Source organism: Coralloluteibacterium stylophorae, assembly GCF_018122625.2.
Lineage (GTDB): Bacteria > Pseudomonadota > Gammaproteobacteria > Xanthomonadales > Xanthomonadaceae > Coralloluteibacterium > Coralloluteibacterium stylophorae.
This window is the reverse complement of record NZ_JAGQFT020000013.1, coordinates 1-56,590: the sequence shown is the minus strand read 5'-3', so window position 1 is coordinate 56,590 and position 56,590 is coordinate 1. Positions and strand designations below refer to the sequence as shown.

48 protein-coding genes and 2 pseudogenes (1 of these 50 cut by a window edge) are annotated in these 56,590 nt (G+C 71.7%); 22 read left to right on the top strand and 28 right to left on the bottom strand.

Features of this window, described 5'->3' with window-relative positions:
* From KB893_RS16235 to KB893_RS16220, 4 genes are all read left to right on the top strand, one after another.
* A protein-coding gene (locus KB893_RS16235; RefSeq protein ID WP_211926189.1) for a DEAD/DEAH box helicase crosses the window boundary here: on the top strand, window positions 1-2,951 show its 3' portion. The gene continues 1,315 nt to the left of window position 1, outside the view; only the last 2,951 of its 4,266 coding nucleotides appear in the window; its start codon lies off the left edge, out of view; the stop codon is at window positions 2,949-2,951.
* Window positions 2,952-3,065: 114 nt separating this feature from the next.
* Window positions 3,066-4,490, top strand: coding sequence for an MFS transporter (locus KB893_RS16230; protein ID WP_211926188.1), 1,425 nt, complete (start codon window positions 3,066-3,068; stop codon window positions 4,488-4,490).
* A 102-nt stretch (window positions 4,491-4,592) separates the two neighbouring features.
* On the top strand, window positions 4,593-5,765 hold the full coding sequence (locus KB893_RS16225) for a glycosyltransferase family 4 protein (RefSeq protein ID WP_211926187.1): 1,173 nt from the start codon (window positions 4,593-4,595) through the stop codon (window positions 5,763-5,765).
* 26 nt (window positions 5,766-5,791) lie between these two features.
* Window positions 5,792-6,304, top strand: a complete 513-nt coding sequence (locus KB893_RS16220) for a phosphatase PAP2 family protein (protein WP_211926191.1) — start codon at window positions 5,792-5,794, stop codon at window positions 6,302-6,304.
* Here KB893_RS16220 and KB893_RS16215 read toward each other — a convergent pair.
* Entirely contained in the window at window positions 6,301-7,254 is a 954-nt protein-coding gene (locus tag KB893_RS16215) for a carbon-nitrogen hydrolase family protein (RefSeq protein ID WP_211926186.1), read from the bottom strand. The two genes, KB893_RS16220 and KB893_RS16215, sit on opposite strands and share 4 nt — an antisense overlap.
* Window positions 7,251-7,859, bottom strand: a complete 609-nt coding sequence (locus KB893_RS16210) for a GNAT family N-acetyltransferase (RefSeq protein WP_211926185.1) — start codon at window positions 7,857-7,859, stop codon at window positions 7,251-7,253. The genes KB893_RS16215 and KB893_RS16210 overlap by 4 nt, the downstream gene beginning before the upstream one ends.
* A gap of 183 nt (window positions 7,860-8,042) precedes the next feature.
* On the opposite strand from KB893_RS16210, the gene KB893_RS16205 reads away from it, so the two are divergent.
* Window positions 8,043-9,533, top strand: a complete 1,491-nt coding sequence (locus KB893_RS16205; protein ID WP_211926184.1) for an alanine/glycine:cation symporter family protein — start codon at window positions 8,043-8,045, stop codon at window positions 9,531-9,533.
* 4 nt (window positions 9,534-9,537) lie between these two features.
* Here KB893_RS16205 and KB893_RS16200 read toward each other — a convergent pair whose 3' ends face one another.
* Window positions 9,538-10,515, bottom strand: coding sequence for a helix-turn-helix transcriptional regulator (locus KB893_RS16200; protein ID WP_211926183.1), 978 nt, complete (start codon window positions 10,513-10,515; stop codon window positions 9,538-9,540).
* Window positions 10,516-10,691: 176 nt separating this feature from the next.
* Window positions 10,692-11,150: a redox-sensitive transcriptional activator SoxR gene (soxR, locus tag KB893_RS16195; RefSeq protein ID WP_246505729.1), complete on the bottom strand. Its 459-nt coding sequence runs from the start codon at window positions 11,148-11,150 to the stop codon at window positions 10,692-10,694.
* Between the two features lie 62 nt (window positions 11,151-11,212).
* On the opposite strand from soxR, the gene KB893_RS16190 reads away from it, so the two are divergent.
* Window positions 11,213-12,220 (top strand): NADP-dependent oxidoreductase, encoded by a 1,008-nt coding sequence (locus KB893_RS16190; RefSeq protein ID WP_211926181.1) that lies wholly within the window; start codon window positions 11,213-11,215, stop codon window positions 12,218-12,220.
* A gap of 582 nt (window positions 12,221-12,802) precedes the next feature.
* On the opposite strand, the gene KB893_RS16185 is transcribed toward KB893_RS16190, so the two are convergent.
* Window positions 12,803-13,303 (bottom strand): hypothetical protein, encoded by a 501-nt coding sequence (locus KB893_RS16185; RefSeq protein ID WP_211926180.1) that lies wholly within the window; start codon window positions 13,301-13,303, stop codon window positions 12,803-12,805.
* A gap of 152 nt (window positions 13,304-13,455) precedes the next feature.
* Here KB893_RS16185 and KB893_RS16180 point away from each other — a divergent pair, with 152 nt between their 5' ends.
* From KB893_RS16180 to KB893_RS16170, 3 genes are all read left to right on the top strand, one after another.
* Window positions 13,456-14,301, top strand: a complete 846-nt coding sequence (locus tag KB893_RS16180; RefSeq protein WP_211926179.1) for a 23S rRNA (adenine(2030)-N(6))-methyltransferase RlmJ — start codon at window positions 13,456-13,458, stop codon at window positions 14,299-14,301.
* Between the two features lie 13 nt (window positions 14,302-14,314).
* Window positions 14,315-15,043, top strand: a complete 729-nt coding sequence (locus KB893_RS18750; RefSeq protein WP_211926178.1) for a helix-turn-helix domain-containing protein — start codon at window positions 14,315-14,317, stop codon at window positions 15,041-15,043.
* Between the two features lie 67 nt (window positions 15,044-15,110).
* Window positions 15,111-15,515 carry a VOC family protein gene (locus KB893_RS16170; protein WP_211926177.1) on the top strand — a complete coding sequence of 135 codons (405 nt, stop codon included), beginning with the start codon at window positions 15,111-15,113 and terminating at the stop codon, window positions 15,513-15,515.
* An 11-nt stretch (window positions 15,516-15,526) separates the two neighbouring features.
* On the opposite strand, the gene KB893_RS16165 is transcribed toward KB893_RS16170, so the two are convergent.
* The 4 genes from KB893_RS16165 to KB893_RS16150 all read right to left on the bottom strand — a co-directional run bounded on the left by KB893_RS16165 (window position 15,527) and on the right by KB893_RS16150 (window position 18,294).
* Window positions 15,527-15,865, bottom strand: coding sequence for a DUF3325 domain-containing protein (locus KB893_RS16165; protein WP_211926176.1), 339 nt, complete (start codon window positions 15,863-15,865; stop codon window positions 15,527-15,529).
* Complete coding sequence (locus KB893_RS16160; RefSeq protein ID WP_211926175.1) at window positions 15,862-17,406, bottom strand: PepSY-associated TM helix domain-containing protein; 1,545 nt, start codon at window positions 17,404-17,406, stop codon at window positions 15,862-15,864. Before KB893_RS16160 ends, KB893_RS16165 begins: the two co-directional genes overlap by 4 nt.
* A gap of 10 nt (window positions 17,407-17,416) precedes the next feature.
* The gene (locus KB893_RS16155; protein WP_211926174.1) at window positions 17,417-17,740 is read right to left on the bottom strand and encodes a DUF3649 domain-containing protein; all 324 of its coding nucleotides are present in this window, start codon (window positions 17,738-17,740) and stop codon (window positions 17,417-17,419) included.
* A gap of 209 nt (window positions 17,741-17,949) precedes the next feature.
* A complete protein-coding gene (locus KB893_RS16150) occupies window positions 17,950-18,294 on the bottom strand; it encodes a hypothetical protein (protein ID WP_211926173.1) in 345 nt (114 codons plus the stop codon).
* A gap of 135 nt (window positions 18,295-18,429) precedes the next feature.
* Here KB893_RS16150 and KB893_RS16145 point away from each other — a divergent pair, with 135 nt between their 5' ends.
* Complete coding sequence (locus tag KB893_RS16145; protein WP_213173891.1) at window positions 18,430-21,144, top strand: bifunctional acetate--CoA ligase family protein/GNAT family N-acetyltransferase; 2,715 nt, start codon at window positions 18,430-18,432, stop codon at window positions 21,142-21,144.
* 13 nt (window positions 21,145-21,157) lie between these two features.
* Here KB893_RS16145 and KB893_RS16140 read toward each other — a convergent pair whose 3' ends face one another.
* The 4 genes and pseudogenes from KB893_RS16140 to KB893_RS16130 all read right to left on the bottom strand — a co-directional run bounded on the left by KB893_RS16140 (window position 21,158) and on the right by KB893_RS16130 (window position 25,082).
* A complete protein-coding gene (locus tag KB893_RS16140) occupies window positions 21,158-22,201 on the bottom strand; it encodes a glycoside hydrolase family 43 protein (protein ID WP_246505728.1) in 1,044 nt (347 codons plus the stop codon).
* 117 nt (window positions 22,202-22,318) lie between these two features.
* Entirely contained in the window at window positions 22,319-23,617 is a 1,299-nt protein-coding gene (locus KB893_RS18840; RefSeq protein WP_377731234.1) for a glycoside hydrolase family 18 protein, read from the bottom strand.
* 12 nt (window positions 23,618-23,629) lie between these two features.
* A pseudogene (locus tag KB893_RS18835) lies at window positions 23,630-24,367 on the bottom strand (Ig-like domain-containing protein); the annotation flags it as partial.
* A gap of 334 nt (window positions 24,368-24,701) precedes the next feature.
* Complete coding sequence (locus tag KB893_RS16130; RefSeq protein WP_211926933.1) at window positions 24,702-25,082, bottom strand: hypothetical protein; 381 nt, start codon at window positions 25,080-25,082, stop codon at window positions 24,702-24,704.
* Between the two features lie 433 nt (window positions 25,083-25,515).
* On the opposite strand from KB893_RS16130, the gene KB893_RS16125 reads away from it, so the two are divergent.
* Complete coding sequence (locus tag KB893_RS16125; protein ID WP_211926932.1) at window positions 25,516-26,871, top strand: glycoside hydrolase family 16 protein; 1,356 nt, start codon at window positions 25,516-25,518, stop codon at window positions 26,869-26,871.
* A 259-nt stretch (window positions 26,872-27,130) separates the two neighbouring features.
* Here KB893_RS16125 and KB893_RS16120 read toward each other — a convergent pair whose 3' ends face one another.
* From KB893_RS16120 to KB893_RS16080, 9 genes are all read right to left on the bottom strand, one after another.
* Window positions 27,131-28,723 (bottom strand): tryptophan halogenase family protein, encoded by a 1,593-nt coding sequence (locus tag KB893_RS16120; RefSeq protein ID WP_211926931.1) that lies wholly within the window; start codon window positions 28,721-28,723, stop codon window positions 27,131-27,133.
* A gap of 45 nt (window positions 28,724-28,768) precedes the next feature.
* On the bottom strand, window positions 28,769-29,791 hold the full coding sequence (locus tag KB893_RS16115; RefSeq protein WP_338026992.1) for a cupin-like domain-containing protein: 1,023 nt from the start codon (window positions 29,789-29,791) through the stop codon (window positions 28,769-28,771).
* An 8-nt stretch (window positions 29,792-29,799) separates the two neighbouring features.
* Window positions 29,800-30,561, bottom strand: a complete 762-nt coding sequence (locus tag KB893_RS16110) for a SapC family protein (protein ID WP_213173889.1) — start codon at window positions 30,559-30,561, stop codon at window positions 29,800-29,802.
* Window positions 30,562-30,665: 104 nt separating this feature from the next.
* The gene (locus KB893_RS16105) at window positions 30,666-33,803 is read right to left on the bottom strand and encodes a TonB-dependent receptor (RefSeq protein WP_213173888.1); all 3,138 of its coding nucleotides are present in this window, start codon (window positions 33,801-33,803) and stop codon (window positions 30,666-30,668) included.
* Window positions 33,804-34,321: 518 nt separating this feature from the next.
* Window positions 34,322-34,966, bottom strand: a complete 645-nt coding sequence (locus KB893_RS16100; protein ID WP_211928246.1) for an HAD family hydrolase — start codon at window positions 34,964-34,966, stop codon at window positions 34,322-34,324.
* Window positions 34,967-34,985: 19 nt separating this feature from the next.
* On the bottom strand, window positions 34,986-35,432 hold the full coding sequence (locus tag KB893_RS16095) for an SEL1-like repeat protein (protein WP_213173887.1): 447 nt from the start codon (window positions 35,430-35,432) through the stop codon (window positions 34,986-34,988).
* A 1,321-nt stretch (window positions 35,433-36,753) separates the two neighbouring features.
* The gene (locus KB893_RS16090) at window positions 36,754-37,248 is read right to left on the bottom strand and encodes a hypothetical protein (protein ID WP_211927825.1); all 495 of its coding nucleotides are present in this window, start codon (window positions 37,246-37,248) and stop codon (window positions 36,754-36,756) included.
* Window positions 37,249-37,670: 422 nt separating this feature from the next.
* A complete protein-coding gene (locus KB893_RS16085; RefSeq protein ID WP_338026993.1) occupies window positions 37,671-38,054 on the bottom strand; it encodes a YybH family protein in 384 nt (127 codons plus the stop codon).
* A gap of 103 nt (window positions 38,055-38,157) precedes the next feature.
* Complete coding sequence (locus tag KB893_RS16080; RefSeq protein WP_211927827.1) at window positions 38,158-38,484, bottom strand: hypothetical protein; 327 nt, start codon at window positions 38,482-38,484, stop codon at window positions 38,158-38,160.
* A gap of 189 nt (window positions 38,485-38,673) precedes the next feature.
* Between KB893_RS16080 and KB893_RS16075 the strand changes: the two genes are divergently transcribed.
* Window positions 38,674-39,675, top strand: coding sequence for an integron integrase (locus KB893_RS16075; RefSeq protein WP_211927828.1), 1,002 nt, complete (start codon window positions 38,674-38,676; stop codon window positions 39,673-39,675).
* A gap of 249 nt (window positions 39,676-39,924) precedes the next feature.
* Here the strand turns inward: KB893_RS16075 and KB893_RS18830 are convergent.
* Window positions 39,925-40,059, bottom strand: a pseudogene (locus KB893_RS18830) (DUF6429 family protein); the annotation flags it as partial.
* Window positions 40,060-40,210: 151 nt separating this feature from the next.
* On the bottom strand, window positions 40,211-40,966 hold the full coding sequence (locus KB893_RS16070) for a hypothetical protein (protein ID WP_213173886.1): 756 nt from the start codon (window positions 40,964-40,966) through the stop codon (window positions 40,211-40,213).
* Between the two features lie 251 nt (window positions 40,967-41,217).
* Between KB893_RS16070 and mfd the strand changes: the two genes are divergently transcribed.
* From mfd to KB893_RS16030, 8 genes are all read left to right on the top strand, one after another.
* The gene (mfd, locus tag KB893_RS16065) at window positions 41,218-44,697 is read left to right on the top strand and encodes a transcription-repair coupling factor (RefSeq protein ID WP_213173885.1); all 3,480 of its coding nucleotides are present in this window, start codon (window positions 41,218-41,220) and stop codon (window positions 44,695-44,697) included.
* A 49-nt stretch (window positions 44,698-44,746) separates the two neighbouring features.
* Entirely contained in the window at window positions 44,747-45,112 is a 366-nt protein-coding gene (locus KB893_RS16060) for a hypothetical protein (protein WP_211926719.1), read from the top strand.
* A complete protein-coding gene (locus KB893_RS16055; protein ID WP_211926720.1) occupies window positions 45,109-45,822 on the top strand; it encodes a hypothetical protein in 714 nt (237 codons plus the stop codon). Before KB893_RS16060 ends, KB893_RS16055 begins: the two co-directional genes overlap by 4 nt.
* Window positions 45,823-45,916: 94 nt before the next feature.
* Window positions 45,917-46,990 carry a sensor domain-containing diguanylate cyclase gene (locus KB893_RS16050; RefSeq protein WP_338026991.1) on the top strand — a complete coding sequence of 358 codons (1,074 nt, stop codon included), beginning with the start codon at window positions 45,917-45,919 and terminating at the stop codon, window positions 46,988-46,990.
* A gap of 43 nt (window positions 46,991-47,033) precedes the next feature.
* The gene (locus tag KB893_RS16045; protein ID WP_211926721.1) at window positions 47,034-47,672 is read left to right on the top strand and encodes an HAD hydrolase-like protein; all 639 of its coding nucleotides are present in this window, start codon (window positions 47,034-47,036) and stop codon (window positions 47,670-47,672) included.
* A 70-nt stretch (window positions 47,673-47,742) separates the two neighbouring features.
* Window positions 47,743-48,444: a deoxyribonuclease V gene (gene nfi / locus KB893_RS16040; protein ID WP_211926722.1), complete on the top strand. Its 702-nt coding sequence runs from the start codon at window positions 47,743-47,745 to the stop codon at window positions 48,442-48,444.
* Between the two features lie 23 nt (window positions 48,445-48,467).
* A complete protein-coding gene (locus KB893_RS16035) occupies window positions 48,468-49,127 on the top strand; it encodes an RNA polymerase sigma factor (protein WP_211926723.1) in 660 nt (219 codons plus the stop codon).
* Window positions 49,124-49,498 (top strand): VOC family protein, encoded by a 375-nt coding sequence (locus KB893_RS16030; protein ID WP_211926724.1) that lies wholly within the window; start codon window positions 49,124-49,126, stop codon window positions 49,496-49,498. Before KB893_RS16035 ends, KB893_RS16030 begins: the two co-directional genes overlap by 4 nt.
* A 297-nt stretch (window positions 49,499-49,795) precedes the next feature.
* Here KB893_RS16030 and KB893_RS16025 read toward each other — a convergent pair whose 3' ends face one another.
* From KB893_RS16025 to KB893_RS16010, 4 genes are all read right to left on the bottom strand, one after another.
* Window positions 49,796-50,587, bottom strand: coding sequence for a DUF2884 family protein (locus KB893_RS16025; RefSeq protein ID WP_211926725.1), 792 nt, complete (start codon window positions 50,585-50,587; stop codon window positions 49,796-49,798).
* A 383-nt stretch (window positions 50,588-50,970) separates the two neighbouring features.
* On the bottom strand, window positions 50,971-53,109 hold the full coding sequence (gene rlmKL / locus KB893_RS16020; protein ID WP_211926726.1) for a bifunctional 23S rRNA (guanine(2069)-N(7))-methyltransferase RlmK/23S rRNA (guanine(2445)-N(2))-methyltransferase RlmL: 2,139 nt from the start codon (window positions 53,107-53,109) through the stop codon (window positions 50,971-50,973).
* A gap of 90 nt (window positions 53,110-53,199) precedes the next feature.
* Window positions 53,200-53,733, bottom strand: a complete 534-nt coding sequence (locus KB893_RS16015; protein ID WP_211926727.1) for a cytochrome b — start codon at window positions 53,731-53,733, stop codon at window positions 53,200-53,202.
* The gene (locus KB893_RS16010; protein WP_211926728.1) at window positions 53,730-54,824 is read right to left on the bottom strand and encodes a catalase family peroxidase; all 1,095 of its coding nucleotides are present in this window, start codon (window positions 54,822-54,824) and stop codon (window positions 53,730-53,732) included. Before KB893_RS16010 ends, KB893_RS16015 begins: the two co-directional genes overlap by 4 nt.
* Before the next feature lie 141 nt (window positions 54,825-54,965).
* Between KB893_RS16010 and KB893_RS16005 the strand changes: the two genes are divergently transcribed.
* Together KB893_RS16005 and KB893_RS16000 are read left to right on the top strand one after the other, a co-directional pair.
* Complete coding sequence (locus KB893_RS16005) at window positions 54,966-55,475, top strand: RNA polymerase sigma factor (RefSeq protein WP_211926729.1); 510 nt, start codon at window positions 54,966-54,968, stop codon at window positions 55,473-55,475.
* Window positions 55,472-56,224, top strand: coding sequence for an anti-sigma factor family protein (locus KB893_RS16000; protein ID WP_211926730.1), 753 nt, complete (start codon window positions 55,472-55,474; stop codon window positions 56,222-56,224). Before KB893_RS16005 ends, KB893_RS16000 begins: the two co-directional genes overlap by 4 nt.
* Window positions 56,225-56,590 lie beyond the last annotated feature (366 nt).

Here is a 56,590-nt window from a genome sequence, read left to right as displayed (position 1 = left end):
CCCGCGCCGACTTCGACGCCGTGGTGCGCATGCTCGCCGACGGCTTCACCACGCGTCGCGGCCCGCGCGCCGCCTACCTGCACCGCGACAGCGTCGGCCGCGTGCTGCGCCCGCGCCGCGGCGCCAGGACCATCGCGGTCACCTCAGGCGGCGCGATCCCCGACACCGCCGACTACGACGTGGTGCTGGAACCGGCCGCGCAGCGCATCGGCAGCGTCAACGAGGACTTCGCGGTCGAGTCGCTGGCGGGGGACGTGTTCCAGCTCGGCAACCAGTCCTACCGCATCCTGCGCGTGGAACGTGGCCGGGTGCGCGTGGAGGACGCGCAGGGGCAGCCGCCCAACATCCCGTTCTGGATCGGCGAGGCGCCGGGGCGCAGCGATGCGCTGTCGTCCGCCGTCTCGCGCCTGCGTACGGAGGTCGGCGCGCGACTGGAGGCCGGCGGTGCCGACGCCGCCCGCGCCTGGCTGACCGGCGAGGTCGGCATCGCCGCCGCGGCGGCGACCCAGCTGGTCGACTACCTCCAGCGCGCCTGCACGGCCCTGGGCGTGATGCCGACCCAGCACACGCTCGCCATGGAGCGCTTCTTCGACGCCTCCGGCGGCATGCAGCTCGTGATCCACTCGCCCTGGGGCAGCCGCATGAACCGCGCCTGGGGCCTGGCCCTGCGCAAGCGCTTCTGCCGCAACTTCAACTTCGAGCTGCAGGCGGCGGCGACCGAGGACGCCATCGTGCTGTCGCTGTCGACCAGCCACAGCTTCCCGCTGGACGAGGTCACCCGCTACCTGCATTCCGGCTCGGTCCGCGAGGTGCTGGTGCAGGCCATGCTCGACGCGCCGATGTTCGTCTCGCGCTGGCGCTGGAACGCGACCACCGCGCTCGCGCTGCCGCGCTACGCCGGCGGCGGCCGGGTCGCCCCGCAGCTGCAGCGGATGAAGTCGGAGGACCTGCTGGCGACGGTGTTCCCCGACCAGGTCGCCTGCCAGGAAAACATCGTCGGCGAGCGCGAGGTGCCCGCCCATCCGCTGGTGGCGCAGACCGTGCGCGACTGCCTGCACGAGGCCATGGACGTCGAGGCGCTGGAGGCGCTGCTGGCGCGGATCGAGACGGGCGCGGTCACCTTCGCCTGCCGCGATCTGTTCCAGCCCTCGCCGTTGGCGGCCGAGGTGCTGGGTGCGCGCCCCTATTCCTTCCTCGACGGCGCGCCGCTGGAGGAGCGCCGAACCCAGGCGGTGGGCGAGCGTACGTTCGGCGACGCGGAGAGCGTCGGCGACTTCGGCGCCCTCGACCCCGGCGCCATTGCCGCGGTGCGCGCGGAGGCGTGGCCGGAGGCACGCGATCCCGACGAGGTGCACGAGGCCCTGGCCGGCCTCGGCTGCCTGACCGCGGAGGAGGTCGCGCGCGAAGGTTGGCTGCCGCACCTCGACGCGCTCGCCCGCGGCGGGCGCGCCTGCCGCGTCCATGCCGATGCCGACGGCGACGCGGAGACCGCGCGCTGGTTCGCGGTCGAGCGCCTGCCGCTGGCGCGCGCCCTGTACCCCGGCGCGGCCGCGGCGGCGCCGCTCGCCGTACCCGACGAATACGCACGCGAGGCCTGGGACGCCGACGCGGCGCTGGTCGAACTGCTGCGCTCGCGCCTGACCGGGCTCGGGCCGGTGCGCGTCGAGCGGCTCGCCGCCGAGCTCGCGCTGCCGGCGCAGGCGGTCGAACTCGCCCTGCTCGCGTTGCAGACCGAGGGCTTCGTCCTGCGCGGCCGCTTCTCCCCCGGGCTCGGCGACGACGCCTGGGAATGGTGCGAGCGCCACCTGCTCGCGCGCATCCACCGCTACACGGTGGGCCGCCTGCGCCGCGAGATCGAACCGGTGCCGGTGCGCGACTTCATGCGTTTCCTGTTCGAGTGGCAGCGCGTGGCGCCGGGCAGTCGCGCCGGCGGGCCGGACGCCCTGGCCGCGGTGCTGGCGCAGCTGGAGGGCTTCGAGGCCCCGGCAGCGAGCTGGGAGGCGGAGATCCTGCCCGCACGCGTGGCCGGCTACGAGATCGGCTGGCTGGATGCGCTGTGCACCTCGGGCCGCGTCGCCTGGGCCCGGCTCGCCGCCGGCAGCGGCGGCAAGGGGCGCGCCTCGCTGAAGGCCGCACCGCTGTCGCTGGTGCCGCGCCGCACTCTCGGCACCTGGACCCGCATCGCCGATCGCCGCGGCGAGGCCGCGGCGCTGTCCTCGCGCGCGCAGCGCGTGGCCGACGATCTCGCCGCGCACGGCGCCTCCTTCCTCGACGACATCGGCGACCGCACCCGCCTGCTGCGGGTCGAGCTGGAGGATGCGATGGCCGAGCTCGCGGCGGCCGGCCGCATCACCGCCGACGGCTTCACCGGGCTGCGCAGCCTGTTGCTGCCGCCCTCGCGGCGCGGCGACGCGCGCGGCGGCTACCGCAGCCGGCGCGTGTTGTTCGGCCTGGCCGACGCCGGCCGCTGGGCGCCGATCGCCCGCCCGGCCCCGGACGCGGATGCGGCGCGGCCGCTCGACCGCGACCAGCTCGAGCACGTCGCCTGGACCCTGCTGCGCCGCTACGGCGTGGTGTGCTGGCGGCTGCTCGCCCGCGAGGCCGGCTGGCTGCCGCCCTGGCGCGAGCTGCTGCGCGTCTACCAGCGCCTGGAGGCGCGCGGCGAGATCCGCGGCGGGCGCTTCGTCGATGGGCTGGTCGGCGAGCAGTTCGCGCTGCCCGACGCGCTCGGCCTGCTGCGCAACCTGCGCCGCCGCGAGCGCGACGGGCAGGCGCTGACCGTGGCCGCGACCGACCCGCTGAACCTGGTCGGCACCCTGCTGGTCGGTGCGCGCGTACCGGCGGTGGCGGGCAACCGCGTCACCTACCGCGACGGCCTGCCGGTGTCGGCGCTGGTGGCCGGGCGCACGCTGGCGTTCGACGACGCCGGGGCCGGAAGCCTCGCACGCTGATCGCGGCGCCGCAGGCGTCGGCGCGTGCAGGCGGACGCTGCAGTGTCTTCATCCCGCCTTCGTCGCGCGCACGGTAAGGCTCGCGGACCCTTGCCGCCGCCCGAGCCGATGACGATGCAGGACACGCGGTACCGGACGGACCTCCCCTCGCGCCTCGACCGGCTGGCCTGGTCGCCGTTCCACACCATGCTGATCTTCGCCCTCGGCATCGGCTGGATCATCGACGGCCTCGAGGTGACCCTGATCGGCGCGCTCTCGGGGGTGCTCACGCTGCCGGAGGCGCTCGGCCTGAGCGCCTTCCAGGTCAGCCTGGCGGGGTCGGCCTATGTCGCCGGCGCGGTGCTCGGCGCGATCTACTTCGGCAGCCTGGCCGACCGCATGGGCCGCAAGAAGCTGTTCTTCCTCACCCTGGGCGTCTACGCCGGCGCCACCATCCTCTCCGGCCTGGTGTCGCACTACTGGCTGTTCCTGATCGCCCGTTTCCTCACCGGTGCCGGCATCGGCGGCGAGTACGCGGCGATCAATTCCGCGATCCAGGAATTCATGCCGGCGCGGCTGCGCGGGCGCATCGACCTCGGCGTCAACGGCAGCTACTGGATCGGCGCGGCGATCGGTGCATTGGGCGCAAGCGCCATCCTCGACAGCGGGCTGGTGCCGGTGGAGGTCGGCTGGCGGCTGGCCTTCGTGGTCGGCGGCGCGCTGGGCTTCGCGATCATGGCGCTGCGCCGCTTCGTGCCGGAGAGCCCGCGCTGGCTGATGGTCAACGGGCGCATGGACGAGGCGGAGGCCGTCGTGCGCCGGATCGAGGCGCAGGCCCAGGTGCGCCCCGGTGCGCCACCGGTGCGCGAGCTCCTGCTCGCGCGCCGGCCGCAGCCGGGCTTCTTCGCGCTGTTCGAGGTGTTCACCCGCCGCTATCCGCGGCGCACCGTGCTCGGGCTGGTGCTGATGGTGGCGCAGGCCTTCCTCTACAACGCGATCTTCTTCACCTACGGCCTGATCCTCGCCCGCTACTACGCGGTCGAGGAGGCGCGGATCGGGCTCTTCCTGCTGCCCTTCGCTGCCGGCAACGTCGCCGGGCCGCTGCTGCTCGGCCCGCTGTTCGACACCTGGGGCCGGCGCCGGATGATCACGCTGACCTACGCCGTCTCGGGGCTGCTGATCATCCTCACCGGCTGGCTGTTCCTGCGCGGCGCGTTCACCGCGACCACCCAGACCCTCGCCTGGAGCGTGGTGTTCTTCTTCGCCTCGGCGGCGGCGAGTTCGGCCTACCTCACCGTCAGCGAGAGCTTCCCCCTGGAGATCCGCGCACGCGCGATCGCGTGGTTCTACGCGGTCGGCACCGCGCTCGGAGGGATCACCGGCCCGCTGGTGTTCGGCCTGCTGATCGGCACCGGCGGGCGCGTCGAAATGTTCGGCGGCTACGTGCTCGGCGGGGCGCTGATGCTGATCGCGGCGATGGTGGCCTGGCGGCTCGCGGTCGACGCGGAGAACCGCATGCTCGAGGACGTGGCCGCGCCGCTGGCGGCGGACCCGGAGTGAGCGCCGGCACCGGCGGCGTTTCATGACACGGTCATGCCGGCGTCAAGTCGATGCCACCGCCGCGGCGCACGGTACGCATGCCCTTTCGGGGAGGAAGCAGGCATGCACGCGGCGATCGTCACCGAGACCTACCCGCCCGACGTCAATGGCGTCGCCCTCACCGTCCACGGGCTCGAGACCGGCCTGCGCGAACGCGGCCATCGCGTCTCGCTGGTACGCCCGCGCGACCCGCAGGCGCCGGCCGACGCCCACACCCTCTGCGTACGCGGCCTCGGCCTGCCGCGCTACCCGGGCCTGCGCTTCGGCCTGCCTGCGGGACGCCTGCTGCGGCGGGCCTGGCAGGACGCCCGGCCGGACGCGGTCTACGTCGCCACCGAAGGCCCGCTCGGGCTGTCGGCGGTGAGCGCCGCGCGCGCGCTCGGGATCCCGGTCGCGACCGGCTTCCACACCCGCTTCGACCACTACCTCGGCCGCTACGGATTCGGCCCCCTGGCGCCCGTGGCGCGGGCCTGGATGCGGCGCATGCACAACCGCGGCGACGCCACGCTGGTGCCGACGCGGGCCCTGGCCGCGGAACTCGGCGCCGCCGGCTTCCGCCACGTGGTGCGCCTGGCGCGCGCGGTGGACACCCGCCAGTTCGACCCCGGCCTGCGCGACGGCGCCCTCCGCGCGCGGTGGGGCGCCGGCGACGACGCTCCGGTGGTCATCCACGTCGGCCGCATCGCGCCGGAGAAGAACCTCGGCCTGGCGGTACGCGCCTTCCGCGCGATCCAGGCCGAACGCGCCGACGCCCGCTTCGTCTTCGTCGGCGACGGGCCGGAGCGCGAGGCGCTGGAGCGGGCGAATCCGGACCTCGTCTTCGCCGGCGTACGCCGCGGCCGGGAGCTCGCCCGCCACTTCGCGAGCGCCGACCTGTTCCTGTTCCCGAGCACCACCGAGACCTTCGGCAACGTCACCCTCGAGGCCATGGCCAGCGGCGTGGCGACCGTCGCCTTCGACGACGGCGCGGCGCGCGAGTACATCCGCAACGGCATCAGCGGCCGCGCCCTGCCGCTCGGCGACGAGGACGGCTTCGTCGCCGCGGCCGCAGCCCTGGCGCGCGATGCGGATCTCCGCCGGAACCTGGGCCGCGCTGCGCGCGCGGCGGTCGCGGAGCTGGATCCGCAGGCGGTCGCCGCGCGGTTCGAGGAGATCCTCGCCGCCCTCGCCACGGCACGCACCCTCGGCCTGCACCTGCTCGACAGGGACGTCCCGGCGCTGGAGATGCCGCGGTGAGCGGGCGCGGTCGCGGCCTCAGCGCGATGGAGCACGGCTGGTGCCTGCTGGCCAACCGCTGGGGCACGCGCGCCTCGGTGCGCCGCGCCTTCGCCACCGTCAGCCGCCTGGGCGACGGCGTGTTCTGGTACCTGCTGATGGCGGCGATCGTCCTCGCCGACGGCATCGAGGGCCTGCAGGCCTCGCTGCACATGGCCCTGACCGGCGCCACCGCGCTGATGCTCTACCGACACCTGAAGCGATGGACGCGGCGGCCGCGACCGTTCGCCGCCGACGTGCGCATCCGCGCATTGGTGGCGCCGCTGGACGAGTTCAGCTTCCCCTCCGGGCACACCCTGCATGCGGTGTCGTTCACCGTGGTGGCGCTGGCCTACTACCCGCTGCTCGCGCCGCTGCTGGTGCCGTTCGCGGTCGCCGTGGCGGCCTCGCGCGTGGTGCTCGGCCTGCATTACCCGAGCGACGTGCTCGCCGCCACCGCCATCGGCGGCGCGCTGGCGAGCGGCTCGCTCTGGATCGGCTCGGCGCTGGCGCTCGCCTAGCCGCCGTTGACCGACTGCGTGCCGACCGGCTGCGGGCCCGCCGCCGGCGCGTCACCCGCCGGCGGATCGCGGTCCGCATCGAGCCGGGCCGCCGCGAACGCCGGCCGCAGCTGCGCCGGCCAGTCGCGGTCGTTGGCGACCTGCGCATGCGCGCGCGAGGCCTCCAGCGCGTCGAAATCGAGCTCGGCGATGGCCCATACCTCGCCGCCGGCCGTCCGCGCGAGGAAGCCGTCCGCCGGCAGGTCGCGATCCATCGGCGCGTACAGCGCGGCCTCGCCGGTGTTGACGTCCAGCGCCGCGCTCCATTCCGCCACGCCCGCCGTCACCGACTGCGCCACGAAGCAGCGGCCCTCCAGCGCCCGCGCCATGCACCCGACGCGCACGCGCGTGGCCCCGGCCTCGGTGTCGGTGCAGCTCGGCGAGACGATGAGCCGGGCCCCCGCCTCCACCTGCGCGCGCACCGGCAGGGGGAATTCGATGTCGTAGCAGACAGCGATGCCGGCACGGTGTCCGTCGATCCCGAACACCTTGAGCGCATCGCCCGGCTCGATCACGCCCGCGTCCTTCTCGAAGGCGGTCAGCGCCAGCTTGTCCTGGAACCGATGGCTGCCGTCCGGCGCGAACCAGTCGCTGCGGTTGCGGTAGCGCCCGCCGCCGACGTCGAGCAGGAAGCTGCCGGCGACGACGTACAGGTCGAACTCGCGCGCCAGGCGCGAAAACAGCGCCAGCCACGGCGCGCGCAGCGCCTGGATCGCGGCCAGCGAGGCGTGCAGGTCGCCCTGCACCGCCGGCGGGAAGGTCGCGGCGAGTTCCAGCGCGAGGTATTCGGGCAGCACCGCGAGACGCGCACCGGCATCGCGCGCCTCGCGCAGCAGCGCCTCGATGCGTGCGGCGAAGGCGTCGAAATCGGCCGGCGCCTGGATCGCATATTTCGCCACGGCCACCTTCATCGCGCCTGCTCCAGCGGTCGGGTCCAGAACGTCAGGGTCTTCGGCGTCTCGGCAGTCTCGCCGTGCTCGGCCCAGGACAGCGTGGCCTGCATCCCGTCCTGACGCGTATAGCCGCGCTTGCGCCAGAACGCGTCGTTGTCGCGATGCCCGGCCGGCCGCCGCGGGTCGTCGGCGGCGCGGTCCACGGCACAGAAGGCCGTGGTGTCGAACCGGCCGAGCCGACGCGCGTAGCCTTCGCGCTCGTCGAAGAAGCGGTGGCCGAGGCCGCGCCCGCGCCATTCGCGCAACAGCACCGATTCGCCGAAATAGAACACGCGCGCCGGGTCGATCCCGCGCGCGGCGAACGGCGTGCGGAAGGCCTCCGTCTCGTCCGCCAGCGGGATGCCGGTGGAGGCGCCGACCACCCGATCCCCGTCCAGCGCCAGCACGAACAGGCTCTCGGGCGAGCGGGTGTAGGTCTCGAGGTAGCGCCGCTCGTAGCCGACGTCGCCGGCATAGAGATAGGGGAAGTCCGCGAAGACGGCGATGCGCAGTCGCGCCAGGTCGTCGAGCCACGGCCCGACCGCCTCGCCGGTGAGCGCGCGTACGTGCAGGGAGTCGTCCATCGGCCGGATTCTAGCGCCCCCGGCGCCTGCGACGCCGGTGGCACGGGCGCCACTGCGGAAGGTCATGGCGCGCCGCCTCGCGAGTTCGGGCAAGCTTAGGCCCGGGCAGCGCGGTCGCGAGCGACCCGCTTCGAATCACTCGCACATCGGTCCGCGCCACGCGCGGCCAGGGGGAAGCCGTTCGTGGATCAGGTCATCGCCGCCGTCAACAACGTCGTCTGGAGCACCGCGCTGGTGGTGCTGTGCCTGGGCGCGGGCCTCTACTTCTCGATCCGGACCCGCTTCGTGCAGCTGCGCGGCCTGGCGGAGATGGTCCGGCTGATCCTGCGCGGTGACCGCTCGGAGGCCGGCGTCTCGCCGTTCCAGGCCCTGGCGATCTCGCTGTCGGGGCGCGTGGGCGTCGGCAACATCGCCGGCGTGGCCACCGCCATCTTCTCCGGTGGCCCCGGCGCGGTGTTCTGGATGTGGGTCATGGCCTTCCTCGGCGCCTCCACCGCCTACGTGGAGTCGGCTCTGGCTCAGATCTACAAGGAAAAGGACGACCAGGGCCGCTACCGCGGCGGCCCGGCCTACTTCATCGACAAGGCGATGGGCCAGAAGTGGTACGCATGGATCTTCGCCATCGCCACGATCCTCGCCTGCGGCTTCCTGCTGCCGGGCGTGCAGGCCAGCGAGATCGCCGGCGGGATGACCCGCGCCTGGGGCGTGCCGCCCTGGACCACCGCCACCGCGCTGGTGGCGGCGCTGGCGGTCATCATCTTCGGCGGCGTCACCCGCATCGCCAGCTTCGCGCAGGTCGTGGTGCCGTTCATGGCCGCCGCCTACCTGTTGATCGCGCTGGTCATCCTCGCGCTCAACATCGACGCCGTGCCGGCGATGCTGGGCCTGATCGTCGAGAGCGCGTTCAACCCCGGCGCGGCCTTCGGCGGCGCGCTCGGCACCGCGATCCAGTGGGGCGTGCAGCGCGGGATCTACTCCAACGAGGCGGGCCAGGGCACCGGCCCCCACGCCGCCGCCGCCGCGGAGGTCTCGCACCCGGCCAAGCAGGGCTACGTGCAGGCCTTCTCGGTCTACGTCGACACCTTGCTGGTGTGCTCGGCCACGGCCTTCATGATCCTGTCGACCGGCATGTACAACATCCAGGTTCCGGGCGGCGGCGACACCGACCTCCTGGTGCAGGGGCTGGAGGGCGTGAAGGCGGGGGCGGGCTACGCCCAGGCCGCGGTCGAGAGCGTGGTCCCGGGAATCGGCGCGGGCTTCGTCGCCATCGCCCTGCTGTTCTTCGCCTTCACCACCATCATGGCCTACTACTACATGGCCGAGACCAATGTGGCCTACATCAACCGCCGGGTGCACCGCCCGTGGCTGGTGCTGGTGCTGCGCCTGGCGATCCTGGCCGCGGTGGTGGTCGGGATCATGCGCACCGGCGGGTCGGCCTGGACGCTGGGCGACATCGGCGTCGGCCTCATGGCCTGGCTCAACATCGCCGCCATCCTCATCCTGCAGCGCCCGGCGCTGCTGGCACTGAAGGACTACGAGACGCAGAAGAAGCAGGGGCTCGACCCCGTCTTCCACCCGGAAGCGCTGGGCATCCGCAACGCCGAGCTGTGGAGCGAGGGCCAGCAGCCGGTCGATGCGCCGCCGACGGAGACGCCCGAAGTCGGCAGCCACTGACGCATCAGGCCGGCACTGGCGCCTGCGCGGCGAGGGCCAGCCCGTCGCGCAGGCGCTCGACGACGAGGCGCAGCTCGTCCGCGAACGGCGGCTCGTCGATCATCCGGAAGCCCACGTTGGCCAGCAGCAGCTGTGCGGCGAGCGCGTCCAGCGTCTCCGCACCGAGCGCCAGCACGCAGCAGCCGTCGCCCGTGCCCGGCTCCACCACGCCGCACCAGCGCGGCACGCGCGCGGCGATTTCGGCGGCTTCGCCCTCGACCCGCACCCGCAGCTGGTAGCGGTACGGCGCCAGCGCGAAGGCGCGGTTGATGAATGTCGCCGGATCCATCGGCAGCCGCCGCGCCGCGAAACCCTGGTCCGCGATCGCCGCGGTCGCGATCCGATCCACCCGGAACGTGCGCCAGTCGTCGCGGTTCCGGTCCCAGGCGATCAGGTACCAGCGCCGGCCATGGCTCGCCAGGTGCATCGGCTCGACCCGCCGCCGGCTCGCGCGACCCTGATGATCGCGGTAGTCGAAATCCAGGCAGCGGCGGTCGCGACAGGCGGTGGCGATCCGCGTGAGCATGTCGACCCGGACCTGCGTGCCGCAGCTCGGCAGCGCCAGCATCACCGGATCGAGCGCGCCGGCGCGCGCCCTCAGGTGCTCCGGAAGCAGCTGCTCGAGCTTGGCGAGCAAGCCCACCGCCGCCGCCTCCATGCCCTCGATGCCCGAGGTCGCCGCCCGCAGCGCCATCGCCACGGTCACCGCCTCGTCGTCGTCGAGCAGCACCGGCGGCATCCGGTTGCCGGCGCCGAGCCGGTAGCCGCCGCCCACGCCGGAGGACGACTCCACCGGGTAGCCCAGCTCGCGCAGGCGGTCGACGTCGCGGCGCACGGTGCGTGCATCCACTTCGAGCCGCTCGCACAGTGCCGGCCCGGTCCAGTGCCGGCGCGACTGCAGCAGGGACAGCAGTCTGAGCAGGCGGGCGGAGGTCTGGCGCATGGCGCGCAGCCTGCCATGGATCGAGGACCGGAACCGTCCTCCACCCTCTCCAGACTGGGTGGACACCACTGCCCAGGGCCCGCCGATGCACTCGACCACTCCAGCGGATCCGCAGCGACGCCGCGGATATCACGCGGCCGCCATGCCGACGCGGGCCCGGCGTCCGGCCGCACGTACTAGCCGAGGTCGCCACCCGGGTTCCGCCAGTGCGCGCCCGGGCCCGCATCGGCGGCACGGTCGTGCGGATTGCGCAGCCGGCAGCGCGCCAGCGACAAGCAACCGCAGCCGATGCAGTCGTCGAGCGTGTCGCGCAGCTGCACGAGGGCGGCGATGCGCCCATCGAGCTCCGCCCGCCACTGCCGCGAAAGCCGGGTCCAGTCGGCGCGGCCCGGCGCGCGCGAGTCGGGCAGCGTCGCCAGGCGCTCGCGAATCGCCTCCAGCGGAATGCCCACGCGCTGCGCGATGCGGATCACCGCGATCCGGCGCAGCACGTCGCGCGCGTAACGGCGCTGGTTGCCGACGCTGCGGCGGCTCTCGATCAGGCCGCGGCGTTCGTAGAAGTGCAGCGTCGACACGCTGACGCCGCTGCGGGCGGCGACATCGCCGACGCTCAATGGGAACGCCACTGCCGGCATCTCTTGACCTCAACCAATGTTGAGGTCCTATGGTCCGCATCCATCCGATCCGAGGTCAAGCGATGGACATCCGACGCAGCGAGCGCCTCGCGCTCCTTCCCCGCTCCGCCTCGCGCAGCATGCGCGCGGTGGTCTACGACGATTGCGGTGCGCCCGACGTGCTGCGCGTGGCGGGCGTGCCGCTGCCGGAACCCGCTGCCGGGCAGGTGCGGGTGCGCGTACGCGCGGCGGGCGTGCAGCACATGGACCTGGCCCAGCGCGGCGGCTGGTTCGGCGGCGGGCGCGACGACGCGCTGCCGTTCCCGCGCCGCATCGGCAGCGAGTTCGCCGGGCGCATCGACATGGCCGGTCCGGGCGTCTACGGGCTCGCGGTGGGCGACGACGTGCTCGGCTGGTGCGAGCGCGGCGCCTATGCCGATGCGGTGTGCGTGCCGGCGTCGCAGTGCGTCGCGCGCCCGCCCCTGCTCGACTGGGCTGCGGCCGCGGCACTGCCCGATGCCGGCCAGAGCGCGCACGTCGCGCTCGCCTGCCTGCGCCTGCAACGGGGCGAGACGCTGCTGATCCACGGCGCGGCCGGCGGCGTCGGCAGCATGGCCGTACAGCTCGCACGGCTGGCCGGCGTACGCGTCGTCGGCACGGCGCGCGAGGCCAACCACGCCTACCTGCACGCCCTCGGCGCGGAGCCGGTGGCCTATGGTCCGGGCCTGGCCAGCCGCGTGCGCGCGCTGGCGCCGCACGGCGTCGATGCCGCGCTCGATGCCGCAGGCAGCGAGGCCGCGCTGCGCGCCTCGCTGGCGCTGGTCGCGGAACCCGCCCGCATCGGCAGCCTGGTGCGCAAGGCGGACGCGGAGGCGGCCGGCGCGCAGGCGATCCGCGTGCGCCGCAGCCGCACCGCGCTGCTCGAACTCGTCGACCTCTGCGCCCGCGGCCTGCTGCACGTCCATCTGCGCGCGGTCTTCCCGATGGTGCAGGCGGCGGCCGCGCACCGCCTGCTCGCGCGCGGTCACGGCTGCGGCCGGGTGGCGCTGTGGATGGCGCCGGAGGCGCGCAGCGCGGCGCGGGCACCGTGAGTGCCGGGACCGTCGCCACCGGCGGAGCCGCGCGCCTGCCCGATGCCGAGCGCCGCGTGCCGACCTCGGGGATGGTCGCCCCGATCGGACTCGGGTCTTCGAGGCGCTGGCGGCGACCACGGCGTTACCGACGGCGGTCGCGTCGCGGGATGCGGTCGAGGCCCATGGTCCGGCCTTCGGATCGACCCTGGCCGCCGCCGTCGTCGACATCGGCGGGCCATGGATCGACCGCAGCGGTCTGCTGCCGCTCACCCGCTGCGGCATCGCCCTGCTGCTCACCAGCCTCGTCTGCGCCGGTTTCGTCGACCGCCTCGCCCTGCTCGTGCTCGGCCGCCGCGATCGCGGGCTACCGGCTCGGCCTTGCCATGACCCTGCCGGTCGCGCCGTGCTCGCGCCGTGGGCGGCGACGGCATGACGCCGCTCGCCCTGCTGCCCCTCCTCGCCGGGCGCGCCCGCTGCCTGGTGCCGCCCGTGCACCGTTTCCGGAGATGCGGACGCGGCCGCCCGCGCCACGTCGACCCGTGACGTCAGCCGCAGCCCGCGACCTGCGACGCCGGCGGCCGATCCGGCGCCGCCGGCGGACTAGAGGCAGTCGCCGAGGCCGTCGTAGATCGTGACGGCCCCACGCGGCAGCGGCGCATACAGCGGATCGTCCGCCAGCGCGGCGAGCAGCTCGTCCATCGTGGTCCCCGCCGCCAGCGGCAGTCGGCAGCGCCAGCTCCGCGCGTCGACCAGGATGCGGCCGCGCGCCGGGTGCACCTCCTCGTTGCTGGCGGCGAACACCCACACGCATTCGCCGAGCACGCCGCTGCCGGCGTCGACCGAGCAGCGGAAGCGCAGGGACTCGATGTTGCTGTACTCGCCTTCGCAGAAGGTGTCGCCGCAGATGTCGTCGAAGCCGTCGCGCAGGCCGAAGACGATGTCGTACCAGGCGTTGACGTCGTCGTCGGTCTGCAGCCAGGCAGAGGCGTCGACGTAGTCGCCGGTGGCGGGCAGCGGGGCGATGGCGTGGGCGCCGGACGTGGCGGCGCCGGCGGCGCCGGCGGCGAGGGTCGCCGCGACGAGGATGGAACGGACGTTCATGCGTGCTCTCCTTGCACTGGTGGGATGCGCCGGCGACGAGGATGCCGGCACCCCATCCTCGGCATGCCCGCACGCTCTGCGCCGCCGGCCGGCGCCCGCCGGCGGGTAGGAAATCGCCGCGCCGCACGGCGCGCAGCCCGTACACTGCCGCGATGAACTACCGCCACGCCTTCCATGCCGGCAACCATGCCGACGTGCTCAAGCACGTCGTGCTGCTGGCCATCCTCGATGCGCTGGTGCGCAAGGACACGCCCTGCTTCGTCCTCGATACCCACGCCGGGCGCGGGCACTACCCGCTCGACCGCGGCGAGGCGCTGCGTACCGACGAGGCGGCCGGCGGCATCGGCCGGCTGTTCCCGATCACCCGCGGCCTGCCGCCGGCGGTGGCGCGCTACCGCGCACTGATCCAGAAGGCCAACCCCGACGGTCGCCTGCACCACTACCCCGGCTCGCCGCTGCTCGCCGCGCAGGTGCTGCGCGGCCAGGACCGCCTGGCCTGCTGCGAGCTGCAGGTGGAGGAGGCCGAGGCGTTGCGCAGCCTGTTCGCCGGCGACCGCCGCGTCGGCGTGCACGCGCGCGACGGCTACGGCGCGATCAAAGCGCTCACCCCGCCGCAGGAGAAGCGCGGCGTGGTGCTGATCGACCCGCCCTACGAGAACCAGCTCGCCGAGTTCGACGCGGTGCGCAAGGCGCTGGCCGAAGGCCTGGCCCGCTGGCCGCAGGGCTGCTTCGCGCTGTGGTATCCGATCAAGGACGCACGCGTGCTGAAGCCGGTGTTCCGGCGCATGGCGACGCTGCCGGCGAAGTCGATCCTGCGTGCGGAGCTGGTGGTCCACGGCGGCGACTCGCCGCTGCGCATGAACGGCAGCGGCATGCTGGTGTTCAACGTGCCGTGGCAGCTGGACATGGCGCTCGCCCCGGCGCTGCCGTGGCTGGCACGCGAGCTGGGCGAGGCCGGTGCGCATTCGCGCGTCGACTGGCTGAAGCAACCCGAGTGACGGACCCGCGCCGGTGAGCTATCGCGAGGCGCCCGCACCGCCCGCGCTCGCACACCTCGTGCGCTGCTGCTGGACCTCGCGCGCGGACGCCGCCGCACCCGCGCCGGTGCGGGTGCTGCCGGACGGCTGCGCGGACCTGCTGCTCGAATTCGAGCCCACGCTCCGCGCGCGCTGGATCGGCACCATGACCCGCGCCCGCCTCGTCCCGGTGGCGCCCGGCAGCGTGCGCTTCGGCATCCGCTTCGCGCCGGGCGGGCTGGCGCCCCTGCTCGGCGCGCCGCTGGGACTGCTCACCGACGGCGACGCGGCCCTCGATGCGCTGCGGCCACGTGCCTGGCAGGTCCCGCTGCAGGCGCTGGCCGATACGACGGGATTCGAGGCACGCAGCCGGGTCGTGTGGCGCAGCATCGCCGGGGCGCTGCCGGCGCTCGCGCCCGACCACGCCATGCTCGCGCTCCTGGCCGGGCTCGAGGCCATGCCGCGCCTGCCGCGGGTCGAGGCACTGGCCGCCGCGGCCGGTGTCGGACGGCGCACGCTCGAGCGACGCTTCGAGGCGACGCTGGGCGTGTCGCCGGTGCAGCACCTGCGCTGGCTGCGCTTCGAGCGCGCGCGCCGGCTGCTCGACGGCGGCGGCCGCGCCCATGCCCATGTCGCGCTCGACGCCGGCTATGCCGACCAGGCGCACTTCATCCGCGAGTTCGCCCGCTTCAGCGGGCTGACCCCGGGCCGCTGGCCGGGCTGACGCATCCGTTCAATCGCGGCCGGCGCCGACGCGCGCAGACTGCGCCCTCCTCCACGCGAGTGTCGCCATGTCCGCCGTCCGCCTGCTGAAGTCCACGCCCGTGCTCTACGTCGAGGCCATCGAGCCCTGCCTGCCGTTCTGGGAAGCCCGGCTCGGCTTCGCGCGCACCGCCGAGGTGCCCGGCGATGCCGGCCTCGCCTTCGTGATCCTCATGCGCGACGGCATCGAGGTGATGCTGCAGACGCACGCCGCGCTGGCCGCCGATCCGCATGCCACCGGCATCGCGATCGGGGCCGGGCGCAGCGCGCTGTTCGTCGAGGTCGCGGACCTCGATGCGGTGGCCGCGGTGCTGGACGAGGGCGAGATCGTGATGCCCCGCCATCGCACCTTCTACGGCGCCGAGGAGATCGGCGTGCGCGAACCCGGCGGGCACTTCGTCACCTTCGCCCAATTCGGCGCGGACGCGGGCTGAGCGCCCCCGGCTCAGGCCGCCAGCAGCGCAGTGCCGGCCGCCAGCAGCGGCGCCGCGACCGCCAGCCAGCGCGCCGCCTTCGGCGCGAGCGCGAGCAGCAGGACCCACGCCAGGCCGGCGAGCATCAGTGCGCAGGCCCAGGCGACGGGGCCGAACTCCCAGCCGCGCGCCGCGATGCCTGTCGTGAACGCCAGCGTCAGCAGCAGCCAGCCGCCGCCGCGCAGGAGACGCCGACGCCTGCGCGGCGGCGCGCTGCCGAAGGCATCGCGATGGTGCCGCTCCATGCCGAGCGCGAGCAGGCACCATCCGGCATAGCAGAGCGCGAGAAGGAGCGGGACGATGCCGCTCACCGCGCGCCTGCCGCGGTGCGCATCGCACCGTCCCCGGCGGCAGCGACCCCGGCGCGGCGCCCGCTGCGCCAGGTGACGAGGGCGAAGACCAGGCCCAGCGCGAGCGCGGTGAGATCGACCGCCGCCAGCGCCCAGTCGCCGCGGGCGAGGGTCGCGCCGAGGTGGCTGTCGCGGCTCGTGAGGAGGTTCAGCACCGGCAGGCCGCACAGCAGGATGGCGGTGGCGCCGAACAGGCCGCGCCAGGCGCGCCGCGGACTGCGCACGCCGGCCACCGCCCACGCCGCCGCCAGCAGCCAGGCGGCGACGAAGGCGCGGATTTCCCACGCACTGCGGCCGGCCAGATCCATCGGCAGCAGCCGGTTCGCCCACAGCATCGCCACGCTCGCCAGCGGCATGCCGCCGACCACGCCGGCGTTGAGCACGCGGACCAGCCCGTAGCCCGACAGCGCGCCGGCCGCCGCGACCTGTCGCGCACGCTTCTCCAGCCAGACCTGCAGGCCGCTGGCGATCATCACGCAACCGGCGAGGCCGAGCACGAAGTAGAGCCAGCGGTACGCGGCCGACCCGAACTGCACCATGTGCAGGCCGCCGAGGAACTGGTAGGCGTGGTAGGCGGCGCCCGGCTCCGGTCCCACCGCCATGAACGCGCCGGTGGCGCCGTCGTAGTAGGCGGTGCGGTGGTTCCAGGCGACGTGGCGCGAATGGTCGAGGCCGATGCTGACCACGCTGGAGGCGTCGCCGGGGTGCTCGACCGCGAGCAGCCAGGGCTCGCCTCCGAGCCGCTCGCGCGCGTCGGCGAGCATCGGCGCCAGCGGCGCGCGCGTCTCCAGCGGGCGATGCACCTCCTCGCGGTGCGGATGCGGCGCGACCTCGTCGTAGAACGCCTCGGCATCCATGTTGTAGACCAGGTGCAGGCCGGCGAGCATGTAGGAGGCGACGAAGATCGCCACCCCGGTGTAGGCGATCATCAGATGGAACGGCAGGCCGAGCACGGCGGTCAGGTTGTGCCCGTCGAGCCAGGCGCGCTGGCCACCGGCCCGCGGCCGGAAGGTGAAGAAGTCCTTGAAGATGCGGCGGTGGATGATCACGCCGCTGACGATCGCCACCAGCATCGCCATGCCGGCGATGCCGACGATGTACATGCCGACGGTGCCCGCGTGCAGGTCGTAGTGCAGCTCGAAGAAGAACTCCCCGCCCGCACTCTCCGGCAGCGGCTCGCCGGTCGCGGGGTCGAAGCTCCGTGTGGAGAAGGTGCGGCCGACGTCCCAGCCGCCGGCCTTGATCGCCGGATAGCGCTCGTGCGGCGCATACACGTACCAGACGTGCGCCGACGGGTCCTCGCGCTCGAGACGGGCGATCACCGCGTCGTAGTCCGGGTCGGCCTCGACCCCGGCCGGGATCCCGGGACGGGTCCAGCGGTCGAGTTCGGTGTCGAAGCAGGCGATGGTGCCGCCGACGAAGATGACGAACAGCAGCCAGCCGATCAGCAGGCCCGACCAGGTGTGCAGCCACGCCATGCTCTGGGTGAGGCTGTTCTTCATCGCAGATCCCTCAGGGCCGGGCCGCCAGACCGGCGAAGCCGTAGGCGAGCGCATTGGTGCCGACGCCGAGCGCCAGCAGCACCCACCAGGCACGCCAGGTCGTGCGCGCACCGAAGGCGTAGAGCGCGGCCGCGCACCACACCGCGAACGAGAGCAGGCTGGCGGTGACCACGCGATCGGCGCGGCCCATCGGCAGGACCAGCACCAGGAACGCGGTCGCGCCCCAGGCGACGAAGTACCCGGCCACGAAGGCCGCCACCACGCGCGCGGCCACGCCCCAGCGGGTGGTGGCCGGCCGGCGGCGGGCGATCCCGGGCGCAGCCGTCGCGCTCATCGCCGCGCTCCCGCGGCGGTGGCGACGACGCGCGGTCGCCCCGGCGGGGCCGGCGACATCCTGCGGAAAGCGACGAAGACGGACACGGCGGGCTCCGGACGGCGGTGGCGCGCGCGACCCGGCCGACTTGCGGCAGGCCCCTCGCGCGATGCGGTCCGGCTATTTAACGAAACCCATTCCTACCTGTAAACGATTCCTGTTCTCCGGAATCAGCGGTACGGCGCCCTGGTGATCGTCATCGTGCCGCTGGCGCGGCTGCAGTTGATCCGGACCACCCCGTCGGCGCTCCACAGCGCGTCGATCTCGGCGCCCGGCGAACGCAGCACCTCGACCACCGGATAATCCGCACGCGCCGCGTCCAGCACCCGCTTCTTGCTGGCGACGCAGGCCTCGAACGCCATCGGCTCCTCGCGCACGGTCTCGGCCTCGCCCGCCGCGGGCGGCGTGCCGGCGTCGACCAGGTCGCGCAGCTCGTCGGCCGGGTACTCGCGCGCCGCGGCCGGGGCGGCGGCCAGGATGCACAGCGCGGCCAGCGCCAGGGGGCGGATCCTCATGGACGTGCTCCTCGGGTTCGCAAACGCGCATCCTGCCCGCCGACGGGTAAGGAAGGCTTGAACGGCGATGCCGCGGCGCGGGCTGACAGCGCGGGCGGCGGCGGCCAAGATGGACGCGCCCCGCCTGGACCGCCCATGCACCGTACCGGCCTCGACGCGCTGTTCCGCCCCCGTGCCATCGCCGTCTGCGGCGGCAGCCCCCGCGAGCGCAGCCTTGGTCGGGTCATCGCCGAGAACCTGCGCGTGGCCGGGTTCGCCGGCACGCTGTCGGTGGTCACGCCGCGGCATGAGGAGATCGACGGCCACGCCACCGTGCGCCGCCTGCGCGACCTCGACCACGTGCCCGACCTCGTCGTGGTCACCGTGCCGCCGCGGCACGTCGAGCAGGTGATCGAGGATGCCGGCCGCGCCGGGGTCACGGTCGCGGTGGTCATCACCGCCGGGCTCGGCCACGGCCCCGGGTCGGTCCGCGAACGCATCGCCACCACCGCGCGCCGCCACGGGCTGCGCCTGGTCGGCCCGAACTGCCTCGGCGTGCTGTCGCCGCGACACCGGGTCAACGCCAGCTTCGCCGCCAGCCCGGCGCAACCGGGCGACCTCGCCCTGCTCGCCCAGTCCGGCGCCATCGTCACCGCCACGGTGGAATGGGCCAATGCGCGGCGGATCGGCTTCTCCGGCATCGTCTCGCTGGGCGACATGGCCGATGTCGACCTCGGCGAGCTGCTCGACCACTTCGCGACCGACCCGGGCACCCGCGCCATCCTGCTGTACATGGAATCGGTGGGCGACGCGCGACGCTTCCTGTCGGCGGCGCGCGCGGCGGCGCGCGCCAAGCCGGTGATCGTGGTCAAGGCCGGCCGCCACGCCGCCGGCGCGCGCGCGGCCGCCTCGCACACCGGCGCCCTGGCCGGCCGCGATGCCGTCTACGACGCGGCCATCCGCCGTGCCGGCCTGCTGCGCGTGAACGACCTCGAGGAACTGTTCGCCGCCGCCAACACGCTCTCGCACCTGCGCCCGATCGACGGCCAGCGCCTGGCCATCCTCACCAACGGCGGCGGCGTCGGCATCCTCGCGATCGATCGCCTCCTGGACCTCGGCGGCGTCGCCGCGGACCTCTCCGACGCCGCCACCGCCGCCTTGGACGCGGCGCTGCCGCCGACCTGGTCGCGCGGCAATCCGGTCGACATCGGCGGCGATGCCGACATCGAGCGCTACCTCGCCGCCATCGACATCCTCTACGACGATCCGGCCAACGACGGGCTGTTCGTCATCCACACGCCGACCGCCCTGGTCTCGCCGGTCGAGCTGGCCGAGCGCGTCGCCGAGCACGTCGATGCGCGCCGGCGCGCACAGCGCGAGCCCAAACCGGTGCTGGCCTGCTGGCTGGGCGAGATGCCGGACACGCGCGCGCCCTTCGACGCCTTCGACCTGCCGAGCTACCGCACCCTCACCGGCGCGGTGCGCGGCTTCGTGCACCTGGTGCGCTACCGCCAGGCGATCGAACAGCTGATGGCGACCCCTCCCTCCCTGCCGGAGGAGTTCGATGCGGACACCGGGCGCGCACGCGCGCTGGTCGCGGACGCCGCGGCGCGCGGCGAGGAGTGGCTCGACCCGGCCGCGGTGCAGGCGCTGCTGGGCTGCTACGGCATCCCGATGCCGCCGGTGCACCTCGCCGCCACGCCGGAGGCCGCCGCGGCGCATGCCGAGGCGCTGTTCACCCGGCACGCGGCGCTGGCGGTGAAGATCCATTCGCCCGACATCCAGCACAAGTCCGACGTCGACGGCGTCGTGCTCGGGCTCGACAGCGTCGACGCCGTGCACGCCGCCGCCGCCGCGATCCTCGCCCGCGCGGCCGCGCGGCGTCCGGACGCGCGCCTGCCCGGCGTGCTGGTGCAGCCGATGCACAGCCGCCCGCAGGCGCGCGAGCTGATCGCCGGGCTCGCCGACGACGAGGTGTTCGGGCCGGTGGTGCTGTTCGGCGCCGGCGGCATTGCGGTGGAGGTCGTCGACGACACCGCGCTGGCGCTGCCGCCCCTGCACATGGGCCTGGCCCACGACCTGATCGGCCGCACCCGGGTGGCGAAGCTGCTCGGCGCGTTCCGTGGCCGGCCCGCGGCGGACCTCGACGCGGTGGCGCTGGTGCTGGTCAAGCTGGCCCAGCTCAGCGCCGAGATCCCGGAGGTGCGCGAGCTCGACATCAACCCGCTGCTGGCCGATGCCGACGGCGTGCTCGCGCTCGATGCACGGGTGCGCATCGATCCCGGCACGCCGCCCTCGCCCGACGCCACCAATCCACGCTTCGCGATCAAGCCCTACCCCAAGGCGCTGGAGGGCGACCTCGCCCTGCGCGGCGGCATGCGCGTGCACACCCGTGCGGTTCGCCCCGACGACGAGGAGCGGCTGCGGCGCTTCTTCGAGCGCATCGACCCGCACGACATCCGCCAGCGCTACTTCGCGCCGGTCAAGCACTTCAGTCGCACCTTCATCGCCCGCCTGACCCAGATCGACTACGCGCGGGTGATCGTGATCATCGCGGTCGACGACGCCGACGAGGTGCTGGGCATCGCGCAGATCCACGCCGATCCGGAATCGGCGGCCGGCGACGCGCGCGAGGGCGAGTACGCGATCCTGCTGCGCTCGGACCTGAAGGGCATGGGGCTGGGTTGGGCACTGATGCAGCGCCTGATCGCGCAGGCCCGCCGCGCCGGGCTGGCGCGGATCACCGGCCAGGTGCTGCGCGAGAACGACAACATGCTCGCGATGTGCCGTCACCTCGGCTTCGACATCCGCAACGACCCGGACGACATCGGCGTCGCCCTGGTCAGCCTGCCGATCGAACGCCCCGACTGACGCTGCGGCGGGATCAGCGCACGGCGCCGGCCGCCTCGTCGCTGCGCAGCGGGTGCCGGGCCACGCCGCGATGGGTGAGGGTGACCGGCAGGATGCGGCCGTCGGCGTCGAACCGCATGCGGTCGATGCTGACTACGCGGTGGTTGGCCGCGGTCTCGCCCAGCGGGCGGCGGTGGTAGACGATGTACCAAGCGTCGTCCCCGGGCACGTGGATCACCGAGTGGTGGCCGGCGCCGGTTGCCACCTCCGGATCCTGCTCGAGCACCTTGCCGACGCGCTCGAACGGCCCGGTCGGCGCGTCGGCGATCGCATAGGCGACCGAATAGTCGGGCCTGCCCCAGCCGCCTTCGGACCACATCAGGTAGTACCTGCCGTCGCGGCGGAACATGAAAGGCCCTTCGACGTAGCCCTCCGGCGTGATCTCCTTGAAGATCGTGCCGTCGGCGAACGGCTCCAGCCCGGTGAAGTCGTCCTTGAGCCGCACCACGTTGGCGTGCGACCAGCCGCCGTAGTACATGTAGTACTGGCCGTCGACGTCGCGGAACACGAACTGGTCGATCGGCTGCGCGCCGTTGTGGATCTTGCCGATCAGCGGCTCGCCCAGCAGGTCGCGGAACGGCCCCGCCGGGTCGTCGGCCACGGCCACGCCGATGCCGCCGATCTCCGCATTGCTCTGGATGTCGTTGGCAGCGAAGAACAGGTAGTAGCGGCCGTCCCTGGGCACGATCGCCGGCGCCCACATCGCCCGCCGCGCCCAGCTCACCGCCTCCCTGTCGAGGATGCGCGGGTGCCTGGTCCAGGCGACGAGATCGGGCGAGGAGAAGGCATCGAAGAAGGTCTGCTCGTCGTACGGCGCCGACCAGGTCGGATAGATCCAGTACCTGTCGCCGATGACGATGCCCTCGGGGTCCGCATAGCAGCCGGGGAAGACCGGATTGCCCGCATGGAGCGCGCCGCCTGCCTCCGCCGGCGGCGGCTCCTGCTGCGCGGATGCCCCCGCACAGGCCATGGCCAGGACGAGGGCGAGCGTGCGGCGGATCGGGATCAGGGCGGGCATGCGGGCTCCAGGGAAACGTGCGCGGCGCGGCGATCCGAGGATAGCCGCCGCGGCCCGCGCACGTTCCGCAGGCGCCGGGGTCGGGCGCGCCGGTGTCGCCGGCGCGCCCGCCGGCGCTCAGTCGAGGCCCTGGCCGATCGTCTTCACAAGCGTCGCGTCGGCGTCGTCGCCGCTGAACTCCCAGAAGAAGGCGCCGCCGAGCCCCATCGCCTCGACGTAGGCCATCTTGTCGAGGATCAGCGCCGGATCGTCGTAGCTCCAGAACGTGGTGCCGTTGTAGATCCAGTGCGCGCCGGCGTCCGCGTCGGTGAAGCCGGACCAGCCGAGCTGGGCCAGCACCTTGTAGTCCTCGATGCCGGACTCGTAGGTGCCCGGGGCGGCGCTGCCGCTCTGGTAAAGGCCGTTGTTGGCGCCGCCGACGTTGGTCCAGCCGCGGCCGTAGAAGCCGATGCCGAGGTTGAGCTTGGAGGCCGGAACGCCGCGGTCGAGGAAGGCGCGGATCGCGGCGTCGCTGTTGTAGGTCGCCTGCACCCCGGTGGACGGATCGCCCTCGGCCGCGAACAGCGCGGAATGGTGGTTGGTGACCGGATCCCACGCGCCGTGGAAGTCGTAGGTCATCACGTTGATGTAGTCGAGATACGGCGCGTACTGCGCGGGATCGGTGACCTCGATCTTGTCGATACCCGCTCCGACCGCGACGGTGAGCAGCAGGCCCGGCCGCACCGCGTCGAGCTGGCGGCGGAACTCGGCCAGCAGCGCGGTGAAGTTCTCGCGGTCCTCGGGCGTCCCGCAGCTCAGCCCGCAGGCCGCGGGATACTCCCAGTCGATGTCGATGCCGTCGAACACGCCGGCCGCCGCACCCGGCCCGCCCGCGCCGTCGGTCACCGGCAGGTCGCCGTGGATGTAGGCGTCGATGCACGAGGCCACGAAGGCTTCGCGGTTCGCCGGCTTCGCCGCCTCGGAGAAGCCGCGCGACCACGTCCACCCGCCCAGCGAGATGAGCACCTTCAGGCCGGGATGCCTGGCCTTGAGCTCCTTGAGCTGGTTCCAGTTGCCACGCAGCGGCTGGTCCCAGGTGTCGGCGACGCCGTCCACGCTTTCAGCCGCCTGGAACGCCTTGCCGTAGTCGGCGAAGGCGTCGCCGCCGGCACCGGTGTTCGGATCCGAAGGCTGGGTGACGCCGACCTCGCAACGGTTGTTGCGCACGTTGCCGAAGGCGTAGTTGATGTGGGTGAGGTATGCGGCGGCGCCGCTGGTGTCGATGTCCTTGACCTGGTAGTCGCGGCCGTAGATGCCCCACTGGGTGAAGTAGCCGATGACGCGCTTGCCGTCGCCGCCGCTGTCGGGCGACGCGGTGCGCGCCTGCAGCGTCGGGCTCGCCGCCGACGCGTTGCCGGCGCTGTCGCGCGCGCGCACGGCGTAGGCGTAGCTGGTCTCGGCGGCGAGGCCGGTGTCGGTGTACTGCGTGGCCGTCGGCTGGGCGACGACCTGGCCGTCGCGCAGCAGGTCGTAGCCGGCCACGCCGCCCGCGTCGCTCGCGGCCTGCCACGCCAGCGAGATGCTGCCGGCCGTGCTCGCCACCACCGCGAGCCCCTGCGGCACGCTCGGCGGCGTGGTGTCGCCGCCGCCGTCGGCGGCGACCTCGATCGTGCGCGTCGCCGCGTCCGCGGTGGCGCCGTCGTCGTCGGTGGCGCGGGCGCCGATCGCGTGGGTGCCGGCGACGGCGGTCCAGTGCATCGAGAACGGCACGCTGTCGTCGATGCCGACGGAGCTGCCGTCGACGAAGAATTCGACCCGGACGACGCTGCCGTCGACGTCGCTGGCGTTCGCCGCGAGGGCGACGCTGGCGCCGGCCTCGAACTGCGCGCCCGGCGCCGGCGCGGTCAGCGCGATGCCCGGCGCGACATTGCCGGTCCCGGTGCCGCAGGCACCCAGGTCCTCGTACCAGCCGCAGCTCGGGCAGTGGTCCGGCGGCGAGTTCCAGATCGGGATCGCCGCCTGGTAGAGGCGGTTGCGGTAGGTGAGCCGGTCGCCCGGCTGGTAGATGGTCGACGCGGTCCACTGCGGCACGGCGTCGCAGGACGCCTCCTGGGCCGCGGCGTGGCCGCTGCAGAGCGCCGCCAACAGGCAGCAGGACAACCAGCTCCTCGCGTGTTTCACGTGCATGGTGAAGTCTCCGTTTCGGTGCGACGTGGGGGGAGATCGGCTGGCCGGCCTTGCGCCGAGCGACTCCCGTCGATGGACATCCAGTGCAGGCATGCGTGCCCGCTCCGCCGTTCGGACGGACCTGCGATGCGCCCCCTGTGGGCTTGCGGAGTGCGAGCCGTCGTCGCTGGCTGCGTCGGTGCGGCGCATCGACCCTGGGCAGGCGATGACATCGTTGTCAACGCTGCACGTCCGAATCGTGACCGTCGTCACTCCCGGACACGCTTCTCCACGGCTTCCCGCTGCGATGCATCACCCCTGCGCGCGGGATCGGTCGCATTGGCGGGATGCACCTTCAGCGCCCGGATGACTGTCGCGACATCCATCCGTGCGTGGCGCAGGCCACGAACATCCCGCAGGCGAGACCGGTCATCGCGACCTGCGGCGACCACGCCAGCAGCGGTGCCGCCGGCCAGATACCGAGCGCCACCACCCTCGGCCAGCTCGCCCACCGGCGGTGGAGGAGCCACGCGTAGATGGGGGCGGCGACGGCCAAAGCGGGGATCGCGCCGAATGCGAGCGTGGCCGACGCACCTGCCCGCCACGCCCCGCCGGGGCCGAACAGCCCGTTGGGCCGGACGTGCGCGTCGGCCGCAAGCCACAGTCCCACGAGACAGGCCGCCAGCAGCAGCGCCGCCACCGCGACCCCTTCCACGCGCACGAGCAGCCGCCACATCGCTCAGGGCCCCATCTCGCACTCGAGCCGATGCAGGCTCGGCGCCCGAGCTGCGATGCCGCGCATGCCGCGTTCCGGACCGAGCGTACAGCCGGCGGCGGGCAGGAGCAGCACGAGTACCGGCAAGAGGCGGAACGGCATCCGGATGGGCTCGGCGGTCGGTCGGGGCCTGCAATGGTGCCGCAACGCGTACCGATACGCCGACGCGGCGGTTGGTTCGGATGGTCCACCGCGCAACATCGTGCTGTCGCGCAGCATGAATTACCGAACCTTCGCCCGCGTTTCATCCCGAACGAACACTTTTTCGTGATGGAGTCGGCAGAAGCAGCGATTGCAGGCTGAAACCCGACAGCGCTGTCATCGCGGGTTTAGGGTCCTCCCGCCCGCGCCCCCTCGTGCGGGCAACCCATCCGCTTACGCACAGGAGAACCGTATGGAACGCGCACGCCTGTCCGCACTCTTCGCCACCGCCTGCCTCGGCAGCGCGGCCCTCGCCCTGCCCGCCCACGCCCAGGCACCCGTGTGGGAAGAGAACTTCGACGGCCCGTCGATAGACGGCGACAACTGGACCTACGACGTCGGCAACGGCTGCCAGATCGGCCTCTGCGGCTGGGGCAACAGCGAGCTGCAGTACTACACCAGCCGGCCCGAGAACGCCCGCATTGAGAATGGCCACCTGGTGATCGAAGCACGCCGGGAGGACTTCGGCGGCATGCCCTATACCTCGGCGCGGATGAAGACCGAAGGTCGCATGCACTTCAAGTACGGGACGCTTGAGGCGCGCATCAAGATCCCCGAGGTCGGCAACGGCCTGTGGCCCGCCTACTGGATGCTCGGCGTCGCCGGCGTCTGGCCTGCACGGGGCGAGATCGACCTGATGGAGGCCGGCTCGGCACAGGCCATCGCCGAGGGTGTCGTCAATCGCCGGGTCGGCGCTGCCGTGCACTGGGACTACCAGGGCTCCCAGGCCGACTACGGCGCCGACTACACCAGCGCGGTCGACCTCGACGACGACTACCACGTCTACCGGATGGACTGGACGCCGCAGTACATCCGCGTCTCCATCGACGGACAGCAGTACTTCGATTTCGACATCTCCAACCCGGATGCCTCGTCGACCCACGAGTTCCACGCCCAGCAGTACCTGCTGCTGAACCTCGCGGTGGGCGGCGCCTACACCGGCATCTTCTCGCCCGACGGCATCACCGCGCCGGTGCCGGGGCGCATGGAAGTCGACTACATCCGTCTCTACCAGGACGTGGCCGGCAGCGAACTCTACGTCGGCGCGGACTCGGCGACGCCGCCCGGGCGCTTCGGCGTCTATTCCGAGCAGGCAGGGCTCGCCGGGCACCTGGATTACAACGGCGAGGCCAACCTCTACCTCTGGAACAACCTCACGCCGATCTCGGCGCAGCCCTTCGAGGGCGGCCAGGTGATGGCCTTCCGCGCCGGCGCCGGTGCCTGGTACGGCCTCGGCGTCGCCAACGACGTGCGCAACATGGGCAACTACGCCGGCGGCTGGCTCAAGTTCCGGATGCGCACCACCACCGCGACCACCTTCAAGATCGGCATCAACACCTCGTTCGGCGACAGCTGGGTCGACTTCGTCAACGGCGGCAACAACTACGGCCTGGTCCGCGACGGCCAGTGGCACGAGGTCAGCATCCCCTTCAGCGCGTTCTACGACCTCGATCTCAATGCGGTGAAGCAGATGTTCATGGTCGTCGCCGACCCGCCGGGCGAGTCGGTTGAGTTCTTCATCGACGACGTCTACTACCAGAGCCCGTAATCCCGGATCCCGATCCGGTCCCGGGGCGGACCGCCCGGCTGCAGATGCCGTGCCGCCGGTTCGCCCCTTCCCCGATCTCGCGCAGACCTCGTAGGAGCGGCTTCAGCCGCGACCGGCGGCGACGCGGGCGCCTGCACGATCTCTCCCGCAGATGCCTGCTCGCGGCTGAAGCCGCTCCTACAGGCGACGCGGCACGACTGCAGTCCGGGGCTCGATCGCGAGCGGGGACGCAATCGAACGCAGCCCCGGCAGCACGTCCTCACGCGGGCGAAGGCTGCCGCTTCCGCTGCGCCCACACGGCCGGATCCGCCGGGCAGTAGCGTTCGAGGAAGGCCTGGTGCTCGGGCATCGCCTGCACGGCCTGGTCGATCGGCCGGCGGATGGCGTCGAACAGGCGGCGCAGGTCGGCATCGCCGAGCGCGGCGCCCAGCGGGTGGTGGGTCCTGGGTACGACGCCCTGCCCCAGCATGACGTGGGTCCAGGAATCGAGCCGGAACAGCTCGTCCTCGCCCTGCCAGGCATGGGCACGGTCGCGGAACAGCCGGATGCGCTCGGCGAGCGCCTCGGGCAGGCGCATGTCCCGGCATTCCCGCCACAGCGGCTCGTCGCGCTGGTTGAGGTGGTAGTGCATGACGATGAAGTCGCGCACCTGTTCCATCTCCCTGCGACTGACCTCGTTGTAGCGCTCGACCAGCGACTCCTCGATGCCGTCGGCCGGAAACAGGTGGATGAGACGCGCGATCGCGCTCAGGGTCAGGTGGATGCTGGTCGATTCCAGCGGCTCGATGAAGCCGCTGGCCAGGCCGAGCGCGACCACGTTGCCGTTCCAGGCCCGACGCCGGCGGCCGGTGCGGAACGACACGATCCACGGCTCGCGCACGAGGGGTGCCCCAGTCGCGGCGACGAGCCGTGCCGCGGCTTCGTCGTCGGACATGTGCGCGCTGGAGAACACCCAGCCGCAGCCGACCCGATGCTGCAGGGCGATGTGCCAGCGCCAGCCTGCCTCGTGTGCGATCGCGCGCGTGTACGGCACCGCCGGTTCCACCGCCGCGGTCTGCAGGGCCACGGCGCGATCGCACGGCAGCCACTGGTTCCAGTCCTCGTAGCCGGTCCGCATGGCCTGCTCGATCAGCAGCCCGCGGAAGCCGCTGCAGTCGATGAACAGATCGCCTTCCACGACCTGCCCGTCCTCGAGCACCAGGGCGTCGACGTTGCCGCTGCCCGGATCCCGCCGGACCTCGAGGATCCTGCCCTCGATCCGGGTCAGCCCGCGGCCTTCGGACTTGCGGCGCAGGAAATCCGCGTAGAGCGCGGCGTCGAAGTGGTAGGCGTAGTTGGGCTCGGGACGTGCGGGCGCATTGGGATTGCGCGCCCAGCGCAGCGACCACTGCGGTGCGCCGCGCTCCTCGCGGTCGGACAGCGCGAACCGGCCCGCGCGCGACGCGACCGACTCCAGGCAGAAGTCGCCGAACGCCGACGGCATGCCGCGGCGCAGGCTGTCGAGCCAGAAATGATGGAACTCGCACGACCATGTGCCGGCGCCGGTATAGCCGAACGGATGGAAATAGCGCTCGCCCGGTCGGGTCCAGTTCTCGAACGAGATCGACAGCTTGAAGCTGCCGGCCACCGCGCTCATGAACTCGCGCTCGTCGATGCCCAGCAGGCGATGGAAGGTGCGGATCGTCGGCACGGTGGATTCGCCGACGCCGACGGTGCCGATCTGCTCGGACTCGACGAGGACGATGTCGAGCAGGTCGCGGAACTGGTGGGTGAGCGCGCAGGCCGCGAGCCAGCCGGCCGTGCCTCCCCCGGCGATGACGACCTTCCGGATCTTTCCAGCCTCGCTTGCCATCGCGCGTCGTCCTTCGGTGTGTCGCGCGCGGCCCGCGCGCCGGTGTCAGCGGTTGAGCCGGTCGATCAGCGATGCGCGCAGCTGCCGCGCGCGGGTGTCGTCCAGCGGCCCGAGCAGCCCGCGCGCGGCCTCCGGCAGGTGCGCGCCGGCGCGCTCGCAGGGGCCGAACACGTAGTAGTCGAACACCTCGCGCCAGGCCTGCTTCTCGCGCTCGGGGCGGTCGCGGATCGCCCACAGCGCCAGATGGAGCGCGTGCATGGGCGACGGCATCCACGCCGGCGCGCCCGTCCACCAGTAGTTGACCAGCACGTTGAAGGGCGCCAGCGCCTCGACGTGGTGCCACCACATGCTGGGGATGAAGAGCGCATCGCCCGGTTCGAGCTCGGCGCTGCGGGCCGTCGCCAGCGCCTCGCGGAAGCGCGGGAAGCGCTCGAAGTCGGGCTGCGCGAAATCGACCACGCTCACCGCCTGCCCGCCGGGCGTCGGATCGAGCGGCCCCGGGTAGAGGTTGCCGATCTGGTCCGGCGGAAACAGGGTGAAGCGGCGGCGTCCGACCGCGCAGCAGGCGATGTTGTTCGGCGCATCGTAGTGGCACGAAGCGGTGACGCGATTGCCGATCCAGATGCTCGGCGGCGCCTCGACCCCGTGCGCGGCGAAGTCGAGGTCGTTGTCGGTGCGCAGGCCCGGCATGCAGGCGTCCACGCGCTGCGAGGCCACGTAGAAGGTGGGCGGTGCGGCGTCGTCGAGGTGGCCGGCGATCTCGTCCAGCACCTGGTCCAGGCGGGCGCGGCGCACTTCGCAGTTCAATGCGGTGAACCCGGCGCGATAGAACGGGCGCCCGGCCACCTCCCGGTCGCCGTGGGAGTACTGCACCGGCCGCTCGGTCGCATGCGCCTTCAGGTAGTCCATCGCCGCCTGCACGCCGCCACGGCCGGCCGCCACCAGCGGCCAGTGCGCTGCCACGCCCCGCAGCACCACCGGCTCGCCGGCATCGAGCAGCGCGCCGAGCGGCAGCGCCCCGGGCCGGCATGCCGGGAGCTCGCGGATGGGCGCGGCGACCTGGCCCACAGCGTCGCTCAGCCGGCCACGCCGGACGCGGCGTGCGCCTGCGCCCGCAGGCGGCGCTGCTTCTCGGCGATCAGCCGCCGGAGGTTGTGCAGCGACGCCAGGACCAGATAGGCGCCCTCGAGCCAGCCGGACGCGTGCAGCCGGTGCAGCGCCGGCGCGTCGAGCGCGGCGAGTCGTTCGCGGTCGATGCCGTACAGGCCGGTCAGGTTCACCCCGGCGCTCTCGTCGAAGCGGATGTCCAGGCGCATCGGCTGGATCAGCCCGAGCGCGTCGAATTCGGCATACATCGCCTTCCCCGCCTCGACGCCGTCGGCGATGCCGCGCAGGACGGTGACGATGTGCTGCAGGTAGGGGCTGTGCCCGCCCTGCGGCAGGAACACCGCCTCGCCCTCGCCGCCCGAGGCGATGCGGGCATGCTCGAGGTCGACGTGGACGACCGGCTCGCGCCGGGGCTCGCCATCGACCTGCCGCTCGCGGAACCCGATCAGGAAGGGCCCGCGCGCGACGGCCCCGGGCAGGTAGGTCGCGTTCCAGCGCCCATCCTGCAGGAACAGGTTCTCGTTCGGCTGGAAGCCGAGCAGGGCCACCGGGTGCCAGGCGCCGGACGCCTCGTCCCTGCGGAAGAAGATCGGGTACTCGCGCTGCAGCTCGGCGAATTCCGTGGGGAAGGCCGGCACCACGCCGCTGGCGTCGCCGAGCTCCGCCCCGAAGCCGGTGACCACGCGCAGATCCCGGTGCGCCACGTTGTCGAGCAGTTCGTATCGTGCCATTGCGCGGAAGCCGGCTCCGTCGATCGAATCGGGTGCCGGGCACCCGCCGCTGATGACGCTCCGCCGGGGCGCCGCCGTGGCAGGCGGCGCCCGTGTCGCCTGCGTCAGAACCTGTAACGGACGCCCAGAGTGTAGCGCGGGCTCTGGTCGAGCAGCCGCACGATCTGCTCGTCGCTGCGGCCGTGCCAGCGCACGTCCTCGCCGGTGACGTTGATCGCCTCGAAGCCCGCGGACCAGCGGTCGTTGAAGGCGTAGTTCACGCTGAGGTCGACCTGGTCGTAGGCCTCGACGTAGTACGGGTTGCGGCTGCCGCCCTGGTTGGCGAGGATCAGGTACTCGTCGCGCCAGTTCCAGGCCACGCGCGCCGACCAGCCGTACTTCTCGTACATCAGCATCAGGTTGGCGGTGTCGCTCAGTCCCAGCAGGGAGAACTGGTCCACGGTCGGGTCGCCGGCGTCGTCGTAGCCGACGTCGCCGTTGACGATGGTGTAGTTCGCATACACGCCGAAGCCGGAGTCGCCGAAGAAGTACTGGCCGCCGAGCTCCCAGCCGCGCAGCTTGGCGCTGTTCTGGTTGACCGGCCGGTTGACGTTGAACATGTACAGAGGATCGTCGGCCGCGCCGACCAGGTCGTAGGCGTTCTCCATCGCCTGCACCTGCGCACCGCTGCCGTTGTAGGCCGCCAGGCCCCCGGTCTCGGCCGCGTTCCGGTACAGCGCCAGGGCGGTGAACAGCGCGGTGTTGTTGGCCGAGCAGGCCGCGCCCACGTCGTTGCCCGCCGCGCCGACCTGGGCTGCGCAGGCGGCGCTGGTGAGGAAGTCCAGCGCGGCCTGCGCATCCGGCCCCGACGTCGGATCGGTCAGCCCGTACAGGCTCTCCTGCACCACGGTGTTGCCGATGAAGTTGTCGACCCGCTTGTTCCAGTAGGTGATCGACACATAGCTGGCGTCGGCGAAGTACCACTCCAGGGCGAGGTCGAGGTTGTCGGACTCGATCGGATCGAGCGTCGGCGTGTTGGCGTTGCCGTCCGCGCGGCCGGCCTCGCTGATCAGCACCGAGCCGGTCGGCTGGTTCGGTCCCGGCCCGGCATAGAGGTTGCTGTAGGGCGCACGCGCGATGGTCTCGCTGAAGGAGGCGCGCGCCTTGATGTCCTCGGTGACGTCGAGGCTGAAGTCGAGGTTGGGCAGGATGTAGCTGTAGCTGTGCGTCTCGGAGAACGGCTGCGTCTCGGCGGAGCGCACGATGCGGAAGTCGTTGTTGGCCTCCCACTGCACCGCGGTCGGGGTCGCCACCGCCGAGGTGGAGGTCAGGTCGGTCTTCTCGTAGCGGACGCCGATGCGGGTATGGGTGGGCATTTCGCCGATGCTGCCGTCCAGCTCGACCTGCATGTACGCCGCCCGCGTCTCCTCCTCGATGCGGTTGTCGGCGGACAGGATCGGGCTGACGCTGAAGTTGGCGCCGTAGGCATCCACCGCCCACTGCCCGAGCGCGGTGGTGTCGCCGCGCCAGGCGCCGGTGGGTGCGCCGGGGGCGGCGAAATCGTCGAACAGGCCGACGATGTTGATCGGCGACAGCAGCGGGTACATGCCCGGCTCGTTGCCGGTGTTGGCCGCGCTCCAGTCGCCGAGCGTGCTGTACTGCTCCTGCGCCTGACGGCGGGTCATCGTGGTCTCGGAGGAATCGACGCCGAACTGGAACCGGCCCTGGTCGAAGTCGAGCACGCCGTCGAGGCGCCCCTGCTTGACCTCGGTCTTCTGCTGCAGCGCATTGACGCGCAGCACCTGCGCGCCGATCTGCTCGACCGGGAAGTCCGGGTTGACCACGCCGCTGCTGTCGGCCGCGGCATTGCCCATCGACGGGTACCAGGTGCGCGCCATGACCGGCAGGCCGCTGTTGAACCACATCTCCTGCGACCACGCGCCGCCGCAGTAGGGGCCGTTCGTGCAGTTGTTGGTGCCGGCCATGCTGAAGTAGGTCGAGCCGCCGCCGGTGGCGGGATCGTTCGGCGAGCTCTCCGAGGTGGTGTTGTGCGCGTCGAACACGAGGCGGAAGTCGGTGCTGACCTGCCAGTCGGCGTTGATCCCGATCGAGTCGAGTTCGTACTTCTGCATGTTGCGCTGCTGCTCGTAGCCGAAGTCCTTGGTCTCCACGATCTCGCGCAGGTAGGTCGGCGTGGCCACCTCGCCGCCGTCGAATTCCAGGTGGGTGTAGCTGCCCTGCTGCAGCCACTGCGCCTGCTCGCCGCGGTTCTCCTCGATCTCGTTGCGCGAGAAGGTGTAGTCGAGGGTCAGGATCACCGCGTCGCTGGGCGCGAACTGCAGCACGCCCTGTCCGTTGATGCGCTCGCGCTCGAAGTCGGAAAACGCATAGCGCAGGTCGTTGGGCAGCGCGTAGAGCTGGCCGATCTCGGGCTCGTTCACGATCGTGCCGCCCGGCCGCAGGATGCCGTCCGGGCCGTTCCAGCGGGCCACGTTCCAGTTGTTCTCGGTCGCCTGCACCGAGCCGCCATGACGCTTCTGGTAGCTGGCGCTCAGGCCGGCGCCCCAGACCTTGTCCGGACTGGCGTAACTGAGGATGGCCGAGGCCTCCGGCGTGATGTCGCTGTCGAAGATCTGCGAATCGTCGTACACGGCCTTGGCGCCCGCGCTGGCCACGATCTCGCCGCCGGGGTGATTGAACGGCCGGTCGGTGAGGATGTTGATGGTCGCGCCGATGCCGCCGCTCGGCACGCTGGCCTGGCCGGTCTTGTAGACCTCGATGCCGCTGATCGCCTCCGACGCGAGCTGCGCGAAGTTGAACGCGCGGGTGCCGGCCTCGACGCCGCCGATGGCGACCTGGCCCGCCGCGCCGAAGGCGTCGGCGCCCGGGATCTGGCGGCCGTTGAGGGTGACCAGGTTGAACTGCGGCCCGAAGCCGCGCGCGGTGACCTGCGCGCCCTCGCCGTCGCGGCGCTCGATCGAGATGCCGGTGATGCGCTGCAGCGACTCGGCCAGGTTGGTGTCGGGGAACTTGCCGATGTCCTCGGCGCTGATCGCGTCCACCACGCCCGGCGTCTCGCGCTTGATGTTCATCGCCTCGTTGAGGCTGCTGCGGATGCCCACCACCTCGATGGAATCGAGGGTCGTCGCGGCGTCGGGCGGCGACGAGGCGGGATCCTGCGCGAATGCAGGATTGATGACGATGACGCCGCCGACGATGGTGAACATGGCGGTCGACCTGAAGCGCTTGAGCTTGTCGTTCATTGGCCTTCTCCTCGGCACTGGCGTTCGACGGCAATCCGTACGACGGGCGCTCTCCTGCGCGTGCAGCGATGTCAGCGCTGTCACCCGCGTCCGGCCGATGCCGGACACCCACACCTGCAACAACTCATCCGCACCTTTCCCCGGCCCGGTTCCAGGACCGTCGCCATCGGCGTCAGGAGCCTCGTGGCGGTATGGCGGCAACGCCCCGATTCCGAACGGCGCCCGCCTCCTGCTGGATCTTCTGGAAATGCAGCACCTGCATTGGCCGCCGGGGACTGGCGACCCGGTCCTGCATCGCGACTGAATCCCTCTATCTGATAGCGCTAACACGCCCGTTCAAGCAGTGTTAACACGCGTTATTTTCGATGTCACCGTGCAGTGCAATAACCGCTGGCCGCACCCCCGGGGGCGGCCCTACGTGCCCCTCGCCCAGCCGGAGCGGCGTCGAAAAGCGTGGAGCGATCGCTCCGTCGCCGCATCGAACATCGATGTGCGTGCTGCCGCTCCGGGATCGGTCTTCAGGCGGGCATTCCCAGCAGTTCCGGCAGAGCGTCCAGCGAGGTCACATCCCCTCGTCCCGACCGCCGGTCCAGATGCAGGGCGCGCACTCCGCATGCCCGCGGGCCTCTGACATCCGCGTCCAGGCTGTCGCCGACCATCAGCAGCTCACCCGGCGCAACCCCCAGGCGCAGCGCCGCGAGTTCGTAGATCCCGTGATCGGGCTTGATCATGCCGACGCGGCAACTCCAGACGGCGGCATCCACCATGCCCTGCAGCAAACACTCTGCCGGCGCGACGTACGGCGCCGCGAGGTTGGAGCAGACGCCGACCCGGCAGCCTGCCGCGCGCAGGCGCCGCAGGACCTGCGGCACTTCGGGAAACAGCGCCACGCTTGCGATCTCTTCGTCGAGATCCCGTTCCAGCTCCCGCATCCGTGCCGGCGGCAATCGCAGCTCCATCCGGGACGCTGCCTCCGCCAGCCCGACTTCCCTGCACATGATGTCTCGCGCGCACTGCAGTCGATCGACGACGAGCGACCTCCCCCGGGCTTCATCCAGCAGCCGTCGATACGGCCGTCGCGGGCGGTGGATCCGCAGCAGCGTTCCGTAGACGTCGAAGACGACCGCGCGGACGGCGGTCAGCCCGTGAACAGGACAGTTCATGCGGACAGCCTCCGCTTCCTCAGGTGCCCGCGGGGCAGTCGTATGGCGCGAGTTCTCCCTCGCGCCACCAGCCGAGCTCCCTGATCCGCCTGCGTGCCGGCGATACCTGCAGATCCTGCGGCACATCCGCGAGCCTGCCACGGCTCTCGATGTAGGCCATGAAGTAATCGACCGTGTAGCAGAGCGCCTCGTCGATCTCCTCCCGGGGCAGCGCCGCGATCGATGCGCGCAGGTTCCGGTTCGCACGCATGATCGTCGCCTCGCTGCCCATTCCCGTCATGTGCACGGTCAGGAACATCAGGTAGGCGATCTTTGCGTTCTGTGGCACGCCGGTGCCGTCACGGAACATGACGCCCATGTTGTTCAACGCGTCGCCATCCATCGACTTCAGATACCAGTCCAGCGCCTTGTCGTAGTCGACCGGCCGTCCCAGCCCTTGGTGATAGATGACCCCGGCCGCGACCATGGCCTTCCTGTCGCCCTCGGCGCCCAGCTCCTCCCACAGTGCAAGGGCCGCATCGGATTCGCCGGAGGCCTCCAGCCGCAGGGCGCTCCACCCTGCCGTCGGCCGAGGCCGACGACGCCGCCAACAACAGAAGCAGTGCTGCGATGACGTTCATGACCACCTCCCTGTCCTTTTGCTTGGGTCGCGCCGACGCGGCCGTCGACGTTCTGCGTCACCACGGCGGCTAATCGACGGACTCCGCTTCCCGAGCCACTCCTAAAGTCGGCACAAGTTCTGACAGATTTTATATGCGCAGTTTTCTGTCGAAATAAACCTGCCCCTTACCTCTTTCAGATTCTACCAATGTTGCCATTGGTGCCGCATGCCTGAATCAAGCCGACCCGCGAAGCGGGTTCGGCTTGAATGAATTGTTAGCGCTCATGCGGGGATCCTACAGGGCGCCTGCCTTGAAATGACCGAACTGTTGGACTCAAGAAAAGATAAGCCGCAAATGCAGCGAGCAGTCCTGCGATGAGCGTGAAAAGAACGGCCCCCGAAATGGCCTTACTGAATGTTGCGACTGCAGCGATCAGAAGCACGAGCGCGCTCAAGGCACAAAGGATGGCAAGAATGTTGCCGGCAACTCTGCTGCCGCGGAACACGAAGAAGAACAAGATCGCGGCAATTTCCAAGCGGCCAGCTACGACTGGAGTGAAGTCTACGACGAGCATCCAGACTAGGTACGCCAAATACGCGACAGCAGCAACAACTAGGAGCATCGGTGGCTTTGGTTTCATGAGCGCTAACGCCGGAATTAAGCCGCGCCGCGAAGCGGCGTCGGATTGAATGCATTGTTAGGCAACAACCGAAGTTGCCACATAGCCGATGCCGACGAACCCAGAGAGAAATGCTAGCAGCGACGTGATTCCAGCGAAGATTATTACTTTGTCAACCCAGCCAGGCTTGCCACTAGCATCAACGGATGGGTCATTGAAGGAGCGGCGCCACCGCTCGCCCAGTGCGTAATCTCGCAGCACGACGATCGCAACAACCAGTATTGCCAAACACATAGAAGCGATAAGAGCCCACCATGAAATGGCTAGGATGGCCGGCTGAATACCGGCGAGTTGAATGTTTCACGATCCGGTGAATACGGTGACTGAAGCCGTGACCGCTCCACCGCCCAGCAATAGTACGCACTGAACCAAGAAGTTCAGCCGGTTACGAACATCCGCTTGGTGCTGATTGAATAATTCAAGTTCTGTCGACATTTGCTTGTTGCCTAACGCCTGAATTAAGCCGCGACGCGAAGCGGCATCGGCTTGAATGAATTGTTAGGCGGCTACACGAAGAACATTGTGAGCTTTGTTTCCGCCTTATCAATTGCCTCTTCTGTCCGGCCACATCGCACCTGCGCCTCACTCGCGAACTGCTCGTCGTCTTCGATGAGCCCGAGAAAGCGTGGCTTGTGGTGAGCTAGCCCAGACTGACCCATTTCATATGTCTCCTCCCAAAGAGACCAAGCTTGTCGCTGGCAGCCCTCCAGGTAGCTCAGGTCTGACTTTAGTTGCTCTGCCTCTGCCGCCAAAGCCTTTCTCGTGTCGTCTGCTCCGTGACCGATCCGATCTAGCAGCCCCTTGAGCCGATGCTCCAAGTGGTCGAAAGACTTCCGCGCCTTGTCGATTCGCACTAGGAACTCGGACTTCTCCCGTGAGAAGGCGAGATTGGATTCATCCTCTTTCATTCGTACGGAGTGACGGTGCGCGCGATAGCTGATCCATGCCGATAGCAAAGACACGACTAGTGCAATTGCCGCGATGAAGTCCGATGCGTTCATAGCCGCCTAGCACCAGAATTAATCCGTGCCGCGAAGCGGCATCGCCTTGAATGAACCGTTAGGCCTCCAGCGCACGCCGTCAAATATAGCCGCTGAGCCCAACACGTACGCTTACACATATGACCACGGTTTGCGCAATCATCACTAGCCAGAACCCAACGGGCTCAGCCCCCCTGGTCGCGACCTGCCCATTTATGTAGACGTGGCCGCGCCTCAGGCTTCGATACAGGTAACGCAAGCAGACAACTGCCCAGATCCCGAAGCCGACTCTGAGCAGAACATCAATTGCCACAAGTACGACTTCTCGATCCATGAGGCCTAACGCCTAAGTTAAGCCGCGCCGCGTAGTGGAGCCGACCACATGGCAGGCTTTCCCTGCCATGTGGTTGGCGTAACGAAGCAGTGTCGGCTTGAACGCATTGTTAGGCGCCAACCTCAGGCGCACTGACCGGAACAAGCAGGTTTGCATCACGAGAAATTCTCCACTTCCCGGCATTTTTCCGCAGAACTGTGAGCGTATGGCCGGAGCGCACCATGGGCTTCTTGCCAGGCTGAGTAGAGGTAACTCGGAGCTTTGTGAGCGTGTAAGCCCAATCACCTAGGACTTTGACCTCCAGGATTTCACTCTCACCATCGAACTCTACCGATGCCCCGGACTGAGCCTTGGATGCTTCGGCGAAAGCAGACTTGCCGAAAGGCTCTTGGCCGGAGACGAGAAACACCACATCTTCTGTCATCAGTTCAAGCACGGCTTTGGAGTCACCGGCCTTTGTCGCCGTCATCCAAGTTTCCACGAGGTTGCGGATCTCTCTCTCTCGTCGTTCACGACGTACTCCCTGTGGCGCCTAACGCTGGAAATAAGCCGAGCCGCGGAGCGGCTTCGGCTTGATTGACTTGTTAGGCGGAAACCTAGCCGAACTGGACGGCAAAAACATCACCTGGCCCCGTCTCTACCCGGTTGAAGTAGCGCCATGCGTCTGGGTAGCGAGCCGTTACATCAGCATGGCTGAAATACCAGATCTCTTGGATGTCCAGCTCCAAACCACCGTCGGTAGCTCGCCACAGCTCAATGCCGAGCAGGGGGACATGATTGGTTTGGAGAAGCTCCACGAAGGCGTGGGCATCCCCCGCAGCTAGACCGCGCTCGGCTGAGCCATACTCGATCAGCGAGCGGCCGTGCTCTTCCAGAAAGGCGAGTAGCTCCGAGTACAACTTGACGTGAGATCGATCGCCCATTGCCGCCTAACTCTAATTCGACTGCAAAGCGCAGCCTAGAACGGCAGCTTAGAACGGCAGCCTATACGAGCCCGGGCTCGCCGTACATCAGCAGAAATCCTAATCCGACCAATCGCCTACGCCGACTCGGCAACCTATCCCGGCGGCCTAATCTCGCAGCCTATCCCGCCGTCTGCCAGAGGTGCCGCAATGAGCGCCGATGTTCCGCAAACCGGCGATGCCGCCCCTCCCCCACCGCGGCTGCTCGACCGGGTGCGCGCGCGGATGCGTCGACTGGGTCTCTCGCCGCGCACCGAGGAGGCTTATGTCGCCTGGATCCGCCGCTTCATCCTCGCCAATGGGAAGCGGCACCCGGAGCAGATGGGGGCGCCGGAGATCGAGGCGTTCCTGACCCGGCTCGCGGTCGCGGGCGGCGTGGCGGCATCGACGCAGAACCAGGCGCTTTCGGCGCTGCTGTTTCTGTATCGCGAGGTGCTGGGCGTGGATCTTCCCTGGCTCGATGGAATCCAGCGCGCCAAGCGGCCGCAGCGCGTGCCGACGGTACTGACGCGCGAGGAGGTCGCCGCGCTCCTCGCGGAACTCGACGGGGTCGAATGGCTGGTCGCGAGCCTGCTGTATGGCAGCGGGCTGCGGCTCCTCGAGGCGCTGCGCCTGCGGGTGAAGGACCTGGACCTCGCGCGTCGCGAGATCACGGTGCGCCAGGGCAAGGGCGGCAGGGACCGCCGCACGGTCCTGCCGGAGCGCCTGGTGCCGGCCTGCCGCCTGCAACTCGAGGCGGCAAGGCAGGTCCATGCGCGCGACCTCGTCGCCGGGTTTGGTACGGTCTGGATGCCGGGCGCCCTCGCCCGGAAATGTCCCGGTGCACCGCGCGAATGGGCATGGCAGTACCTGTTCCCGGCCTCGCGGCGCAGCGTCGATGCCCGCACCGGACACGTCGGCCGGCACCACCTCCACGAGTCGGCGATCCAGCGTGCCGTGAAGGGGGCGGTCCGCCGCGCCGGGATTCCGCGGCAGGCCAGCTGCCACACTCTCCGTCATTCCTTCGCCACCCACCTTCTTGAGACGGGCTACGACATCCGCACCATCCAGGAACTGCTCGGGCACCGGGACGTGGCGACGACGCAGATCTACACCCACGTGCTCAACCGTGGCGGCCGTGGCGTGCGCAGCCCGATGGATGCGGGGGCGTGACGGAGTGCGTACTGATGGCCATGGGGGATGCACCGGCAGGACGCCCCTCGGAATGCGTTCGGTCGGGGCCTGTCGGGGCTGAAGCCCCTCCCACACAGGGTCCCGCGTGCGGCCGGTCGCGGCTGAAGCCGCTCCTACGGCGATGCGGGGAACCTCATTCGCCGCCAGGCGCTGTTCCGCCGAACAGGCGCTCGTCGATCCGGCCACCGCGTTCGAAGCCCTCCGGAGTGATCCAGACGATTTCGCCTTGCCCTTCGGGTTACCAATGAGCCCCTGCGCATGCAGTCGGTCCATTACCGCAAAGTCGAACCCTTTCCATGACCGTCCGCCTTCGAAGTTGAAGGCGACGAGCAGGGCCAGCACGGCCTCGTCGATCCGTGCCACGTCGTAGTCCAGGGCATCCTCCAGACCTGTCGTGTGCCGGGTCGATGATCGTCCAGGCCCCGCTCCAGAACGACCCAGTCGCCGACGTCGAGCCGCAGCATCGCCACATGCGCGCGCCTGCTGCAGCGAACGGAGGACCCGCCGGTCGGCATCAGGGTCGCCGGTCGATCGGCACGAGCGCCTGCCAAAAGCCGTCCATCAGCGCCCGCGCTCGCTCCACCTGCTCGCCTTCCGTGAGGTCGGCCGGCAGCTCGACCACCAGCGAGAACTCCAGCAGGTCGCCGTCGTGGAAGGCGAACCGGGAGATGCCGAACGTCCGCAGTCCGTCCGCCGATGGCGCGGTGACGAAGGCGGAGGTCGGGAAGCAGTTGGAGCCGACGCGGTCGGGGACGAGCATTTCCACCGCGTCCCCGTATGGACCCGCCACCGCAGCGAACCGCACGCCGGGCGCCTGCGCCTTGTCGATGCCGCGCTCGTAGGCCTGTGCCGCCGCGAGTGCGTGCTCGCGGCTCCTCATCCCTTCGGGCATTGGAGAGACGACGATCGCGCCGTACGGGACGCCGAACTCCTCTTCCGACAGCAGGAGGTAATGATCGGAAAGTCCGCGCGAACGGTCGTCGAGACGCACCTTCACCACGCTCTCGTCGACCCAGGGCAGCTCCGGGATCGAGAGCGCATAGCCGATCTCCGGCACCTCCAGCCGGCCCGTCTGCTGGACCTCCCGCTCATTGGGATGCCGGTTGAACGCATTGGCGCCCCCGGCCTCGCACGACTGGGTATCCAGGGTCCACACGCTGCGGACCGTGCCGGCCGACGCGGGCGGCGGCGCCGCGACCGCGCGCTCGGCGCCGGTCAGGGTTGCGGAAATGAAGAACGCCAGGCCAAGGGCGCGAGCGATGTGCTGCATGACAACCTCCATGTCGAAGCCGACGGTGCCGATCCTGGCACCGGGGCGGATTGTTCCACAGTTGTGGGGGATGGGCGCTTCGGATGTCGGGGCTGAAGCCCTTCCCACACGGAACCCCCGTGCCGTGCGCGGGTCGCGGCTGAAGCCGCTCCTACACAGGGCGCAGGGCGCAGGGCATGGGCACGGGGCGGGAATGTGCCGCCACGCTCACGGGCCGGGCACCGGGGCGGCGGGGTAAACTGTGCGGCTTCATGAAGAACAGCCCGCTCCTCTCCCCGCCCCTTCCCCGTCCCGGCCAGCAGCGCGCGTACTGGCAGGCGCCGCCGTCGGCGAGCGCGCTGGCGCTGATGCTGGCCGAGGCCGCGCGCGCGCATGCCGGCCCGCTGCTGGTGGTGGCGCGCGACACCCAGTCCGCGCACCAGCTCGAGGACGACCTGCGCGCCTTCATCGGCGACGATCCCTCGCTGCCGGTGCTGCAGTTCCCCGACTGGGAGACGCTGCCCTACGACCTGTTCAGCCCGCACCCGGACATCGTGTCGCAGCGCGTGGCCACGCTCTACCAGCTCGCGGGCGTGCGCGCCGGCCTGCTGGTGGTCTCGGTGGCGACCCTGATGCAGCGGCTGGCGCCGGTGCGCTTCATCAGCGGCTCTGCGCTGCAGGTCGAGCGCGGGCAGGTCCTCGACCTCGACGCCGAGAAGCGCCGGCTCGAATCCGCCGGCTACCGCCACGTGCCGCAGGTGCTCGATCCCGGCGACTTCGCCGTGCGCGGCGCGCTGCTCGACCTCTACCCGATGGGCACCGAAGCGCCCTACCGCATCGAACTGCTCGACGACGAGATCGACTCGATCCGCAGCTTCGACCCGGAGACCCAGCGCTCGCTGGAGACCGTGGAGGCGGTGCGCCTGCTGCCGGCGCGCGAGTTCCCGCTCGACGAGGCCAGCACCAAGCGCGTGCGTGAACGCCTGCGCGAGCGCTTCGACATCGACATCCGCCGTTCGCCGCTGCTGCAGGACCTCAAGGCCGGCACCGCGCCGGCGGGCATCGAGTACTACCTGCCGCTGTTCTTCGACGACAACCGGGCGGACGCGACCTCGACGCTGTTCGACTACCTCGGCAGCGATCCGCTGGTGGTCCTGACCGATGGCGTCGGCGCCGCGGCCGATGCCTTCTGGACGCAGACCGACGGCCGCTACGAACAGCGCCGGCACGACATCGAGCGCCCGGTGCTGCCGCCGCGCGAACTGTTCCTTCCGCCCGAGACCCTGCGCGAGCGCCTCAACGCGCTGCCGCGCATCGAGGTGTGCGGGCCGGAGCACGCGAAGAAGGCCGAAGCGCGTGCGCTCGGCCTGCAGCCCGCGCCCGCCCTGCCGCTGTCGGCCAAGGGCGAGGCCGCGGCCGCGCCGCTGAAGCGCTTCCTCGACGCCTATCCGGGCCGCGTGCTGATCGCCGCGGACTCGCCCGGCCGCCGCGAGGCCCTGACCGAGCAGCTGCAGAGCGCCGACCTGCGCCCCGCGACCATCGCCGACTGGCCGGCGTTCGTCGCCGGCGGCGAGGCCTTCGCGATCACCTGCGCCCCGCTCGACGATGGCTTCGCGCTGACCGAGCCGGCGCTCACCGTGCTCACCGAGCGCCAGCTGTTCCCGGAACGCGCGACCACGCCGCGGCGCAGCAGCCGCCGCGCCGGCCGCGATCCGGAATCGATCATCCGCGACCTCACCGAGATCGCCGAGGGCGCGCCGATCGTCCACGAGGACCACGGCGTCGGCCGCTACCGCGGACTGATGACGCTGGAGGCCGGCGGCACGCCGGCCGAATACCTCGAGATCGAGTACGCCAAGGGCGACAAGCTCTACGTGCCGGTCGCGCAGCTGCACCTGGTGAGCCGCTATTCCGGCGCCTCGGTGGAGACCGCGCCGCTGTATTCGCTCGGCGGCGAGGCCTGGGAGAAGGCGAAGAAGCGCGCTGCGGAGAAGGTCCGCGACGTCGCCGCGGAGCTGCTGGAGATCCAGGCCAAGCGCCAGGCTCGCGCCGGCCTGGCGCTGGACTTCGACCGCGGCATGTACGAGCAGTTCGCCGCCGGCTTCCCGTTCGAGGAGACGCCCGACCAGCAGGCCGCCATCGTCTCGGTGATCCGCGACCTGCAGAGCGCGGTGCCGATGGACCGGGTGGTCTGCGGCGACGTCGGCTTCGGCAAGACCGAGGTCGCGGTGCGCGCGGCCTTCGTCGCCGCGAGCGCGGGCAAGCAGGTCGCGGTGCTGGTCCCGACCACGCTGCTGGCCGAGCAGCACTTCCGCAACTTCCGCGACCGCTTCGCCGACTGGCCGATCCGCGTCGAGGTGCTGTCGCGCTTCAAGACCAGCAAGGAGGTCAAGGCCGAGCTCGACAAGCTCGCCGACGGCCAGATCGACGTCATCGTCGGCACCCACCGCCTGCTGCAGAAGGACGTGCGCTTCAAGGACCTCGGCCTGGTCATCGTCGACGAGGAGCAGCGCTTCGGCGTGCGCCAGAAGGAAGCGCTCAAGGCGCTGCGCGCCGAGGTGCACCTGCTCACGCTCACCGCCACGCCGATCCCGCGCACGCTCAACATGGCGATGTCCGGCCTGCGCGAACTGTCGATCATCGGCACGCCGCCGGCGCACCGGCTCGCGGTCAAGACCTTCATCACCGCATGGGACCCGGGGCTGATGAAGGAGGCCTTCCAGCGCGAGCTGGCGCGCGGCGGGCAGATCTACTTCCTGCACAACGAGGTCGAGTCGATCGAGCGCAAGGCGCGCGAGCTGGCCGAACTGGTGCCGGAGGCGCGTATCCGCTTCGCCCACGGGCAGATGCCCGAACGCGAGCTGGAGTCGGTGATGGTCGACTTCCACCGCCAGCGCTTCAACGTGCTGGTGTCGACGACGATCATCGAGTCCGGCATCGACATCCCCAACGCCAACACCATCGTCATCAACCGCGCCGACCGCTTCGGCCTGGCCCAGCTGCACCAGCTGCGCGGCCGCGTCGGGCGCTCGCACCACCGCGCCTACGCCTATCTCGTGGTGCCCGACCGCAAGGCGATGACCGCCGATGCCGAAAAGCGGCTGGAGGCGATCGCCTCGCTGGAGGAACTGGGCGCGGGCTTCACCCTGGCCACCCACGACCTCGAGATCCGCGGCGCCGGCGAACTGCTCGGCGAGGGCCAGTCCGGGCAGATCGCCGAGGTCGGCTTCAGCCTGTACACCGAGCTGCTGGAGCGCGCGGTGCGCTCGATCAAGCGCGGCAAGATTCCCGATTTCGACACCGCCAGCGACCACGGCGCCGAGGTCGAACTGCACGTGCCGAGCCTGATCCCCGACGACTACCTGCCCGACGTGCACGCGCGCCTGACTTTGTACAAGCGCATCGCCTCGGCCCGCGACGCGGACGCGCTGCGCGAGCTGCAGGTGGAGATGATCGACCGTTTCGGCCTGCTGCCGGACGCCGCCAAGACCCTGTTCGCGGTGGCCGAGCTGAAGCTCGTCGCCACGCCCATGGGCATCCGCAAGATCGACCTGGGCGAGACCGGCGGGCGCGTGCTGTTCGACGACAAGCCCAACATCGACCCGATGGCGATCATCAAGCTGGTCCAGCAGCAGCCGAAGTTCTACAGGCTGGAAGGCCCCACGAAGCTGCGCCTGCTCCAGGAGATGCCGGACGCCACCGCGCGCATCCGCACCGCCCGTGGGCTTCTGGCGACGCTGGCCGCCGGCTGAGCCCGCGCACGCTAGCATCACCGGTCCCGTCCTTGCCCGGAGTCGCGCCATGACGCGCCAGGTCCCTGCGATCGTCGTCCTTACCGCGCTGGCTGCGCTGCCGGCCTGCGCCGCCGAAGCCGATCCCGTCGACTTCGACGGCCGCGTGATCCGCGACGACGGCGCGGCCACCCGCTTCCGCTTGACCCTGCCCGCCGGCGAATCCACCGGCGTCCTGCTCGACAGCGGCCTGCGCGTGGACCTCGTCGCCGCCGACGACGGCACCGGCACGGTGCGCCTGCTCGACGAGGCCGGCCGGCGCCTGCACGAAACGGACGCGGACGCGGCGCGCGCCCCCTTCGCCTACCTGGTGTGCGGCGGCGAGGCCCGCTTCGTGAGCCCGGTCGCCGACGCCGCCGGCCTGCGCTGCGAATGACGCGCGACCCGAGGCGGGCCGACGCGCCGACGCCCGCCCCGCCGACACGAGCTCGGCACGCGGCGCGCCGCCCGCTGGCCGCCGCCGGCGCCGTGCTGCTGGCGCTGGCCGCGCTCAACACGCTCTACAGCCTGGCGTTCGCGCCCGAGGAAGGCTCCGCCGCCGGCGCGCTGCTGGTGAACGCGGTCGGCGCCGTGCTCGGCCTGCTGCTGGTGCGCGGCCACCTCGGTGCGGCGCGTGCTGCGGCCTGGTACGCGGCCTTCGGCATCGCCTTCGCGGTCGCGGCCTACCTGGTATTCCTGCCCGTACTCAAGCCCCTGGCCGTGTGGATGTGGGAGCTGCGCCTGGAATTCGCCGGCACCGGGGGCGCGCTGCTGCGCGGCGCGGTGAACCTGGCCGCGCTGGTCTGGGTGTACCGCTGCCTGCGCGGACCAAGGGTTCTTGCCGCGCGTCGGGATGCGGGGCGCGGCAGCGCGCCGCCGCGCAGCGGCTTCGTGCTCGGCGCCGTGCTGGTCGTGGCGATCGCCGGATTCGTGCACCACTCGCGAAGCGGCGCGCGCCATGAGCAGGCCGCGGAGGTCGCCCGCGAGCGCTTCGGCCCGGACAAGCGCTACCACGTGCGCTACGTCACCCGCGCCCACAACGGCAACCACGCCATCGTCTTCGTCTACGACGACACGCAGGCGCGCAACGAGCAGGTGAGCTGGTAGCCACGGCCGTGCAGCACCGCACAGTGGAGCGCAGTGCACGCTCCTCGGTCCCGATCGGTGGCAGGATCGGGCCTTCTGGAACAAGGAGACATGCGTGCCCGCACCCGGCATGCCGCGCGACGAGGCAGCGCGCCTGGAGGCCCTGCAGGCGCTGGCGATCCTCGACACCGCGCCGGAGATCGCCTACGACGACCTGGTGAGGATCGCCACCGGCATCTGCGGCACGCCGATGGGCACGGTCAGCCTGATCGACGCCGACCGCCAGTGGTTCAAGGCGCGGCACGGGGTCGAGGGCCAGGAGACGCCGCGGTCGGTGTCGTTCTGCGGCCACGCGATCCTGCACCCGGACGAGCTGCTCATCGTGCCCGACACGCACACGGACCCGCGCTTCCGCGACAACCCGATGGTCACCGGCGCGCCGCACGTGCGCTTCTACGCGGGCGCGCCGGTGAGCGTGGACGAGGGCCAGGCGCTCGGCACCCTGTGCGTGTTCGACACCGAACCGAAGTTGCTGTCGGCCTTCCAGACCGATGCGCTCGCCGCGCTGGCACGGCAGGTCGGCATCCTGCTGCGACTGCGGCGCACCGCACGCGAACTCGGCCTCCAGCTCCGCGAGCAGGCCTGGTACGAAACCGAGCTCCGCCGCTACCAGGCCGAGCTGGAATCGCAGAACGCCACCCTCTCCGAACTCAGCCAGACCGATCCGCTGACCCGCCTGCCCAACCGCCGCGCCTTCGACCAGGCGCTGTTCAATGCCCTGGCGATGCGCCGCGAGGGCGACGCCACCCTGGCCGTGGCGGTGCTCGACATCGATCACTTCAAGACCATCAACGACCGCCACGGGCATGCCATCGGCGACGAGGTCCTGGTCGCGCTGGCCGAGCTGCTGCGCTCGACCGCCGGCAGCCGCGGCGTGTTCGCGCGCTACGGCGGCGAGGAGTTCGTCTACTTCCATCCCGACTGCTCGCCGGACTCGATGCGGCGCCAGTGCGACCACCTGCGCGAGAGCATCCAGTACATGCAGGGGCCGGTGCGGGTCACCGCGAGCATCGGCTATGCGGTGCACGAGCCGGGCGAGGACGCGGCGGCGCTGATGGCACGCGCCGACCGCGCGCTGTACATGGCCAAGCACGGCGGGCGCAACCGGGTCATGACCTGCGCGCGCTGAGCGTCCCGGGCATCATGCGCTGCCCCGCCCCGCGCTCCGCACGATGCCGCATCGCTACGACCTGATCGCCTTCGATTTCGACGGCACGCTCGCCGACTCGTTCCCGGTCTTCCTCGATCTCCTCGACGTCCTCGCCGATACCCACGGCTTCGCCCGCGTCGACCGTGCCGAGGTGGAGCTCCTGCGCGGCCTCGACGCGCGTGCCCTGCTCCGCCGCCAGCGCGTGCCGATGTGGAAGACCCCGCGCATCGCCATGGACGCGCGCCGGCTGATGGCGGCGCGGATCGGCGAGGTGCGCCCGTTCGAGGGCATCGACGCGATGCTGCGCGGCCTGCATGGCGTCGGCCTGCGCCTGGCCATCGCCACCTCCAACGATGCCGGCAACGTGCGCGCTGTGCTGGGCGAGGAGCTCGCGGCGCGGATGGCGTACCTGGAATGCGGGGCGTCACTGCTCGGCAAGCACGTCAAGCTGCGGCGCCTGCTGGAACGCGCGGGCGTGCCGGCGGCGCGCGCGCTGTATGTCGGCGACGAACTGCGCGACGTCGAGGCGGCCTCGGCGGCGGGCATGGCGTTCGCGGGCGTCGCCTGGGGCTATACGCGGCCGGACGTGCTGCGCGCGAGCGGCCCCGCGCACTGGCTCGAGCGCCCCGGCGAGCTGCTCGACCTGCTCGCCGCGCCTTGACGCACCCGATGCGCCGCGCTTGCCAGCCTCGCGCGATGCGCACCCTCCACCGCGCCGCCGCGGCCCCGGCATGAAGACCTGGCCGCACCCCTCGATCCCGGACTGGGACGGCAGCATCGCCGGCGCGCGCGCGCTGCAGGTCGAACTCGCCCGCGGCGTGATCCTGGAGGACGCGCCGTCGGCGCTGGCGCCGCGCCGCATCGCCGGCTTCGACGTCGGCTTCGAGGACGACAACCGCACCACCCGCGCCGCGGCGGTGCTGCTCGATGCCGCGTCGCTCGAACCGGTCGCCGAGGTGGTGGCGCGGATCCCGACCTCCATGCCCTACATCCCCGGCCTGCTCTCCTTCCGCGAGCTGCCCGCGCTGTTCGAGGCGCTGCGGCAGTTGCCGGAGACACCGGACCTGGTCTTCGTCGACGGCCACGGCATCGCCCATCCGCGGCGGCTCGGCATCGCCGCCCACTTCGGCGTCGCCAGCGGCCTGCCGACGCTGGGCGTGGCGAAGAAGATCCTGGTCGGCCGCCACGTCCCGCTGGGCGAGACGCCGGGCGACGCGGTCGAACTCGTCGACGGCACCGACTGGATCGGCTGGCTGCTGCGGAGCAAGGCGCGCTGCCGGCCGCTGATCGTCTCGCCGGGCCATCGCGTCTCGCCGCAGGGCGCGCTGCGCCACGTCCGCGCCGCCCTGCGCGGCTATCGCCTGCCCGAGCCCACGCGCCTGGCCGACCGCATCGCCTCGCGCCGCGACCGCCGGCGCATGTCCACCGCCTGACGTCGGGGGGTACAGTCGCGCGGATGCGCGCGCCCGCCCTCGCTCCCGACGACCTCCGCCGCCTGCGACACGCGGCGCGCCGCCACGCCGCCACGCGCGAGGACGCCGACGACCTGGTCCAGGAGGTGCTGCTCGCCGCGGTGCAGGCCGACAGGTTCGACCTGCCCTGGCTGCACGGCGTGCTGCGCCGGCAGGCGGCCTTCGCGGTACGCGGCGCGACGCGCCGGCGCGTCCGCGAGCAGGCATGGCAGGACGCCGCCGCGAGCATCGAGGCGGAACCGGAACCGCGGTTCGCGAAGCCCTTCCTCGCTTCGCTGCCGCGCGCCCTGCGCCAGCTCGCCGTGCTGGTCCTGGCCGGGCTCGACCGCCGCGAGATCGCGCACCTGCTGGCGCTCAACGACGCCGCGCTGCGCCAGCGCATCCACGCCCTGCACCGCGCGGTGGCGCGTGCCGGCGCGGCGGCGCGCGCCGATCCGGATGCCATGCCGCCGGCGCAGATACCGGCGTCCGGGCCACTGCGGCGCGTCCTGCGCACCCTGCTGGCCAGGCTGCCGGATGCGCACATGGCCACGCACGACCCCGACGGGCATCCGCTGCTGATCGGCGCTCACGTTCCGTCCCGCCGCGGCAACACACAGGCACCGGCCACTCCGGCCGGCCACCCCAAGGAGATCCATCCATGATTGCCGCATCCCGCGTGGGCGCCCTGGTCTTCACCGTCGCCGACCTCGCGCGCACCGAACGCTTCTACCGCGACAGCCTCGGTCTCGACATAGCGCGCCAGCCCGGCGAGGCGCACACCGGCGGCGACTTCCTGATGGCGACGCTGCCGGGCGACATGCTGCTGATCTTCTTCCAGGGCGACGCACGTCCGGGAAGCTCGCCGGTCGTGGTCTTCAGCGTCGACGGCGGCATCGACCGCACCGTCGAGGCGCTGGCGGCCAGGGGCGTGAGCATCGTCACCCCGGTCAGCGAAGCGCCCGGCGGCTGGAGCGCCGACTTCGCCGACCCCGACGGGCACGTGCTGTCGCTCTACCAGGAGGGCGCGCGCTGAGGCTGGCGGGGAAGCGGGACCCGGGACCTGAAAGGTCCACGTCCGCCGACGCGCTTCGCCCTGTAGGAGCGGCTTCAGCCGCGACCGGTCCTGCTGCGACGACAGGGCCGGGTCGGGCGGCGATGCTGGATCCGCAGCGCCTCCGGGTCCCCATTTCCTATTTCCGCCTCACCACCATCGTTTCATCCCGACCCGTCGCGGCTGAAGCCGCTCCTACGGGGGTGGCGATGCTGGAGCGGTGGCGCCCCCAGGTCCCGATTCCCGATTCCCGCCTCACCACCACCGCATCATCCAACCCTACCGACCCTCGTCCTGTCCGGCGGCGGCGACCGCCGGCGCGGCGGTCATCTCGATCAGGCGCAGCGGTGCGCCGCCGTCGAGGCGGATCTCGAGCGACTCCTGCAGGGCGTGCAGGGCGGCGACCTCCTCGCACAGCGCGTCCGCCCGCGTCTCAAGCTCGTCCGCGCGAGCCTCCATCCTCGTGTCCAGGTCCGCCTCCATCGCCGCCAGCCGCCGCTCCAGGCGCCCCTCGCCACCGGGCAGCAGCACCGTCCACAGGGCGCTGCGAACCATGCTGCCGGCGAACTCCTCGGCGGCCGCCTCGATGTCGGCGGCGAAGGCCTCGTCGAACAGATCCTGATCCCACACGCCGTCGCCCAGGCTCGCGTCGACGCGGGCCAGCGCGCTGGCGCGGAATTCCTGGATGCGCTCGATCCGGCTGGTGCTGCCGGTCATGCCCTCGATGACGGCGGCGAAGGCGTCGAAGGCGATGTCGACCGCCTCGCGCGCGATTGCCGCGACCTGGGGCATCAGTGCGCGGGCGCCGGCCTCGATCCGCCGCAGGCGCAGGGCGTCGGCCGCGCCGGTGGCGAGCGCGGCGCCGTCGATCCGCAGCACGCCGTCGTGGATCAGCACCTCCGACGGCGCGCCGTCCTCGCGGGTCAGCGCCAGGCCGGACGGCCCGATGCGCACGTCGTAGGGCGTGCTGAAGCCGCACTCCTCCGAGGAGATCTGCACGCCCTGGTGCGCATCCGCGGCCGGAGCGGCAAGGGCGAGCGCGGCGGCGCAGGCGAGAGCGAGGTGGCGCATGACGGCGGTCCGAGGGAGATGGCGCGCAGCGTGCGCGCGCGACACCGCCGCCGGCATGGGCCGGGAGTCACCGGGACCGAAGGCAGGGGCATCGGGGAGCAGCGGGACCAGGTCGGGATGACGCGGGAAGCGGAACCGGACGTCCTCGTGCGCCGGCACCCCGACCTCCGCAGGAGCGGCTTCAGCCGCGACCCCTGCGGCAGGTTCCAGCTCCGCCCTGCAGCGCCCCAGCCTCGATGTCGCGCTTCCGCGCTCCTCTGTGGGAGAGGCTTCAGCCCCGACGTGGCCCCACCGTCGCGGCTGAAGCCGCTCCTACAGGGGCGCGACGCCCGACCGCGGCGTTCCCAGTTCCCGGTTCCCGGGTCCCGCTCCACCACCCCATCTCAAACCAACCGCCGCAGCTCCCAGGCGCGGTGGATGCGCGGGTTGCGGGCGAAGTCGGGCGGGATGGTGTCGGCGCTGATCTCGCGTACCTCCGCCAGCCCGGCGAACGCCGCCTGGTCGAAGCGGAAGCGGCGGAAGTTGTTGGAGAACAGGATCACCCCGTCCGGCGACAGGCGCGCCAGCGCGGCCTTCAGCAGCGGCACGTGCGCGGCCTGCACGTCGAAATCGGCGGCCCTGGCCGAGTTGGAGAAGGTCGGCGGGTCGATGAAGACCAGGTCGTAGCGGCCGCGGTCGGCCTCGAGCCAGGCCTGCGCGTCGGCCTGCACCAGCTGGTGCATCGGGCCGCCGACGCCGTTGAGGGCCAGGTTCTCCGCCGCCCAGCCGAGGTACGTACCGGAGAGGTCGACCGTGGTCGTGGTCTTCGCCCCGCCCACCGCGGCGTGCACCGTCGCCGTGCCGGTGTAGGCGAACAGGTTGAGCACGCGCCTGCCCGCCGCTTCGACGCCGATCCGCAGGCGCAGCGGGCGGTGGTCGAGGAACAGGCCGGTGTCGAGATAGTCGAAGGGGTTGACCTTCAACCGCACCGCGCCCTCGCGCACCACGAGCGTCTCGCCGCGCTGGTCCATGCGTCCGTACTTGGCGCCACCCCTGCCGCGCTGGCGGGTCTTGATCGCCACCTGCCCGTGCGGGATCGCGAACACCTCGCGCACCGCGGCGACCAGCTCGCCGAGCCGGCGGCGCGTGGTCTCCTCGGGGATCTCGGCGGGCGCGGCGTATTCCTGCACGTGGGCGAACACACGGGCCTCGCCGCCGTCCTCGGTGTAGATGTCGACGGCGGCGGCGTACTCGGGCAGGTCGGCGTCGTAGGCGCGCCAGCAGGTGACGCCCTCGCGCACGCGCCAGGCCTTGCCGGCGCGCAGCGACTTGCGCAGGCGGTTGGCCACCATCTGCGCACCCTCGCCCAGCGGCGCCGGCGCGCGCGCCTCGCGCTCGGGCGGACGCACCGGGTCGCAGACGATGAGGGTGCATTCCAGCGCGCCGTTGAACACGGTGTAGCGCTTCTTCGCGCGCAGGCCGGTGGCGAAGGCGAGCTCGCCGTCGCCGCAGAGGATGGAGGCACGCCACGCCGGCACAGCGCGGGCCAGCGCCTGGCCGAGCGTGCGGTACAGCGCGGGGTCGGCGGCGAGGCGGGCGTCGTAGGGCGGATTGCAGACCACGACGCCGCGCGGCGCGTCCTGCGCCGGCAGCTCGGCGACGTCGCGCACCTCGAACCGCACCAGCTCCGCGAGCCCCGCCGCCTGCGCATTGCGGCGCGCGGCGTCGACGGCCTCCGGATCGCGGTCGCTGCCGGCGATCGGTGTGGTGACCGCCGCACGCCCGGCCGCAGCCCGCGCCAGCGCGTCCTCGCGCAGCCGCGTCCACAGCGCACGCTGGAAGCCCTGCCAGCGGGTCGGCTCCTCGTCGCCGTGGCGCAGCAGGCCCGGCGCGAGGTCGGCGGCCATGGCCGCGGCCTCGATCACCAGGGTGCCGGAGCCGCACATCGGATCCAGCAGCGCGCCGCCCGCGGCGTGCACGCGCGGCCAGTCGCCGCGCAGCAGCAGCGCCGCGGCGAGGTTCTCCTTGAGCGGCGCCTCGCCCTGCGCGACGCGCCAGCCGCGGCGGTGCAGCGGGCCGCCACCGAGATCGACGGAGAGGATCGCCCTGCCCTTGCGCACCACCAGGTTGAGGCGCAGGTCCGGCGCCTCGGTGTCGACCGAGGGCCGGCGCCCGGTCTCGGCGCGCAGGCCGTCGACCACCGCGTCCTTGACCCGCTGCGCGGCGAAGCGTGCGTGGGTGATCGCCGAGCCGGAGACGTGCGCGTCGACCGCGAGCGTGCCGTCGGCGTCCAGGTGCAGCGGCCAGTCGATCGCCGCCGCGCCGGCATACAGCGCATCCTCGTCCGGGCAGTCGAACTCGGCCAGCGGCCACAGCACGCGGCTGGCCAGGCGCGACCACAGCACCGCGCGATAGGCCGACTCCGCCTCGCCCTCGACGTTGGCGCCGGCCACCGTGGCGGTGGCGCGCGTCGCGCCGAGGGCCTGCAGCTCGTCGACGAGCAGGTATTCCAGGCCCTTGGCGCAGGAGACGAAGTACTTCATGGCGGCGACGGCGACGGCAACGGCCGGCCATTGTCGCGCATCGCGGGCTCCGTCCGGCGCCGGTGGCGGGCGGCCGTGCCGCCCGCCGGATCAGGCGCGGCCGCGGGCCATGCTCGACAGCACGCCGTCGCGCCGCACCAGGCCGTGGAACAGCGCCGCGGCCACGTGCAGCAGCACCACCGCGAACAGCGCGTAGGCGAGCCATCCGTGTGCGGCGCGCAGCACGGCGTAGATGTCCGGATCGTGCGGCGCGATCGGCGGCAGATGCAGGCCGCCGAACATGGGGATCGGATAGCCGCCGGCGGAGAGCATGGCCCAGCCGAGCAGCGGCATCGCGAACATCAGCGTGTACAGCACCCAGTGCGAGGCCTTGGCGGCGATGCGCTGCGGCCGGGGCAGGTCGCCAGGCAGCGGCGGCGGCGGACTGCGCAGGCGGTTGCCGAGGCGCAGGACCGCCAGCACGAGGATGGCGATGCCGAGCGGCCGGTGCAGGTCGATCAGGGCCGGCCGCAGGTGGACCGAAGCCACCATGCCGACGCCGATGAAGAGCATCGCCAGGATCATCACCGCCATCAGCCAGTGCAGGCCGCGGGCGAACGCGTCGAAGTGGCCATGACGGTTCATCGTGCACCCTCCGTGCCGGTGGCCGCGGCCGCGTCGCCCGCCGCGATCTCGCGCTGGCGGCGGTTGAAGGAGACCGAGTAGGTCGCCGAGCGCGCGGCGAGGACCGGATCGCCCGAGCCCTCGATGCCCTCGGGCAGCACCAGCGGATCGTAGTTGAGGTCGCGGCAGGGACCGGTGGCCTGCGGTTGCGCGTCCTCCAGCACCAGGGTGCCGAGGACGACCTGCTCGCGGTCCTCGGGCCAGGGCTGCGACGGATCGGTGACCGGGTCGTCCGCGGCGGCGACCGTCGCCACCATGTCCCAGCGCAGCGGCGCGGCGGCGAGGCGGGCGACGAGGTCCTCCTGCAGGTAGTCCGCGTCGGCGCGCTCGCGCGCCTCCGCCGGCAGGGTCTCGAGCGGCGCCTGCGGCCGCATCGACCAGCGCACGAACCGGCTGCCTTCCGCGGCGTCGACGAAGCGGAAGGCGTTGACGCCGTTGAAACGGGTGTTGGCGAAGCTGGTCGGCCACGGCGCCGTCTTCGCCCACTCCAGGAACCTGCGCGCCTCCGGATGCTGTGCGAGGAAGGCCTCCATCGCCGCCGGGTCCGGCCTGCCGGTGGCGGGATCGGGGCGCGAGGCCAGGGTCTGCGCCTGGAAGGCCTCGGGCGTGGCCACGGGGAAGAACGGGAAGCTGTTCATCGCCGTGCGCCACTCCTGGCCGTCGTCGGTGCGCAGGCGCAGCGCCATGCTGCGCACGCGGGCGGTGGCGTCGGCGCCATGCGGGTCGCCGCCGCCGATCGACATCCGTCCGAGCACCGGCACCCGCGGCTGCGCGAACACGCGCGCCTTCGACAGCCGCGGCCCGGCGGCGGTGGGCTCGAAGTACCCGCTCACGCAGATGCCCTTGCTGTGCGCGCGGCGGAATCCCGGATGCGGATTCCCGCCTTCGATGGTGTCGACCATGCGCTGCGCGGTGAGGCGGTCGCGGTCGAGCCAGCCGCCGACCCAGCCGAAGGCCAGCGCAACGATCAGGACCACGGCACCGATGAGGCCCAGCGCCGGCAGCGGACTGCGCCGGCGCGGATGGCCGGGCTCGGGGGACGGTGACGACATGGGGGGAACTCCTCGCGGTACGGACGGTGTGCAGGTGGGACGTCGCCGCCGGCGGTTTATTCCCCCGCGCCCGCACGGGAATAATCCGTCCCGCGGCACGTCCCACCGCCATGAGCCCGCCTCCGCCACAGCACGCCGTCCATGGATGAGCTCGACGACGACACCCTGCGCGCGCTGATCCCGCGCCTGCGCCGCTTCGCGCGCTCGCTGGTGCACGAGCCGGCCGCCGCCGACGACCTCGTGCAGCACACGCTCGAGCGCGCGCTCACCCACGGCCGCACGCGCCGCGACGCCGGCGCGCTGCAGCCGTGGCTGTTCTCGATCCTGTACCGGCAGTTCGTGGACGAGCACCGGCGTGCCGCGCGCTGGTCGCGCCTGGTCCGGCTGTTCGCGACGCAGGACGACGGCGCGCCCTCGGCGGAGACGGTCGCCGGCGACCGTGCCGCGCTCGCCGCCTTCGACGCGCTGCCCGCCGCGCAGCGCGCGCTGCTGCTGATGGTGACGGTCGAGGGCTTCAGCTACCGCGAGGTCGCGCAGGCGCTCGACGTGCCGCTCGGCACGGTGATGTCGCGCCTGGCCCGCGCCCGCCAGGCCCTGCGCGCACTCACCGAGGGCGAGCAGCCGCGCCCCGCACTCCGGATCCTGAAATGACGCCCATCGCTCCCACCGAAGACGAACTCCACGCCTGGGTCGACAGCCAGCTCGACGCGCGGGCGCGGGCGCGCGTCGACGCCTGGCTCGCCGCGCACCCGCAGGACGCAGCGCGGGTCGCGGCCTGGAAGCAGGATGCCGAACGCCTGCGCACCGCGCTCGCCGCGCCCGCGGTGCAGCCGGTCGACCCACGCCTGGATCCCGCGCACGTGCGGCGGCGCCTGCACGCCCGCCGCCGCAGGCGCTGGGCGGTGGCCGCAGGGATGCTGCTCGCGCTCGGTCTGGGTGGCGCCGGCGGCTGGCAGGCACGGGAACAGGCGCTGCTGGCGCGGCGTCTGCCGATGGCCGACGCGGTGAGCGCCTATCGCCTCTTCGCCACCGAGGACGCGCCACCGGGCAGCCTGGGGCCTTCCGAAGCGGCGCCCCTGCGCGACTGGCTGCGCCTCCACTTCGGTGCCGAGGGTCGCCTGCCCGACCTGTCGGCGCAGGGCTTCGCGCTGCGCAGCGCACGCCTGCTCTCCACCGCCGAGGGCGCCGCGGCGATGCTGATCTACGAGGACGGCGCCGGCGGCCGGGTCGGCGTCTACCTGCGGCCGGGCGACCACTTCCCGGAACCCGGCGCGCGGCGCGACGGCCCGCTGCTGGCGCGGTACTGGTCGCACGGCGACACCAGCTTCGCCCTGGTCGGCGCCGCCGACGACAGCCGCGTGAGCGCAATGCAGCGCACGCTGATGCGGGGCCGTCTGTAGGCGCGGCTTCAGCCGCGACGGACGGTGGTTTCATCAGGGAGCATGTCGGGGCTGAAGCCCCTCCCGCGGGAAACGCCTCCCACAGACACACAGGCCATCGCACCATGGGTCGCGGCTGAAGCCGCTCCTACCGGGCGGCTTGAGCCGCGACGAGCGGTGCTTCCGTCAGTGAGCGCGTCGGGGCTGAAGCCCCTCCCACAGGAAGCGCCTCCCACAGACACACAGGCCATCGCACCATGGGTCGCGGCTGAAGCCGCTCCTTGTATCTCGACAGCGCCCCGATGAAGGGGCACTGTCCCCGACCGATCATCGGGGGAGGGTGGGACGCCCGAGCCGCTCCTGAAGCCATCGAGCTTGCATCGTAGA

What these genes read in the sequence shown, in the direction of transcription:
- KB893_RS16100 (WP_211928246.1), bottom strand. Translation starts at nt 34,966, where the DNA reads ATGAACTGTCCTGTTCACGGGCTGACCGCCGTCCGCGCGGTCGTCTTC.
- soxR (WP_246505729.1), bottom strand. Translation starts at nt 11,150, where the DNA reads ATGCCGGCAGTGGCGTTCCCATTGAGCGTCGGCGATGTCGCCGCCCGC.
- KB893_RS16120 (WP_211926931.1), bottom strand. Translation starts at nt 28,723, where the DNA reads ATGGCAAGCGAGGCTGGAAAGATCCGGAAGGTCGTCATCGCCGGGGGA.
- KB893_RS16060 (WP_211926719.1), top strand. Translation starts at nt 44,747, where the DNA reads ATGACGCGCCAGGTCCCTGCGATCGTCGTCCTTACCGCGCTGGCTGCG.
- KB893_RS16095 (WP_213173887.1), bottom strand. Translation starts at nt 35,432, where the DNA reads ATGGTCGCGGCCGGGGTCATCTATCACCAAGGGCTGGGACGGCCGGTC.
- KB893_RS16180 (WP_211926179.1), top strand. Translation starts at nt 13,456, where the DNA reads ATGAACTACCGCCACGCCTTCCATGCCGGCAACCATGCCGACGTGCTC.
- KB893_RS16140 (WP_246505728.1), bottom strand. Translation starts at nt 22,201, where the DNA reads ATGCCCGCCCTGATCCCGATCCGCCGCACGCTCGCCCTCGTCCTGGCC.
- KB893_RS16150 (WP_211926173.1), bottom strand. Translation starts at nt 18,294, where the DNA reads ATGAGGATCCGCCCCCTGGCGCTGGCCGCGCTGTGCATCCTGGCCGCC.
- KB893_RS16105 (WP_213173888.1), bottom strand. Translation starts at nt 33,803, where the DNA reads ATGAACGACAAGCTCAAGCGCTTCAGGTCGACCGCCATGTTCACCATC.
- KB893_RS16090 (WP_211927825.1), bottom strand. Translation starts at nt 37,248, where the DNA reads ATGAACGCATCGGACTTCATCGCGGCAATTGCACTAGTCGTGTCTTTG.
- KB893_RS16230 (WP_211926188.1), top strand. Translation starts at nt 3,066, where the DNA reads ATGCAGGACACGCGGTACCGGACGGACCTCCCCTCGCGCCTCGACCGG.
- KB893_RS16000 (WP_211926730.1), top strand. Translation starts at nt 55,472, where the DNA reads ATGACGCCCATCGCTCCCACCGAAGACGAACTCCACGCCTGGGTCGAC.
- KB893_RS16170 (WP_211926177.1), top strand. Translation starts at nt 15,111, where the DNA reads ATGTCCGCCGTCCGCCTGCTGAAGTCCACGCCCGTGCTCTACGTCGAG.
- KB893_RS16220 (WP_211926191.1), top strand. Translation starts at nt 5,792, where the DNA reads ATGGAGCACGGCTGGTGCCTGCTGGCCAACCGCTGGGGCACGCGCGCC.
- KB893_RS16190 (WP_211926181.1), top strand. Translation starts at nt 11,213, where the DNA reads ATGGACATCCGACGCAGCGAGCGCCTCGCGCTCCTTCCCCGCTCCGCC.
- KB893_RS16080 (WP_211927827.1), bottom strand. Translation starts at nt 38,484, where the DNA reads ATGGGCGATCGATCTCACGTCAAGTTGTACTCGGAGCTACTCGCCTTT.
- KB893_RS16145 (WP_213173891.1), top strand. Translation starts at nt 18,430, where the DNA reads ATGCACCGTACCGGCCTCGACGCGCTGTTCCGCCCCCGTGCCATCGCC.
- KB893_RS16045 (WP_211926721.1), top strand. Translation starts at nt 47,034, where the DNA reads ATGCCGCATCGCTACGACCTGATCGCCTTCGATTTCGACGGCACGCTC.
- KB893_RS16070 (WP_213173886.1), bottom strand. Translation starts at nt 40,966, where the DNA reads ATGCAGCACATCGCTCGCGCCCTTGGCCTGGCGTTCTTCATTTCCGCA.
- KB893_RS16055 (WP_211926720.1), top strand. Translation starts at nt 45,109, where the DNA reads ATGACGCGCGACCCGAGGCGGGCCGACGCGCCGACGCCCGCCCCGCCG.
- KB893_RS16110 (WP_213173889.1), bottom strand. Translation starts at nt 30,561, where the DNA reads ATGGCACGATACGAACTGCTCGACAACGTGGCGCACCGGGATCTGCGC.
- KB893_RS16035 (WP_211926723.1), top strand. Translation starts at nt 48,468, where the DNA reads ATGCGCGCGCCCGCCCTCGCTCCCGACGACCTCCGCCGCCTGCGACAC.
- KB893_RS16010 (WP_211926728.1), bottom strand. Translation starts at nt 54,824, where the DNA reads ATGTCGTCACCGTCCCCCGAGCCCGGCCATCCGCGCCGGCGCAGTCCG.
- KB893_RS16015 (WP_211926727.1), bottom strand. Translation starts at nt 53,733, where the DNA reads ATGAACCGTCATGGCCACTTCGACGCGTTCGCCCGCGGCCTGCACTGG.
- nfi (WP_211926722.1), top strand. Translation starts at nt 47,743, where the DNA reads ATGAAGACCTGGCCGCACCCCTCGATCCCGGACTGGGACGGCAGCATC.
- KB893_RS16075 (WP_211927828.1), top strand. Translation starts at nt 38,674, where the DNA reads ATGAGCGCCGATGTTCCGCAAACCGGCGATGCCGCCCCTCCCCCACCG.
- KB893_RS16130 (WP_211926933.1), bottom strand. Translation starts at nt 25,082, where the DNA reads ATGTGGCGGCTGCTCGTGCGCGTGGAAGGGGTCGCGGTGGCGGCGCTG.
- KB893_RS16215 (WP_211926186.1), bottom strand. Translation starts at nt 7,254, where the DNA reads ATGAAGGTGGCCGTGGCGAAATATGCGATCCAGGCGCCGGCCGATTTC.
- rlmKL (WP_211926726.1), bottom strand. Translation starts at nt 53,109, where the DNA reads ATGAAGTACTTCGTCTCCTGCGCCAAGGGCCTGGAATACCTGCTCGTC.
- KB893_RS16125 (WP_211926932.1), top strand. Translation starts at nt 25,516, where the DNA reads ATGGAACGCGCACGCCTGTCCGCACTCTTCGCCACCGCCTGCCTCGGC.
- KB893_RS16005 (WP_211926729.1), top strand. Translation starts at nt 54,966, where the DNA reads ATGGATGAGCTCGACGACGACACCCTGCGCGCGCTGATCCCGCGCCTG.
- KB893_RS16155 (WP_211926174.1), bottom strand. Translation starts at nt 17,740, where the DNA reads ATGAGCGCGACGGCTGCGCCCGGGATCGCCCGCCGCCGGCCGGCCACC.
- KB893_RS16160 (WP_211926175.1), bottom strand. Translation starts at nt 17,406, where the DNA reads ATGAAGAACAGCCTCACCCAGAGCATGGCGTGGCTGCACACCTGGTCG.
- mfd (WP_213173885.1), top strand. Translation starts at nt 41,218, where the DNA reads ATGAAGAACAGCCCGCTCCTCTCCCCGCCCCTTCCCCGTCCCGGCCAG.
- KB893_RS16025 (WP_211926725.1), bottom strand. Translation starts at nt 50,587, where the DNA reads ATGCGCCACCTCGCTCTCGCCTGCGCCGCCGCGCTCGCCCTTGCCGCT.
- KB893_RS16185 (WP_211926180.1), bottom strand. Translation starts at nt 13,303, where the DNA reads ATGAACGTCCGTTCCATCCTCGTCGCGGCGACCCTCGCCGCCGGCGCC.
- KB893_RS16225 (WP_211926187.1), top strand. Translation starts at nt 4,593, where the DNA reads ATGCACGCGGCGATCGTCACCGAGACCTACCCGCCCGACGTCAATGGC.
- KB893_RS16030 (WP_211926724.1), top strand. Translation starts at nt 49,124, where the DNA reads ATGATTGCCGCATCCCGCGTGGGCGCCCTGGTCTTCACCGTCGCCGAC.
- KB893_RS16200 (WP_211926183.1), bottom strand. Translation starts at nt 10,515, where the DNA reads ATGCGCCAGACCTCCGCCCGCCTGCTCAGACTGCTGTCCCTGCTGCAG.
- KB893_RS16210 (WP_211926185.1), bottom strand. Translation starts at nt 7,859, where the DNA reads ATGGACGACTCCCTGCACGTACGCGCGCTCACCGGCGAGGCGGTCGGG.